The following is a 57671-nucleotide window of genomic DNA, read 5'->3' on the forward strand; positions in this document are numbered from 1 at the left end:
GTTGATTTCAGAAGCTTTAAGTGTTGCTTCGATGTCATCAGCTAATTTAACTGTAGCACCTTTAGCATCAACAGCAGTTACAGTACCTTTAACTAAAGCACCGCGCTCATTCGCAGCCAAGAAGTCATTGAATGGATCGCTGTTTAATTGCTTGATACCAAGGCTGATACGGTTGCCTTCAGCGTCAACAGATAAGATAACTGCTTCAACTGTGTCACCTTTCTTGTAACGACGAATTGCTTCTTCGCCTTGTTCGTTCCAAGAAATATCAGACAAGTGTACTAAACCGTCGATACCGCCAGATAAACCGATGAAGATACCGAAGTCAGTGATTGACTTGATCGTACCAGAAACTTTTTCGCCTTTTTCATTTGCTTTAGCAAACTCTTCCCATGGGTTAGCACGAGTTTGTTTGATACCCAATGAAATACGACGACGTTCTTCGTCAACTTCAAGAACCATAACATCAACTTCGTCACCGATCTGAACAACTTTAGATGGGTGGATGTTTTTGTTAGTGTGGTCCATTTCTGAAACGTGTACTAAGCCTTCAACGCCTTCAGCGATTTCAGCGAAGCAACCGTAGTCAGTTAAGTTAGTTACACGTGCTTTAACGATAGAACCTTTAGGGTAACGGCTCATGATCGCTAACCATGGATCTTCGCCTAATTGCTTAAGGCCTAAAGATACGCGGTTACGCTCGCGGTCAAACTTAAGTACTTTAACTGTAACTTCTTGACCAACTTCAACAACTTCTGAAGGATGCTTGATACGTTTCCAAGCCATATCTGTGATATGTAGAAGACCATCAATACCGCCAAGATCAACGAACGCGCCGTAATCAGTAAGGTTCTTGATCGTACCTGTAACTGTTTGACCTTCTTCAAGTTGAGCAAGTAATGCTTCACGGTCAGCTGAAGATTCAGCTTCCATAACTGCACGACGAGATACAACAACGTTGTTACGTTTAGCATCAAGTTTGATTACTTTGAACTCTAACTCTTTACCTTCAAGGTGAGTTGTGTCACGGATAGGACGAGTGTCAACTAAAGAACCTGGTAAGAATGCACGTACAGGACCGATGTCAACAGTGAAACCGCCTTTAACCTTACCAGAGATAACACCAGTAACGATTTCGCCGTCTTCAAAGATTTTCTCAAGTTTAGTCCAAGTTTCAGCACGTTTCGCTTTTTCACGTGATAAAACTGTTTGACCCATACCGTTGTCAAGCGCTTCAACAACTACGTCAACAGTATCGCCAACTTGAACTTCAAGTTCACGTTGTTCATTTAAAAATTCAGCACGGTCAACAACGCCTTCAGATTTAAGGCCAGTGTCAACAGTAACCCAGTCAGAATCGATACTAACAACAGTACCTTGGATGACTGCACCCTTTTCAACGTTGAGGTTTAATTCACTTTCTTCAAAGAGGGCTGCAAAAGATTCGGTCATGATATACCTGATAAAGTCCGCGGTCTTGGATCAGACAAGGCCGGTTTAGTTAAGTTGTTACATTGTCCAAAAAATCTGATCAAGCAATGCTTCAACTGAAAATAAAAGGGTTTATCTATTGAATACGGCTATCGATATAGTCCACCATTAACTGAAACACTTCATTGATGCCTATTGTAGAACTATCAATGACATACGCGTCTTCAGCTGGCTTGAGCGGAGCAACTGTTCGCTCCATATCTCTTTTATCTCTAGCCTGTATGTTAGATAAAATGTCGCTTATTTTAGCATCAAGACCCATACCCTGCAACTGTTTTACTCTACGCTCTGCACGAGATTCAGCCGATGCAGTTAAATAAATCTTGGCTTGGGCTTCTGGAAAAATCGATGTCGCCATATCACGTCCGTCAGCTACCAAGCCCGGTGCCTGAATAAATGCACGTTGACGTTCAAATAATGCTTTTCTTAATTCTGGGACAGTTGCCACTTTAGATGCATACTCACCGACCTGCTCTGTGCGAATGGTATTGGTGACATCAACACCTTCCAGAAAAACAAGTGTTGCAGCTTCTGTAGATTTAAATTCGATATCAAGCTGTGTGGCGTATTCAACACACTGCTCTAGCTTGGTATTCAGCTGATCCAGTAAGCCATGTTGAAACAAAGACAGCCCAAGTAAACGATATAACGCACCAGAGTCTAATAAATTAAAACCATAATGTGCGGCAATTTTTGCAGCCAATGTGCCCTTACCAGAACCACTTGGACCATCAATCGTAATAATATGAACTGTCATTCCCATCTCTTATGAAGCAACTGATTTGGCTAATTTTGAAAAACCTAGTGTAATGGCTGCTTTGAGTTGTGCAAGAACTAATTTACTTACAAAAGGTGCTTTTGCTGTAAATTCAATCTTATAAGTCACCAAAGTTACAAAAGGTGTGATTTCTTTAAAGTCAATTTGCCCTAAATGGTGTTTTACCAATGGGTTATTGATCAACTTATACTCAATTCGTTTATTCTCTTCCAGTAGCGTGATTTCTTCCTGAAGTGGTTTAATCGGACCAAATCCCATGCGGCGAATTGAACCAATCCCGTCAGGACGTTCTGGATCAGCAGAATCTTTCACACGAACTACTTGTAATGGTGCAAATGCCTTGTTATAGGTTGCGTGTTTTGACAACAAGTCAAAAACCTCAGAGATCGGTGCATTGAATTCTTTTTCTATCGTGATTGCATTACGCATAACTTCGCCTTTTGATTATATCCAAAAACATTGGAGGCTTAGTGTGCCATAACTCATGAGACATTTTTAATCATTTAAGGACGTTTTTGACGAACGGATTTTCTTCTTTTCATTTCTTCTTTGTTTGAAAAAATCACTTAACTGCAAGGAACACTGCGCTTGCAGACAACCTTGCTCAAAAAAAAATTTATGATTGTAATAACCACTTTCGAGTAATTGTCTGGCACTGACCAGAGAGCCCGCTTTTGGCTCAGTCGTGGCAAAAACCACACGCTTCACCCGTGCATGCACTAAAGCCCCCACACACATGGTGCAAGGTTCAAGCGTAACATACAGTGTCGTATCTTCAGGTAAACGGTAGTTATTTAAAGACTGACACGCTGCACGTAAAGCCTGTATTTCTGCATGTGCAGTAGGATCTGAAAGTTTAATCGGTGCATTGTATCCTGCACCAATGACCTGATCATCGCTAACAAGAACGGCACCGACAGGAATTTCTCCCTGTGATGCCGCTAATGCAGCCTGCTCATAGGCAAGCTGCATCCAGTATTCATCATTATGATTTTCTACAGTCATATCAGCTTAAGCAATTACGCCATAGTGCTTCAACAACGCATTCCAGCTCTCGATATTGGTTACAGGTGCACAGTCGCCCAAGATACCTTTGAGTGTTAACTGTTCTGTTGCTTTCCATTCAGGTGATAAGTCTTTATCAACCAGACGGGCACGCACACCTTCAACAAAATCAGGATGACGGATTTTCCATTCAGAAATTTGGGCTTCTAATGCAAAGACTTCATCCCATGCATGACCTTGTTTGCCCCATTGCCATAACAACCAGGTAATTGCTGCAGTGCTTGGTGAACCTTTTTGCAGGTTCTCACTTGCCTGACGTAACCAGTCACTACTTGCATCACTGAGGCCAATAATCGATTGATAGTCATATTCAAAGTTTTGCCCGCGACAAACGCTATGAATTACATCAATTGAGTTTTGCAAAGGACCTGCAGCAACAGGACGATGTAAGCTATTCAAGGTATCATCAATCGCACGGAAAGCACCCGCTGGATAATGATTCCAATCGACATTTAAAACCTTTTGCAGAACATTATCGCGTTGTGCTTCACAAATATGCGTTGCCCAACCTACGCTGAATGCGCCCGCTGCGGTCATAATTGAGCCAGTTAAACCGGTAAATAAACCGATTTGACCACGGTCAGCAAGGAAGCGGCTTGCGCCTACATCGGGATATAGACCAATATTGATTTCAGGCATTGCCAGACGTGAATATGGAGTAACCAAACGGAATGGTGCTGCCATAAACAAGCCTAAGCCACCACCCATTACATAGCCTTCACCCCAGACAACAATCGGTTTTGCATAATTATGTAGGAGTAAATCAAGCGCATATTCTTGCTGGAAAAACTGATTCGCTGTTTCAACTTCTTTATTAATAACAAGCTGACGTAATTTACGGACATCCCCACCTGCACAAAATGCTTTTGGTGTCGTCGAATCGAACCAGATCGCTTTAACACTTTCATCTTCATGAAAATGCTCAAATACTTTAAGCAGAGCACTTACAATCGGCTCATCTAAAGCATGCAGTGATTTAGGGCGATTAAGACGAATGATTCGCCAACCATTTTTTGCATGCTCAATAACTAAATCAGGATGATAGCTATTTAAATCGGGAGAAGTCATTATGCGTCCAATTGCCAGTCTATAGGCTCAATGCCATGTTGTTTCAAATATTGATTAGTTTTAGAAAATACTTTACAGCCAAAAAAACCACCACGGTTTGCAGCGAGTGGTGATGGATGCGCTGCTGTTAGAACAAGGTGCTTGTTACGGTCGATACGTTGTCCTTTACGCTGCGCATAAGCACCCCATAAAATAAACACAATATGTTCGCGCTGCTCATTCAATACATCAATGACTGAATCGGTAAAGTCTTCCCATCCCTGTTTTTGATGTGAAGTTGGCTGTCCTGCCGCGACCGTAAGTACACTGTTGAGCAATAACACACCTTGTGCAGCCCATTTACTCAAGTCACCATGACGAGAAACAGGAACACCCAGATCAGTATTTAATTCGTGAAAAATATTACGCAAAGATGGCGGTAATGCAACCCCTCTTTGCACAGAAAAGCTTAAACCATTGGCCTGATTTGGACCATGATAAGGATCCTGCCCCAGAATCACGACCTTCACTGCATTTAATGGTGTGGTATTCAATGCATTAAAGATCTGCTTGCTTGGTGGATAGATGACTCTTTCTGCAAGTTTTTCTTGTTGTAAAAACTCACGCAAATTATCCATTTTAGGGCTCAGAAGAAACTCTGATAATGAGATTTTCCAAGACTCGTCCAACTGAACTTTATTAAGTTTGTCCTGTTGCTGTTCAGTAAGTTGCATCAACATTCCTTGAAATAAATTCTTTTATTTAAGTGAAGAATACTTAAATATTAACTTGTAACTCTACATTCGGATTCTGGAATTTTGTTCCTTTTTTCAGGTTTTCGTACATCTGAACGTCGCTCCATTCAGCCTGTACCTGTTCTGAAAAGACAATCTGTTCCAGACTCAATTCGCCCATTTGTGTATTTTCAATATCTTCCTGAAAACTCTGTGCATAGCCAGTATCTGTTTCATGCACAATCACTGAATACACTTCAACGTCCCCTTCACCATTTTGGGTCACGGTTGAATTTAACACTTGCTGAGCGAGATAGAAAAAGATACGCGAAAACTGTTCTGCCGATGGCGAAACGGGTAAGGAAATCCAGCGCGCACTGAAAGTCTTACATGCATCAATATAAGCAGGGTCATCTTTCTGCCAAAAACAGATTGCATGATCGAAGCTATCATATAGCTCCTTAATAACGCCTTTGAGTAAGCCGAAATCATAGACCATTTGCCCATGATCCAGCTTTGACGCTTTTAATAATAATTCAACTTTATAACTATGCCCATGAATCGAACGCTTACAACGATCCGATGTACAGTTACGTACAATATGAGCATTCTCAAACTTAAACAATTTACGAATTAACATGCACCAAGCTAATCTTTATCTGCAAACGAATTTTATTATAAAGCAAAAAAACATGGATTGGGATTGATTTTAAACCTTGTCACCATTTGATTAACCAATCCAGAAATTTACTGGAAAGGTGAAAGACTTCTTGAATAAACAGTCACTTGCTTATCCTTACGTGCTAAAGAGCTGGTAAATTGACGTTTTCGTTCGCTTAAAACCACTTCAATTTGTGCAGTAAAATAGTTGGATTTACTATCCAGCAAATCAGCGGCATCAGATTTATTCTGTTCTTCTATCCCAGAAAATGCATTTAGCTGCCATAAATCCTCAATATTATTGAAATAAGTCAAATTCGCCTGTTTCGCTTTTAGCTCTTGTTCAACCGCTTTTACATCGACTTTTGGATCAATACTGGCCAATAACAAGGCTGGTGCCGTATTCATGTTAACCTTCGTTTGCTCAGGTAATGCTGTGACATAGGGTTTAATCAAATCATAATTCTTACCCTCAAATCCTCTGACCAGTTTCAACTCTTCCACACTGTGGAATTTGGTATTTGGCGTTAGATAAGCAGGATCCAAACCCTGATAATAACTGCTTTCAGCCCCCATTGGCCCTGTGGTTTCATCATCAACATCTTGCCAGTCAATTACGGCCTGACTTAATTCAGCAGGCAAACCTACCCGTTGTAGCAGCTTTTCAAACCAGCGTTGCGCGGCTTCATCCACCTTTGTTCCATCGGCTTTCACCAGATTGTTAAGATTAAATTTTCCAGACTCATCAACCAAACGACCAGAAACATATCCATCATCTACAGGAAATGGCGGCATCGGTTTTGCCCAGTTTTCCTGTAAATGGTCAATACTTTCTCCATTATCGCTATCTTGTATCAGCAATTCCGAGAAAAATGCCTCTGCACTTTTTGCATAAAGTAGAGACTGGTTTTGACGCATTAAATAGCCCGTGTTTTCGGCAGTATTGGTTTGTCGCTTGGCAATAGTCGCCGCTAGAATAGTCGCCAAAGCTACCATTACCAGAATTGTTAATAGAGCGACGCCATGTTGAGATGAATGTTTTTTCATGACATTACTGACCGCCTGCATCTGAATGATTATTGAGCAGACTATAAATCCACTCGTAGTCTGTACCAGCCACTGTCAACTGAACTTTGATTCCAAGCGGTAATTTCTTCAGTTCAGCGATATTACTTGGATCACTATTTTCAGGCCATTGCGTCAATTCTTGCGGGTTCAAAACCATCACTTTAAATTGATCTACATTTTCCAATAGAGTACTTGAAACAGGTTGTACCCGATTAGGAATATTCAGATTTGAATATTTGAGACGATAAACTTTCTTTTGTTCAGCATCATAACGATATTCAATACGCTCGTAAGGCGACAAACCTTGTTTCAGTGGGTCAGAAACACCAGCCTTGCTGAATGCAAAGTGCTGATCATTCAAGACAAGCGCAGCTTGCAACTGTCGTCCATCATTAGCTGTCAAAGGTATGATCTGCAAACTATCCCGCAAGAACTGCTGATAAGCATCCTGCAAAGCAAATAAGTGCAATTCATGTTCTGCATTACGGTCTTTTACTTTTAATAGGTAGTCAAACACTTTCCAGCCCAGCATCGAAAGTACTGCAAAGATTGCAATTGCAACCAACAACTCGACCAGAGTAAATGCGCGTGTATATTTCATTATGTTCTAGCTTTGGCAGGATAGTTAAAGAACACAAGATTGGTAATCCCCGCTTCGACCTTACCTTGTTCTTTATTAAATAAACTGACTTGGAGTTCAATTCGCTGGATTTTAGGGCTGATTGTAGATTGTGCTTTTTTATCGATTTGCCAAGTTTCACCTTGAGAGGTCACTTGCTTGGATTGTGTTCCATCCAGCCATTCTTGATTCATTTCCATCATTGCCACTTCATTCATGGCCACAAATTGTGCTTTGGTTCTTAAAATGGCATTTGATGTCGATTGCGTATATTGCATCGCTACCTTGGTTAACGCAATCGCAGCAACAGCAAAGATCGCCAACGCAACCATCACTTCTAGTAGAGTAAATCCTGAGACACGATTAAATCGAGCAAAGCTCGATCGTGTCGCAAGATGAGAAGCTATGCTTGAGGTGCGAGGTTTCGGCCGTACTGAAAGATGAGAAGCTATGCTTCGAGTTGCAGGATTAGAGAAACAACGTTTCACCCTGAGAAGCTCTGCTTCACAAGAAGACGGAGAAGCAATGCGTGATATAGATAGTTTCCGCAACGCAACAGAAGAATCACTCTCTGGACAATATACTAAAGACTTAATTTTCATTGACCTTACCTAAATGATCCAGCTCTAGCTCATGTCCAATCGGCTGTTGCGCATAATAAAACTGGATTCGGACAGGCTTCGCTTCACCATTTCCAAACCAGATGAGTTGAGGAGCCTTACCGCCCAGTAAATCTTCATTTTTTGCTTTGTTATAATTTGCTGTATCTAAACTTTGTATACTCAAAGACACATTATTGGGTAATTGACGCGTCTTAAACTCTTTATACAGTTGCCAAGTGCGGTCAACCTGCTGAATCTGTTCAAGACTCTGGTCATGATATTCATAGAGGTTATAACTGAAAGGTGCAACATCCGTAGCATTTTGAGTATTTAACGCAAAAACTTTTGCCTGATCAGTGGCTTCTTTATTAATTTTTTTCAGATCAAGAATAAACATCTCTCGGGCTTGCATGGCGCGGCGTTGATCAACACCACCAATATTCAAAACCACAAGAGATGCCATAATCGTCATAATAACGATCACCACCATCACCTCAATCAGGGTAAAAGCCTTTTGTGAATGCTTTGGTGATCTCATTATCATTTCAACTATGCAAGCGCAGTTTCAACCAGCTTCGGTAATGCCAAAGCCTGCTCAATATAAGCGACACGTAAAGTATCTCGAGAACCCAGATAACGCTGATAGAAACTCGAATTCAGGATAACGGCTGCACCATAGGTCAAAGACCAGATCGAAGCAAGGTAATCCCGCGTTGTCATGGTACTGTTAATACCCAGCAAATAACTTTCCGTCATTCGAATAATGATACGCAAACGCTGTCTACGCACCTTATATAGCTCACTGAACAGTAATTGGATACCCTGTCCAGTGGTCGAAAGCCGCTCTTCTATCTGATGGAATAAGGCCGTACGCTCAGGATGATGCAAATGGTGCAACATAAAGAAAGCCAAATGTTCAGGAAATGCCTTTTCAGTATCCTGAATCATTTCCAACAACATGCGCTCATTACGAATAATCAGCAACATATACAACTCATCTTTACTTTGAAAATGCTTATATAACGTACCTTTAGCAAGATCCAGCTCAGCTGCCAACGCATCCAGCGTCATGCCTGCTTCACCATTTTCTAACAGGAGTTGCTCCGCGATTTGAAAAATTAATACTTCTCGTGCTCTAAACTGAGCTTGACGATCCATTTTCACGTAATAACTCTCTTTCCTAATACAACAAAACCGTTTATTTCAAATTTAAGAGATTTTCAAAATTTTGTGTTGTAATCATGCCAATCTCTTCAACCGATTTATCATATACATCACTTAAGGCTTTTGCTACAAAAGGAACATATTTCGGTTCATTGCTTTTACCGCGATAAGGCACTGGCGCTAAATAGGGACTATCTGTTTCTATCAAAAGACGATCAAGCGGCACTTGCTTTGCCACATCCCGTAAATCCTGAGCATTTTTAAAAGAAACAATCCCAGAAAAAGAAATATAGTAACCACAATCCAAAACGGCTTTTGCTGTTTCCCAATCTTCGGTAAAACAATGCAAAATACCATGGGTAGACTGCTCTGCACGAATAATATCAATGGTATCGTGCTTGGCTGCACGGGTGTGCACAACCACAGGTTTTTTCACGATTTTTGAAGCTTCAATATGTCGGGCAAAGCAACGCTTTTGTTCCTCGACGAAATCTGTACTGTGATAATAATCCAGCCCCGTTTCACCCAAAGCCCATACTTTATCGGATTGAGCAAGATTAACGAGATAGTCTGTTGTCGCACGCGCCATCACCTGTTCATCTTCACATGGATGAACACCGACAGAATACCCAACATCATCGTGTCGGGATGCGATTTCTGCCAATTTTATATGATCTTCAAGATCAACCGAAATGCCCATGAATTTCGAAACACCCGCAAGACGAGCTTGCTCAAGTGCCTGATCCAAGTCGCCTTGATAAGGGCTTAGATCCAACATGGTTAAATGGCAATGCGTATCAACAAACACTCTTCTATCCTATTTATTTCATAACTACATGGTATAACTTGGACGATCCAGACCTTTGGATCCGGCCAGCAATTTCTCAGCTTCATTTTTATAATACACGCCTTTTTCACCAACAAGCTGTATTGCAAAACCTTGTGGCTTAAAATGCGTCTGTTTATGAGAAATCCAGATCACTTTTCCAGTCAATGGAATCTTTTGGGATTGTTCAGGAAGAGTTGCCAGCACAAAAACTTCCTGTCCCATTTTCACCGCTTGTTTAGTTGGCACAAATAAACCGCCGCCTTGTACAAAAGGCATATAACTTGATTGTAAGGTCACTTTGTCTGGAATGTTGACCTGTATAATTCCGCCCATCATTTGTGGTTGCATAACTTTCCCCTGTTCAATATTGAAACATCAAAATCTAGAACGTCTACTTTCGACGTATAAAACATCCGAATGTTTCCATCTGATTTATAGCCTTATCTTTCGTGATCGTTCATTTAATATCTATACGTCTTATATGACTGAATTATAGAAAACAATCCTGCAAACAACAAATGATGTTTAGGCTAAATACAATTTAGGGCATTTAAAAAAGCAGCTTATTTATCACTTTTTCGAATAATACGTGCCATAGTTTTACAACAGATGACAGCTTGAAAGAAATGACAAGAAAAATATAGATGTGATTTAGAAAAAAACCGCTCTTGTGAGCGGCTTTTTAACAATGATAAAAATAAAGTTTTTTATTTTTCAGTACATTTATAATCAAAGTCTAATTTACTAATCGCTTGATCGGTATTTCTGGCAATGACAGAAATGTTGTTGGCCCCAGCTTCAATATAAAATTTACCACTGAACTGATTTGCACCAGCACCACGGACATGATTAAAAGAGTAGCTATATACACATTCGTAAGCTTGTGAACCCGCATTAGACGCATTAATCTGAAAAGATGATCCATTAATATTTGAAATAAACTTCGGTTCAGCCATTGCCATGCTGGGTAAAATTACAAATGACAACGCAATCGCGATAGATTTAATTTTCATCTCGATATTCCTTATTTTTTAATATTATTGTGAAGTGTTTCACATTTTATATTCTTTTTTGATCAAGGATTAAAGAGCTATGTACACTTTAGATACAATTTTTACATAAATAATATAAAACAAGGTGATGAACTTATTTTTCAGTCCAGTTCATTCACCTGTTTTATTGGAATAATCAGTCAGCACAGCTGCTTAAAGTATATTAAGCCACATTCATCAACTGAATAAATAACTCATCCATCACCAGTTGGGTTTGAACATTCTGCTCAACCATTCGTTTTTTCTGCTGCAAATCAGAATAGATTCCAAATAGCTGCTCAAGGTTATAACACTCGACCAAACGACTAAAATCCAGATCATCATTTTTAAGCGCCTGATTGAGTTTCAAACTCACCAAATCACCCAGCAGATACTCAAACATGGTCATAAATTCTGAAAAATTAAGCTCTTTAGACCATTTGTTTGAATAGTTCAAAGGCATATTTTTTTCTGCCACCAACTTCAACCAGTCAGTAAGGAAAATAGCGCGTTTCTGCAACCATTCACTTTTTTCAATTTCAATCGCCGTTAGCGGCATATCATTGGCAAGATTCAGCAATAGTGACACTTGGCTTGATGAAATTTCTGGAATTTGCTGTTTGACAAAAGTCTGCGCATCCTCAAGCGTTAAACGATCTAACGCAAAATGCTGTAATCGACTGCGAATGGTAGCGGGTAATTTCAAATAATGATCAGCAAGTAAAATCAATACGACTCGCTCACCCGGTTCTTCTAGCGTTTTCAACAAAGCATTTGCAGAGGCTGTGTTTAATGCTTCCGCAGGCTCGATGACCACAACACGCCAGCCTTCACCTGTTTGTTGAACAAATGGCAGTAAGTCACGTATTTTCTCGATCTTGATTTTTGCGTTTTGTTTTTTATTTTCTTCGTCTGTCGTGATATGCACATAATTAGGATGTGTATCCGATTTTAGCCATTGGCAACTTGTACATTCTCCACAAGCAGCTTGTGCCTGTTTATTTAAACAAAGCACCCAGGCAACAAAACGTTCAGCAAACTCTTTTTTGGCGCAGCCTTTTTTGCCATAAAATAATAGCCCATGTCCCAGATGTGGAAATCGCGTACTGAGAAGTTCCCAAGTCTGTGCATGCCAGGGATATAGTGTTTTCGTTTGAGTATCGACCATAATCTTATTCAAATGCACTCACAGGCATTGTATTGAGACGATCTAAATCCGCCTGTGTATCCACGCCTGGGGGTAAGTTCGCTTCTGCAACATCAATCGCAATGCGATGACCATTTTCCAAAACACGTAATTGCTCTAGGCTTTCCAGTTTCTCCAGATTGCCCTGTTCCCAAGTCACGTATTCTTGCAATAATTTCACACGGTAAGCATATAGACCTAAATGACGGAAAGCCTGTGTGTGTAGCGTTGGTACAGCTTGTTTTGCGCCATCACGATCATAAGGAATGGTCGCACGACTAAAATAAAGCGCTTCATTACGATTGCTCATCACCACTTTCACAATGCTGTCACGTTGAAATTCATCTAACTGATGGATCGGCTCGCACAAAGTAGACATTGAGCATTGTGGATTATCAATCAAAAGCTGTGTGACCTGTTGTACCAGTTGAGCAGGCAATAAAGGCTCATCACCTTGTACGTTCACAATCACATCGTCTGCTGACCAACCTTTGATACGAGCAACTTCGCTTAAACGATCCGTACCAGATGGATGCTGAGGATTGGTTAAAACCACATCCACACCTTCTGCCTGACAAACCTCGGCAATACGAGGATCATCTGTTGCAACACACAAATCATCAAAACCAGCAACTTTTTTTGCCTGATCTACCACCCGCAAAATCATCGGTCGACCATGAATAAGGAGTAATGGTTTTCCTGGCAAACGAGAGCTCGCAAAACGAGCAGGAATAACAATATGCTTCATGATAGATCTCTAAGAAAGTTGAATCCCGACCTGTTTCAATTGCTGTTTTAACAACACATAACAGTCAGGTGATAATACTGCTTCGACGGGTACCACCCAGATCGGAATATTAAATTCAGGATGTTGCTTTAATAATGCCTTGAATTTTACGGCATCTTTTTCCGTGGTAATGATTGCATCTGGATTATCAAAACTTAAATCAGCAATTTCATAATCATGATGATCTGGAAATTCATGCGCTTGATATTGATCAACTTCGAGCTTGCTCAAGGTCTGGTAAAAACGCTGTGGGAAACCGATGCCCACCACCGCATTAAAATACTGCTTTGGATCAAACCAAGGCGTATCCAGATTGGCATTTAATAAATAAGGCTGACCTACTTCTAGATGCATGTTCTGCTTAGGCTGAGCAACTTTGGTATGTTCAATCACTGTACTGTGGTTTAGGCGTGATTTAGGTTCTCTTAAATAACCTTCTGGCAATAATTTCTCATTACCCAAACCACGATTTTGATCCAGTACAATCCATTCAATTTCGCGTGCCAAGGCCCAATGCTGTAAACCATCATCACTAATAATCAGATCAAGTTGTTGATTTTGCAGTAACAGCTCGATTGCCGCCTGACGATTTGGGCCAACAGCCATCGGAACTTGTGTCGACTGCACAATAAGACAAGGTTCATCACCAGCAGCATCAGGCTCGGAGGATTGAGTAACCAAGAGCGGAAAAGGCCCTTCGGCCCCATAACCACGGCTGATCACACCCACCCGAACGCCCTGCTGTTGCAAGTATTTGACCAACTGGATCAACAAAGGCGTTTTACCGCTACCACCGACCGTAATATTACCAATCACCATGACCGGGACTGGTGCTTTATAGACTTTTTTTAGACCATTTTTATAAAGTGCCTGATTGGTACAAAAGCCCAATCGGTACAACCATGACAGTGGGCGCAACACCACCAACCATGAAGCCTGTTCATTCCAAGCATCCTGAATACGTTGCGCCATCGACATGCTTAGTCTTCCTCAAAATTGCGTTGATGTAATTGATAATACATACCATGTTTAGCCAACAGCTCAGCGTGGGTACCCTGCTCAATAATCTGGCCTTTGTCCATCACAACGATCAGATCTGCATTCTCAACGGTCGATAAACGGTGTGCAATCACAATAGTTGTACGACCTTGCATCGCTTCGTCAAAGGCTTGTTGGATAAAGTATTCAGATTCATTATCCAGCGCACTGGTTGCTTCATCTAAAATCAAGATTGGAGAATCTTTAAGAATTGCACGGGCAATCGCAATACGTTGACGCTGACCACCGGAAAGGTTTAAGCCCTGTGCACCCAGAATCGTGTCATAGCCTTGTGGCAGATTCATGATGAAGTCATGTGCATAAGCTGCTTTCGCTGCTGCAATTACCTGCTCATCACTTGAATCTTGTAATTGACCATAAGCAATATTGTCACGTACTGAACGGTTAAATAGTACAACTTGCTGATTCACTGTGGCAATTTGAGAGCGTAAATAAGCCAGCTCAATTTCTTTGACAGCAATGCCATCATAATAAATCTGACCTTCACTTAACTCTTGAAAACGTGGCAGCATGTTAACCAATGAGGTTTTACCTGCACCAGAACGCCCAACCAAAGCAACAGTTTGTCCTGCTTTGATGGTTAAAGAGAAATCTTTAATGGCATGTGTACCATCTTCATAACGTAAGTTCGCATGATCAAATTGAATATTGCCTTTTAATACAGGTTTCAACTGACCATCATTGACTTCTTCTGGTAAATCTAATAACTCAAATACTGAGTGTGCTGCAGCCAAACCGCGTTGCAGTTTTTCATTGATATCAGTCAAATTCTTTACAGGTTTAGAAATTAAACCAGCAGCAGTAATGAATGAAATGAACTCACCCGCAGAGGTATCGCCAAACACTTGCGGACGTAGGGCTAACCAAAGGATGATTGCCATTGCCATCGACAACAAAAGCTGAATGATTGGGCTATTGATATTTTGCACCACAACCATTTTCAAACCACGACGTAAGTTTTCTTCAGAAGACTTATAAAAGCGCTTCTGTTCAAACTCTTCGCCAGTAAAGCTTTTCACAACCGAGTTTGCTGTAATGGTTTCTTGTACCACATGGTTCACATCACCCATTGTATTTTGTACTTGAATCGAGAGCTTACGCATCTTCTTCGATGCGATTCTGACCAAAATACCAATAAACGGCATGAAAACAACGATACACAGGGTTAAACGCCAATTGGTATAAAGTAGATAACTCAACAAACCAATAACAATCAAACCATCTTTAATCAAAGTCTGTAAAGACTCAGAGGATGCCGCCGTGAGCTGTTCAACGTTATACATCAGCTTCGCGCTGATATGACCCGCACTGTTATCAAGATAATACTGAGCTGGCAGTCTTAAAAGTTTTGCATACACTTCCTGACGAATACTGAATACCAGACTCCGCGAAATCACCGCTGAGAAATATCCACCGAGGAATAAACCTACGCCACGGAAGAACATTAACAAGACGATGAGTGCAGGAAACCAGTCCAGATTCTCACGACTACCACTTTGAATTGCATCGATAATGTATTTAAGCAACTTTGCCACAGAAACTTCTGTGGCAGCGTTGATACCAAAACCAAGCAAGACAAATAAGGCAACGCCCCAATAAGATTTTAAATACGATATTAAGCGGACATAAACCTTAAAATCTTGATTCACTCAGTAAAACCTCTAGTTGGAACTTTAGTGCTGATATTGACGTTCATAAAGCCAAGCTGGCCTGCCACATCCATCACCCGAATCACATCTTGATGAGTGGCTTTCGCATCAGCAGCAATAATAAACATCAAATCGCGACGATCTTGAGCAACCTGCTTGATCGCAGTACTTAAATCGGCAATATCTTTACTGGATAAAGCCTGACCATTCACAGCATAATGCCCTGTGGAGTCTACCATGATTTCAATTTTGTGATCGAACTGTTTAGGCGGAACCCCTTGTGCATCGGGCAGTGTCAGATTTATACGACTTTGTTGACTAAAAGTCGTGGATAATAATAAAAACACCAAAATAAATAACATACAGTCAATCATTGGTGTCAAATTAATATGAATATCTTCAACTTGAGAACGTTTAAATTTCATGATGCCACCTCGGCTCAGCTTGCACGACGGTGTTCTTGTAAAGGAGACGCTTTTTTATAGAAAAGCGCAGCATGAAATAAAGTCGATTGCTGTTCCAACTCCGCAATATATTCATGCACGACACGTTGAAAATAACGATAGGCAATCATTGCAGGAATCGCAATCAGCATCCCCACGGCTGTGGTAATCAAGGCTTTTGAAATCCCAGGCATCATCATGCTGGCATTGCCTGCAGAACCGACATCAATCACCAAAAATGATTCAATGATTCCCAGTACAGTACCGAGTAAACCCAGTAAAGGTGCAATTGCACTCAATGTACCAAGGAAATTAATATTCTTTTCTAAGGCGCTGATCTCTTGCGAAGCAGTGGCTTCCATTTGCGCACGGGCAAATTGTTCACCCTGATCCTGATGATCATAACCTGCTTTTAAAATACGTCCGAGTGGACTTTTCAATGCTTCATCCTGCTCGAGCTGTGCAATCACAGTATCAGCATCTGTCGCATTGACCAGTAAAGCCTGAGGTAAAACTTGTGATCGCTTTAAACGAATATATCGTTCAATCGTAATCGCAACCGTAAAAATTGATGACAGAATAAGGGGCAGCATTAACCAGCCACCCGCTTTCACAAGTTCCCACATATTATTCCCCAATAATATTTAAAATATAAAAGGACGTATCCTAAATATTAGTTAGGTAAACAAATATTGAGGATTCCATCCAACTCATCCAATGAGTGGTAGTGAATGACCATTTTCCCTTTACCTTTCTGGTTATGGTCAATTTTTACATTTGCTCCGAAACGTTCTGAGAGTTTCTGAGTCAATTGTTCAATGTCAGGAGAAATCTGAGCCTTTTCCTTTTCAGGTTTTGGTTCACTCCACTCACGTACTAACTGTTCAGTTTGACGTACCGATAAAGCTTTTTCAATCACGATCTGCGCGACTGAAATCTGGTCTTTGGTTTTTAGCGCGAGAATAGCACGCGCATGTCCCATATCGATTTGACCTTGTTGCATTAGGTCTTTAATCGGATCAGCAAGACTCAAGAGGCGCAATAAGTTGCTCACGGTGGTACGTGCCTTACCGACGGTATCGGCAATTTCCTGATGACTTAAACCGAACTCATCATGGAAACGCTGTAAAGCCATTGCCTGATCAATTGGATTTAAATCCTGACGCTGAATGTTTTCAATTAACGCTAGAGCAATGGCAACCTGATCATTTAAATCACGCACAATCGCAGGAATTTCAGTCAGACCCGCCAACTGCGCAGCGCGCCAACGACGCTCACCCGCAATAATTTCGTATGGATGCTGCTCATCATCGATAGGACGAATGACAATCGGTTGCATCACACCATGTTTTTCAATCGATGCTGCAAGCTCTTGTAAGTCTTGTTCATGAATAAAGCGACGTGGTTGATATTCACCACGTTTTAATAAATTGACATCAATTTGCTTGAGTTGACCATGATCCAAGGCCTGTGCTTCAAGTTGCAATTTCTCTTTTTGAATTGAACCTAATAGTGCATCTAAACCACGACCTTTAGCCAATCCGCGTTTTTTGATGCTCATACAGCACTTCCTTTTTTCACTTTACTTTTCTTCAATATTTCTGCAGCGAGATTCAAATATGAAATAGCGCCTTTAGAACTTTTCTCAAAATAGATCACAGGTAAACCATGTGCTGGCGCTTCCGCCAAACGGATATTACGAGGAATCACTGTCTCGTATAACTTTTTACCAAAATATTGCTCTAATTCGGCAGACACATCACGTGTCAATGCATTACGAGCGTCATACATGGTACGTAATACCCCTACAATTTCCAAGTTTGGATTAAGGGCTTTTTGTATACGGTCAATGGTTTGCGTAAGATCAGCCAAACCTTCCAGTGCATAGTATTCACATTGCATTGGAATAATCACGCCGTTTACGGCAGCTAAGGCATTGACGGTAATCAAGCTAAGGCTTGGCGCACAATCGACAATGATATAGTCAAAGGCAGGCTCTACTTCCTGCAAGGCATTTTTAAGAATGAACTCACGCCCTTCCTGTTCTGCAATTGCAAGCTCTACCCCAGCAAGTTCACGGTTCGCACCTAAAACCTTATAACCGACTTCTGCTTTCTGAATCGCAGTTTCAATCGGCACTTCACCCAGCAATACATCTGTCACCGAGTACAGTAAATCATTCTTTTGAATGCCAGACCCCATGGTGGCATTCCCTTGTGAGTCCATATCAACCAACAAGACACGTTTTTTCAAGATCGCCAAAGAGGCAGCAAGATTGACTGCTGTCGTGGTTTTCCCTACACCACCTTTTTGGTTTGCAATCGCAATAATTTGAGCCATGATTACCCTTAATATTTTTATTGAATACGTTGAAGTAAAAGTAAATGACGTTGTTCATCTAATCTCGGGACACGAAGTTCAATGATCTTACATGAATACTCATCTTTCATTTGCTCAATTTCATCAGCTGGAATCAAGCCTTTCATTGCAGCAATAATACTCTGATCATGCATATATGGTTGTGCGGCATTGACAAAGTCGGTTAAAGACGCAAATGCGCGACTTGTAATGACATCGAACTGACCCAGCTCACCAATACTATCTTCATTTTCAACACGTGTTTGAACCGCAATTACATTTTGCAGTTTCAAGTCAGCAATAAACTGCTTCAGGAAACGAATTTTTTTCCCGTTCGAATCCAAAAGGACACAAGAACGTTCTGGCTGGCATAATGCAATGATCATGCCTGGCATGCCACCACCAGTTCCTACATCTAATAAACGACCTTGCGGCAAATCATTCAAGATACTTAAGCTATCTAATAAATGTTTAACCAGCATTTCTTTCGGCTCACGAATAGCCGTTAAATTATATGCCTTATTCCACAGCACCAGAGCATCTTGATATTTCAATAAGAGTGTTAGGGTGTCCTCACTCAGGTTCAGACCCAGAGCTTGACTACCTTGCTTTAATTCTTGAAAAAAAGGATGCATAACAGTGCAACATCTCGATAAATTTGCTGTGCAGTATACCGATTTCTGATACAAGGCACAGTAGGACTTGTTGAACGATTATGCAGTTAATCATTTACAAGCATGATAAACTGCACAATCCATTAAGTTTTTGTCTTTTCTTAAGCAAATCAAAGATAGACAAAGCAATTTTTGTTATACAAAAGCGCCTTGCTTGATTTGTTGATCAAGCTGCTCTAGACGCTCAGGCGTTCCTACATCGACCCAGATCGCCTGCATCTTTTCAGCTGAAACTAGCTGCTGTTGCATCGCCTGTTTCAACAAAGGTGCCAAAGGTCGCTTGCCATTTTCTAGCCCAGTAAACATGTGTGGCGCTAAAATAGCAACACCGCTATAGGTTAAGGCTTCTCCCAACTGTTCCTGCTCAAAAGTATAAGCTAAATCATTTGCCAGGATGAAGTCTCCTTTTAAATGTTGAGGCGGGTTTTCGACCAAGACCAAATGCGCCTGCTTATCTTCTAACTGAACATTGAGCAGTGATGAAAAGTCCATCGTGGTCCAGACATCCCCATTCACCAAAATGAATGGTTCATCACCCAGCAATGGCAAAGCATTGATGATGCCGCCTGCTGTTTCCAGACCTTCACCTTCATGTGACCATAAGATGGTGACACCAAATTGAGAGCCATCACCTAAAGCAGCAACAAGCTTATCGCCTAACCAAGCCGTATTGATCACAATCTCTGTGACGCCAACCTTCTGCAACTTTTCAATATGCCAGACAATCAGCGGTTTCCCACCGACTTCCAACAAAGGCTTTGGTGTATGCAAAGTCAATGGACGCATGCGATTGCCTAAACCAGCAGCAAGAATCATCGCTTTCATTATGCTGCAACCTCGTAATCACCATATTGCGCAATAAACTTAGGCATGACAACGTCACGGATAAATTGCATAAAGTCATTCAACTCATCATAACCTTGGCTTTCTTCAAGTAAATACCACATCACTCGCGGTAAGTCTTTTAAGTAACCTGATTTGCCATCACGCTCGAATAAACGGACAAAAATACCTAAAATCTTGATGTGACGTTGAATCGCCATCAGGTCTGCATCACGCTTGAACTGCTCAAAACTACGATTTTCTTTAGCAGAAGCTGGCAATAAGTTGTAGAACACTTCAAACCATTGATAAACACGCTCAGCATTCCACTGCACGTAGGCGTCACGGGTAATCGAAATCAGGTCATAAGTATCTGCGCCAATCACAGCATCCTGAAAATCAATCACCCCTAATTCTTGTTCATTTTCAATTTTCATTAAATTACGACTATGAAAATCACGATGTACAATTACTTGCGGCTGCTGAGTTGCTTCGATCGCCAGAAAATCAAAGGCTTGTTCAATGGTTTCCAACTGCTGCTCTGTCGGCTGAATCTTTAATGAAGGCAACATCCATTCTGTTAGCAAACGCATTTCTGTCATAAGCTTTTCATACGAATACGCTGGCAAATGAGCCTGCCCATCAACCTGTTGCAGTTCAATCAACTGTTTAAAGCTTTGAGCATAATACTCATCTACTGTTTTATCATTCAGTAATGTTGATAGCACCACATCACCAAAATCTTCCAGAAGTAATAAACCCAATGTCAGGTCTTTGGCCACGATATGCGGAACACGCACACCATTTTTGTCAAAGAACTCATCAATATTTACAAATGGTGCACAATCTTCTTTTTCAGGCGGCGCATCCATGAGCATATATGTTTTGTTTTGTAACTTAATTCGCGCATAACGACGAAAGCTTGCATCTCCTGCTAAAAAGTTGATCTCGAATTGATCAGATTGGAGAGTGGCTTGAAGCCAAGTTTGTATCAATTGTTCACGTTGTGTATTCATTTGCAATAAAATCTAAAACTAGCTGAGATTTTGAAAGCTTAAGTGTAGCCACTTATCAACTTTTTCTCTATGATGCGACAATAATTAATTGTGAATTAGCGTACTGGTTAATGAGACAATGAAACATCAGTTTAAATTTAATCCTTTAGCAACAGCTATTTTGACACTCTTGTGTGGCGGCTCGATTCAATCCAGTTTCGCGGCACAAGCTGATGCTGTCTCTACGCTTGACAACAAACAGCTCAAAGCAGCCATTCGAAATCAAGGACAGCAAGACCAAGAAAGTTATCCTGGGGAACATTTTTTCCAGCAATATTATGTAGACAAATCTGCACCAGAAGTCCAATTGCGTGATAACCGCTATTTAAGTTCTTCTTTTTGCCAAGGGACTTGGGTAACACCAATTAATCCTGAAACCAAAGCGGGAGATGCGAGTACCACCACTTCAGTGATTACTGCTGACTATGGACACTACAATCCAGCGGGTGATTCAGTTCTGCAAGGCAATGTCGTCATTGATCAGGAAGGCCGCACTATTCGTGCCGATCAGGTCACTATTGACTCAACACAAACACATGCCAATGCTGAAGGTCGAGTACAACTTGCTCAATCAGGTCTCCTCACCCAAAGTGATGCAATTGACTATAATTTAAAGACCCAGACTGGGGATTTAAACAATAGTTTCTATATCTCAGAACAACAACATGCACATGGTCATGCCACTCAGATCAAACGTGCCAATGAAAATCTGGTAATCTTTAAAGATGCAAGTTATACCGCATGTCCACCAGAACAAAAACCAGCATGGAAAATTCAGGCCAAAGAAATTGAGTTAAATCAGGATACAGGTCGTGGTGTCACACGCGGTACAAAATTCTATGTTAAAGATGTGCCCGTACTTGCCGTTCCGTATTTCAATTTCCCAATTGATGACCGCCGTACTACAGGTTTACTGAGTCCAAGCTTTGGCTATAGTAATGACGGTGGCGCACAACTTGCCGCACCAGTTTATCTAAACCTTGCACCGAATTACGATCTTACGCTCACACCAAGCTTTATGAGTAAACGTGGAGCGAAATTAGATGCTGAATTCCGCTATATGACCGAAAGCTTCGGTTCTGGTCGTATTTGGGGTGGTTATATTGCTCAAGATAATCAATATGACAATGAAGACCGTGAAGACCTTCACTTTCTTCATAACTGGAGAATCAATGATCAATGGTCGACCAATCTAGAATATAACTACGCATCAGATAAAGATTATTTTTCAGACTTTAATAACAACCCCAACACACGTACAGATCTAAATTTACGTCGTGCCTGGGAACTGAATTATGGTAATGGTATCCCTGGTCTTAGAGCTCAGTTAAAAGTCGAAGACTTCCAGACTTTGGATAAAACGATTAAAGATGCAGACAAACCTTATGCTCGATTGCCGCAATTCTTATTAAATTATGTCACTGGTGATCCACAAGGCCTCCAATATGAATTTAATAATGATACCGCATACTTCAAGAAATCAATTGAAGATGGTTCCGCACTTGAATCAAGTGGTACCCGTATCTACAACCAGTTTGCAGTTCGATATAATTATCTAACGCCATCATGGTTCTATGTCGTTCCAGAAGTTTCTGTTCGCAGTATCAATACTTTCTTCGATCAGGATTCAAAAGAAGGTCGTGGATTATCAGCTTCAGATGACTTAGAAAAATCAGTTGTCGTTCCTCAATTCACACTTGCTACAGGAATGACATTTGAAAAAGATGGTAAATACTTACAAAGCATTTCACCTCGTGCTTTCTATGCTTATTCACCATATAAAAAACAGGATGATCATCCAAACTTTGACTCTACTTCAGCATCAATCAATTACGACCAACTGTTTAACCCCTACCGTTTCTATGGTCATGACCGTTTAGATGACAATAACTTCCTATCGCTTGGGGTGACGTATAGCCTTTTAGATACGGAAGGTTTAGAACGTATCAAAGCAAGTGTTGGACAAAGTTACTATTTCAGTGATCGTCGTGTAAGCCTAAATGAAAAACTAGATGAGTTTGATACACAACGCCGTACAGGCCCGATTGTGAGTTTATCTAGCCAGCTCAACCAGAACGTTACGATCAGTTCAAATGCTGCATGGATGTCAAACGGTGACAATGCACAGCGCGATTTCCAAGCCTACTATACAGGCGACAAAGGTAATCTCTATAACTTAGGCTATTTCTACCGCAAAGATATTCCTGATCGTCAAGATTCTTATGATCAAGTGGTTGCATCCTTTATACAACCTGTAAAAGACAATTGGCGTATTATGGGTCATGCTCAATACGACATCGACAACAATGTCATGCGCGAATACCTACTTGGCGTAAATTATGAATCTTGTTGTTGGGCTGTGTCAGTCTATGGCCGCTCTTACTATAACGATCTGGATGATCCAAATACTCCAGGGGTTCGTAAAAAGAATGCGGTTATGGCTGAATTCACACTGAAAGGTCTTGGCGCTTTAAACAATAAGCTCGCTTCACTTCTGGAGAATAGAGTTTTAGGTTTCAACAAAATTAATCAATCTTGGACACAACGTTAATGAAGATAAAACCTTTTCAACATATCTTTAGAGCCACTGTTCTCGCTGCCCTAATTTCTTCATCAATGCAAAGCTTTGCTCAACCAACGGATGAGGTTGTTGCAATTGTGGATAGTAGTGTCATTCTTAAAAGTGATTTAGAACAAGGTGTTGCTGAAACAGAACACCAATTAAAAGCACAAAACAAAACTGTTCCACCGCAACAATACTTGCAAATGCAGGTTTTAGATCAACTGATTGTACGCCAAGCGCAACTTGAACAGGTTAAGCGTTACGGTATTAAAGCCGATGAGAAAAGCTTGAATGCTGCTGTACTGAAAGTTGCAAATCAGTCTGGTGCAAACTCACTAGAAGCTTTTCAGCAAAAGCTAGATGCGATTGCACCAGGTACTTACGAAAACTTGCGTAACCGTGTTGCGGAAGATCTTGCAATTGGCCGTTTACGTCAGCAACAAGTGATGTCACGTATTAAAATCAGTGACCATGATGTTGAAAACTTCCTGAAATCACCAGAAGGTCAAGCTGCACTGGGTACACAAGTTCATGTCATACATATGCGTATCTCTGGTGATAATACCAATGATGTACAGCAAGTCGCTCAGCAGGTTAAACAATCACTCACTACCAGTGATGACCCTAAAGCTATTAGCAGCAAGTTTTCAACTGGTGCTGTAAAAGTAGATGGTCTTGATATGGGCTTCCGTTCATTATCAGAGATTCCGACTGAATTGGCAGCACGTATCACTCCACTTCAAGTGGGACAAACAACCGAGCTGATCAATGTACGTGATGGAACACACGTATTAAAGTTGTTAGAACGTAAGCAAAATGAACAAAAAGCGCTGGTTCCACAGTACAAGACTCGCCATATTCTGATTCAACCTTCAGAAGTCGTAAGCTTAGATCGCGCCAAGCAAATGATTGATAGCCTCTACAATCGTGCTAAAGCGGGTGATGATTTCGCAACCTTGGCAGCTACTTATTCAAATGATACAGGCTCTGCGCGTGATGGCGGTAGCTTAGGCTGGGTTAGCCCAGGTGTGATGGTACCTGAGTTTGAAAAAGTAATGAAAGAGACACCTGTTGGGCAAGTTAGCCAACCCTTCCAAAGTCAATTTGGCTGGCACATTCTGCAAGTCACCGATACTCGCCAACAAGATATGACCAAAGAAGTGCAAGAACGTATGGCACGTCAAATCTTGGGCGAACGTCAGTTTGATACTGAAGTAGACAGCTGGATGCGTGAACTTCGCGCCAATGCTTATGTTGAAATCAAAGATGCTAACCTAGACTCTAAAGCTCAGCAAAAAAAGTAAGTTGAGCCTTAAGTGAATTGAAAATGCCAGCCACGTGCTGGCATTTTTTATTGCCCAGCAAAATACAAATAAAAAATAGCGGCAATTGCCGCTATTTTTCTGCATTACAAATCAATTATTTGTAACGATCAACCATTTTCTCTAAAGAAATTGGACGAATTTTGTCTGCATGACCTGCTGTACCGAATGCTTCGTAACGAGCAACACAGATTTCTTTCATTGCTTCAACAGTTTCACCAAAGAATTTACGTGGATCAAATTCACTTGGTTTTTCTGCCATCATACGACGCATTGCACCCGTAGAAGCCAGACGTAAATCGGTATCAATATTAATCTTACGTACACCATGCTTGATCGCTTCGACAAGCTGATCTACAGGCACACCATAAGTTTCTTTAATATCACCGCCATACTGGTTAATTACCGCCAACCATTCTTGTGGCACAGAGCTTGAACCATGCATTACAAGATGCGTGTTTGGCAATGCAGCATGAATTTCTTTGATACGGTCAATTGCAAGAATATCGCCTGTAGGTGGACGAGTAAACTTATACGCACCGTGTGAAGTACCAACAGCAATTGCCAAAGCATCTACATTGGTATCAGCAACAAACTGAGTCGCTTCTTCAACAGAAGTCAGTAATTGAGAATGATCAAGTACGCCTTCAGCGCCAACACCATCTTCTTCACCAGCCATACCAGTTTCAAGGCTACCTAAGCAACCAATCTCACCTTCAACTGAAACACCACAAGCATGCGCCATTGCAACCACACGACGGGTAACATCAACGTTATAATCATAAGATGTTGGTGTCTTACCATCCGCACCCAATGAACCATCCATCATGACTGAGCTAAAGCCCAACTGGATCGAACGTTGGCAAACATCTGGACTTGTACCATGATCTTGGTGCATTACCACTGGAATATGTGGCCACTCTTCAATCGCAGCTAAAATAAGATGACGTAAGAAAGGTGCACCTGCATACTTACGCGCACCAGCTGAAGCTTGCACGATCACAGGTGAATTTGTTGCATCCGCAGCGAGCATGATTGCACGCATTTGTTCTAAGTTGTTTACGTTAAACGCTGGTACGCCGTAGTTATATTCTGCAGCGTGATCCAAGAGCTGGCGCATTGAGATTAGAGCCATAATATCCTCCCAGGTAATGCGCCATATTCTACATGTTGATTTATTTCAATTCAGCAACTAATCACAGGAATTATAAAAAAATCTTTAATCTTTTGTGTAATTTGAGTAGCAAATCTTACTAAATAATAAAAAAGACCAAATCACAAAATAATTTGGTCTTTTTTTGAAAAACTTTCTCTGTAAGAAATCGCTTAAATCAAAGTAGTTTCAGACTTAGCAATAACCATCCAGACGCGTTAAAGGCAATTTCTTACCAATCGCTTTTTCAATTTCAGGCAAATAGAAAGCATCATCTTCCGATAAGAAGCTGATACTTACGCCCTGCGCACCTGCACGACCAGTACGACCAATACGATGTACATAGTCATCAGACTGTTCAGGTAAGGTAAAGTTAATGACATGCGAAACACCATCCACATGGATACCACGACCAGCAACATCAGTCGCGATCATAATATTGTTCTTACCTTGCTTAAATTGATCCAGCATCTTCAAACGTTTATCTTGTGCAATTTCACCAGACAACATACCAACACGATAACCGTCGCGTTTTAAATGGTCATACAAACGACGCACCTGATCACGACGATTCGCAAAGATCATCACCTTATCAATCGGCTCTTCGCGCAAGATCTCTTGCAATAGTTTGTATTTATCTTCTTTCGCAACCACATACACACGCTGTTCAACGTCATTATTGGTTTTTTGCTCAGGTTCAATTTCTACCGTAACCGGCTCAAATAACCATTGACGTGCAAGATTAAGAACATCATAGCTAAATGTTGCAGAGAACATTAAAGTTTGGCGTTGCTCTTTAAATGGTGAAAAACGAACAATTCGCTTTACTGACGGGATAAAGCCCATATCGAGCAAGCGATCTGCTTCATCAATGACCAAGAATTCAATTTTGTCTAACCAGACTTCTTTTTGCTCGACAAAATCAATTAGACGACCAGGAGTAGCCACAATAATATCGACAAAATTACGGTCTAACATTTTCTTTTGTTTTTCAAAATCTACGCCACCCAACAAAGTGACCAGATGTAAATTTGAAAATTTGGTTAATGCTTGTGCATCACTTTCGATCTGTAACGCTAACTCACGAGTTGGCGCTAAAATTAACGCACGTGGCTCACCACGAAAACGCTGTTCTTGAACTGGATTATTTAACAGATCATTGATCACGCTAATCAAAAAAGCAGCGGTTTTACCTGTACCCGTTTGCGCTCGACCAATGGCATCATGCCCTGCTAATGTATATTTTAAAACCTTTTGCTGAATTGGGGTCATTTTTGTAAAACCCAAAGCATCAATCGCTTTCTTCAACTGCGGATGTAAATTTAAGGTTTCAAAACCAGACGTCATATATGCTCTCGAACCATCAATGACCAAAAGAAAGTGGCTATTATAAACAAAAACGCCCCAAATTACATTGGAGCGTTTTTATATTGCGTTAAAGCAACAAATTAGTCTAAAGGCTGAACGTTTTCAGCCTGGAAACCTTTTTGTCCTTGAACAACACTGAATTCTACGCGTTGGCCGTCACGTAAAGAACGGTGGCCATCACCCATAATTGCGCGGAAATGAACGAATACGTCATCACCACCATTACGCTGAATAAAACCAAAGCCTTTAGTGTCGTTAAACCACTTTACTACGCCTTGTTCACGAGCTGTCATAAGTCAATCCTCAGATATTGAAAGATAAGGACCTTCCGGTGTTGCAAACAGCAGAGCCAACAAGGTTTTAAAATATTTATAATTTTAAAGCTTGTAATCATTCTGTAAAACTATCAACAATTTCCGGTTACATCCATTTGTTATAGGGTTTATTACATTAATATTGTATTAAACTCTTCCTAAAACGCATCGAGCTTAGCACGGGTTTATGACAATTAATAGGATTATTTTTAGTTATTTCCATCTGTTCTATCAGGTTTTTTCAATAATTTAGCTGTTTTTTTAATGAAATTTTTATCATAAAAATTACGCCAAAATTTGTTAACATACGTTTGAATGGAACAATTTAAATGCTTATGACTGGTACACCAAATTCACCTGAAATTATTGATGCCTTGGGACAACCCTGCCCAATGCCCCTATTGATGTTAAAGCGCGCTTTAAAAAAAGCAGACCGTCCAACACAGTTTTTATTGAAATCATCAGATCCACACAGTGAAATTGATGTAACACGATATTGCCAAATTCAGCAACTTCAGTGCCAGACACAAAAAATTTCAGACAATGAATTTCACTATTTAATTGAATCTATGTGATTCTTTGCTAAACTCTTGGTAAAGATAAAATAGTTAACTTTACATTTCTATACTCAAATTTCCTTAGTGATGAAGAACATTCGCATTAAGATGAAATTGTTGACTCAAATACCATCCTATAAGGAGACTCCATGACTACTGACAGCAGCAATCAATTGATGCCCCTGTCATTGTCTGCGCCAGGCGTAAACCTTGGTGCATATATCAGTACTGTCAATCAAATTCCAATTTTAACGGCCGAGCAGGAAAAAGAACTTGCTGAGCGTTATTATTATGACCAAGACCTTGATGCTGCCAAACTTTTGGTAATGTCACACCTCCGCTTTGTCGTACATATTGCACGTAGCTATGCAGGTTACGGATTACCACAAGGTGATCTCATCCAAGAAGGTAACCTCGGGTTAATGAAAGCGGTTAAGCGCTTCGATCCGAATATGGGCGTTCGTTTAGTGTCATTTGCTGTGCACTGGATCAAAGCTGAAATTCATGAATATGTGATTCGTAACTGGCGTATCGTCAAAATCGCGACCACCAAGGCACAACGTAAACTATTCTTTAATTTACGTAGCCTCAAGAAATCAAGTAAACGATTGACGCTAGAAGAAGCAAAATCGATTGCTAATGATTTAAATGTAACACCTGAGCAGGTGTTAGAAATGGAAGGTCGTTTAACCGCTTATGATGCTGCTTTTGAAGCGCAAGGCGATGATGATGACGATACACCACACACTGCTCCAGCGCTGTATTTAGAAGATAATCGTTACGATCCTGCACGTCTAGTTGAAGAAGAAGACTACGAGGAGCAAAGTACTTCTGCTTTACACGAGGCAATGGATCAGCTTGATGACCGTTCGCGTAATATTTTGCAGCGTCGCTGGTTAGATGATGATAAGTCAACTTTGCATGAGTTGGCGGCCGAATATAATGTTTCTGCTGAGCGTATCCGCCAGTTAGAAAAGAATGCAATGGAAAAAATCAAAACCGCTATGTCAGCGAGTTAAGATTAAATCAAACACAAGGGCTTTCATGCCCTTTTGTTTTATCTGGCTTTGTTTAAACATCCGAATATGTTAACTTTGTTCATCAAGTTTCTTGTTCCATTCTCATTATGTGGATAGCAATCTCAGCGCTTAATCTTGCGCTTGCAGTCATGGTCGGCGCTTTCGGTGCACATGGTCTTAAATCTTTTGCTACACCAGAGCAGCTCGCTTGGTGGAGTACAGCAACCCAGTACTTTTTCTATCATGCGCTGGGCTTACTGATTTTAGGTGTCCTACATAAAACCACGCCAACTTTCCCTATAAAAATTCCTTATATTTTGATCCAAATTGGCATCATCTTTTTCTGTGGTTCGTTGTACATTATGGCGCTTGGTCTACCGAGAATCTTAGGTGCAGTCACCCCGATTGGCGGTGCATTTATGATTGCGGGCTGGGTAATGCTCGCATGGCAAGCGATTAAGCATGCGAAATAAGGATTTATCATGCACATCTATTTAAATGGCGAGTCAACAGACACGTCTTGTGAAAATCTACAGCAACTCATTCAAAGCTTGGCGCTTGAAGGTAAACGCTTCGCTGTAGAGAAGAACCAACAGATTATTCCGAAAAGTAGACTTGAGCAGACCTTAATTGCTCCTGAAGATCGTATTGAAATTATTCAAGCTGTTGGTGGCGGCTAATTGGCTAAAAATGGAGTAAGCCCATGCAAGATTCCCCTTTAATTATTGGTTCACGTACATTTCAATCACGTTTATTGGTCGGAACTGGTAAATATAAAGATTTAAATGAAACTGATTTAGCCATTCAAGCAAGTGGTGCAGAAATTGTCACCGTTGCGATTCGTCGTGTAAATATCGGTCAGCATGCCGATCAACCGAATCTACTTTCAGTGATTCCACCTGAGAAATACACGATTTTGCCCAATACCGCAGGTTGTTTCGATGCAGATAGTGCGATTCGTACCTGTATGCTGGCACGTGAACTACTTGATGGTCACAATCTGGTGAAGTTAGAAGTACTCGGTGATGAAAAAACCTTATATCCAAATGTCACTGCAACCCTGAAAGCAGCGCAAACCTTGATTGATGATGGTTTCGAAATCATGGTGTATACCTCGGACGACCCGATTGTTGCGCAAGAACTTGAAAGCATGGGCTGTGTTGCGATTATGCCTTTGGGTAGTTTGATTGGTTCCGGTCTTGGTATTTTGAATCCACATACCATTTCCATCATTAAAGAAAATGCTAAGGTTCCTGTCTTGGTAGATGCGGGTGTTGGTACAGCCAGTGACGCTGCTATCGCAATGGAACTCGGTTGTGACGGCGTTCTTATGAATACGGCGATTGCTGCTGCTCAAAACCCGATTTTGATGGCTTCTGCCATGAAAAAAGCGGTTGAAGCAGGTCGTGAAGCATTTTTAGCAGGTCGTATGCCACGTAAGCGTATGGCGAATGCGAGTTCACCTGAGACTGGGTATTTCTTTAAGTAAGAAAAATATTAAAGGGAGCTTTTGAGCTCCCTTTTTTAATGCGATGATGATTTTATCTTGATTCGAGATTAACAAGATGGACAACATGATCACTTGATCGTAAAGCAAGGTCACTTAAAACATCTGGCTTTAACAGTTTGATCTCACTCTTTGGCATCCATGAAATCACTTGAGCTTCAGTTGCATCATCAACATAAAAAGCTTTGGCTTGGATCTGACCTTTATAAATATATAGAAATTCATGAAAATGCTGCCCTACGACAGGATCATAGAAAAAATTCTCAACAATCGCAAAAAGCACAGGCGAATTAAAATACTCTCCTGTTTCTTCAAGTACTTCTCTTTGAATCCCCTCTAAAGTAGTTTCTGAAAATTTTAATCGACCACCCACTAAAGAAATACTTCCATCTGGAAATGTAGAAACCAAAATCTGATCTTCATGTTCTATCCAAGCAGCCACACGGATATTAAGCTTTCCCTCTGCTATCTCTAATGTTAAATCTTTCATTTATCACTCAATGAATTCGTTTTTAATAATCTACTATATTCTTTAAATTCCCTTTCGCCCTTTGCTCAAAACTCTGTTGGAAATATTCCGTTTGATACAGTGGTTCTGCTTGATAAAAATGCGCTAAGACTTCTTTTCTTTTAATAGAATAAATCCCAGAATCCACCCAAGCATACTCTTTTTGAATCTGTTGTTCATATTCTGCAAAACGCGCTGGAGATGCAGCCAAGATCGCTAAATCAATATCCAGTAAAAATTGCAAATCCAACTCATGCGTCGATTCGTGCTTTTGCGTCGCAACAATCCATCGCTTTATCTTTTGAACAACATCTGCTGATAAATTATGAGCTACATATTGCTCAAATAGCTCTGCACTCTTCAATTCATTATCTTTTGCTTGCGGATCATAAACCGCATCATGGAACCAAAGTGCCAATGCAACAGCATTTGCATCATTCAAATTGGCTCGAATCGATTCAAGCAACACCAAACATTCATACAAATGCTGGACTGTATGATAAGCGCGCTGCTTTTCACTATAGGTAGCAATCAACTTGTTAAAAATTTTCTGCGGCTCAGAAAAATGATAATGCTGATGCAGCTCAAACCATGATTTTTCTAATACGGCTAAATATTGCTGCATTGCCAATTCTCACTGAATTGCTTTATTAAGCCATTTTGCTAAGGATTCAGCATCTTTGCGCTCAAGAAAAAGCTGATACAAAGTGCAGGAACCAAACTCATGTTTTAGTTCCTGCTGGCGCATGGGATGATTACCAAATCGAAATCGTCGAGTACCATCCGTATCTAGTGGTAATGCGTACACTCCATAACTGCGAGGTTCTGTTAAATGCCCTTTAACACAAACTTGATCAGACGATATTGCATACTTTAATAAATGCTCTTTGGTTAACATCCCACCCTGCCCAAGGCAAACTTACGCTGCGTGTTGCTCATCTCGCTTAAAGACCAATTCTTTATCCGATGAACTTTCAGCATCAAAGTAATAACCTTCACTATCAAATGCTTTTAATTGTTCTACTTGGCTTAATTTATTTTCAATCAAGTATCTTGCCATCAAACCACGCGCTTTTTTCGCATAGAAGCTAATGACTTTATATTTTCCGTTCTTCTGATCCAGAAATACTGGCTTAACAATTTCCGCCTGAATATTCTTTTCATTCACAGACTTATAATATTCGTCAGAGGCTAAATTTACCAATACTTTCGAATTAATTTCAGATAAATCTTGGTTAATTTGATCCGTAATGATGCTGCCCCAGAATTCATATAAATTATGACCACGGCTATTCTTTAATTTAGTTCCCATTTCCAAACGATACGGCATCATCAAATCCAAAGGACGCAATAAGCCATAAAGACCAGACAACATACGCAAATGCTGTTGAGCAAAATCAATATCTTGGTCTTTTAAGTGATAAGCATTTAAGCCGGTATACACATCCCCTTTAAAAGCAAACATCGCTTGGCGTGCATTGGAAAAATCAAAATCAGCATTCCAGTCACGGAAACGCTCTACATTTAAATTGGCAATTTTTTCGCTTACCGTCATTAACGACGCGATTTCAGTTGCCGAAAGCTTACGGCATACATCAATCAACTGCTGTGATTGTGCCAACAAACGTGGTTGAGTATATGTATCTGTAGGAAGTGCTGTTGTGTAATCAAGTGTTTTAGCAGGAGAAATTAAAGCAAGCATAATCAATCAAACATAAATTTATCTTGGTGAAACTATAACAGTTGATAATTTTTAATGCCAATATGCTTTAGCTCAAACCTAAGCCTAATAGGTATGAAAAACCGTAATTCTTTGTGATTATTAATATATTAAAATGAGAAATTGATTTTTATCAATTGAGATTAAACATAATTAACCTCAACTGATAACATGTTATTTTTCAATAGAAAATGCCATGATCCACACTAACTCCATCCTTCATTTATCTATCTACTTAAAAATTATTCATTCTCTCTAGCTCACGAATTAAACCAGAATGGTCCAGTTCCCCATCCCCAGCTACGATCATATTTTTAAATAGTTGATTAACCAATTCTGCAATCGGTAAATTTAGCTCTAATGATTTGGCATAGCTAATTGCTGTATTTATATCTTTATGTTGGTTTAGCGCAGTACCTCCTGGTTTAAAATTTCGATTTAACATACGTTCCCCATGTTGCTGTAAAATCGGAGAATCCGCAAAACCACCTGTTAATGCTTGCTTTAGTTTTACTAGGTCAGCCCCAGCCTTGCTCGCGAGCAATAGGCCTTCGCTCACAGTGGCGATAGTAGTAGCAACAATCATTTGATTGACCAATTTAGAAAGCTCCCCACAACCAGCTCCACCAACTAGAGCTGGCTGGCCCATCGCAGATAAAACATTTTCAGCCTGTTCGAAGGTTGAAAGCTCACCACCTGCCATAATCGCTAAACTTGCATTTTGGGCACCTTTTTCTCCTCCAGAAACTGGTGCGTCTAAATATTTAAGTGCGAGTTCTTTACATTTTTCACTTTGCGCTTTTGCAACCTCAACTGGTATTGAACTCATAACTATGACGGTACTCTCAGGTTTTAGCTGTGAAACTGCCCCTGACTCTTTGAATAAAACCTCATCACATGTTTTTCCATCGCTGAGCATACAAATCAGAAAGTCTACATCTTTTCCAACGTCTTCAAGTTCACTACAAACATAGGCACCAGCTTCTTTTAAAATATCTGCTTTAGAAGGTGTTCTATTCCAGACCTGAACTTGATGGCCAGCTTTTAATAAATTCCTGACCATTGGTATCCCCATTATGCCTGTACCAACAAATCCAATAGATGCCATTATTTCATCTCCGTAGCAGTGCGTACTTTAAGTTGTTGCTGTTCAACGTTTACTATGCCATTCGATTTTAACTTTGCTAATAACAGTAATCCTAAACCGCCCATGGCAACAAACCCAGCAATGGCGAGGAATGCCACTGTATAAGTTCCCGTCGTTGTATATAAATATCCAGTTAAATATGGACCAGTAAAACCACTTAAATTACCTACAGAGTTTATTAATCCAATTCCAGCTGCGGCGCCTACACCTGTTAAAGTTTGCCCAGGAATAGTCCAAAAAATGTTAATTGCACTAAAAACACCAATCGCAAGCAGTATAAAACCGACAATAATTGCCCAGGGTTGATTCACAATTAAGGCAATCGCAATAGCAGAAGCCGCCATAAGTGCAGCACAGGCACCGTGTTTATAACGCTCTTGTTTACGGTCAGAACGACGACTCCATAAAACCATACCTACTGCTGCAAATGCGTATGGAATTGCTGTCAATAAACCATTTTGAATAAGACTGATTTCCATACCAAAGGTATTACGGAATGACTCTAATACACTTGGCAAGAAGAAAAACATCGCGTTTGAACCAGAAGTTATTCCAAAATAAACAATTGCCATGATCCAAACTAATGGATTTTTAAACACTTGCTTAATCATTTGCCCTTTTGTTAAAGCAGCGTCCGTGGTTTGCACTTTTTCTCTTTCTTCACGCTCTAACGTAGTCATTAACCATTGACGCTGTTCAACCGTTAGCCATTGTGCTTCTTTAGGATTATTGGTTAAATATTTTAGACAAACCACCCCTAATATGATTGAAGGAATCCCCTCTAAAACATACATCAAACGCCAGCCTTCATAGCCAATGCTATTGCCCCATTGCATGAGACCTACGGAAATTGGTGCTCCAATAATTTGCGCTATCGGTAGTCCTAAGTAGAACGATGCAAACACACGTGCACGATATTTTGCGGGAAACCACAAAGTTAAATAAAAAATAACGCCTGGAAAGAAACCTGCTTCTGCAATACCCAGTAAAAACCGTAAAACAATAAACTGCGTACCGTTTTGGATAAATCCCATAAGTGCTGCAATGATTCCCCAAGTAATCATAATTCGGGCAATCCAGATTCGTGCTCCAAAGCGATGAAGTAAAATATTACTCGGTACTTCCGCAATAAAATAACCTAGGAAAAATATGCCTGCACCTAAACCAAAAATAGTTTGAGTAATTCCAATTGCATCATTCATGTGTAGCGCAGCAAAACCAATATTGGTTCTGTCTAGAAATGCCATAATGAATAAAATAATAAGAAACGGGATAATCCGACTAGAAACACGTTTAATTGTCTGCTCTTCAAGAGCAGTTACATTTTTTATATCTTCCATAATAATTCTCACATCAATTGGCGATCACTGCCATTAATTTTTGGTATCTTCGATATGTGCCTGAATCACGCTTTCAAAATTTTCATCTGCCTGAAAACCTAAAGATTCAGCATATTCAGCTTTCACTTGGACAGGCCAACTTTTAACAATACGTTGAATGGTTTTATCTTCTTGCCATTGCACTAAATCAGTTGCTTGCTTACCTGCAACTTTTTCAAGTGCCTCAAGCATTTCTTTAACCGTGACTGTTAATCCCGGTAGAGGAATAATTCGGTTATCTTGAAGTACATCTGAAGAAATTGATGCCGCTTTAATCATTGATTCAACACAACGTCGCGGTGAAGTAACAAAGACTGGAGTATCTGACGGTACTGGGCAAATAGCCGCTTCACCTTTTAATGGTTCACGGATGATTGAACTAAAAAATGTCGATGCCGCTTTATTAGGTTTACCTGGACGAACCACAATAGTCGGTAACCTCAAAATACGACCATCAATAAAGCCTTTTCTTGAGTAATCTGAGACCAGCAATTCTCCTACTGCTTTTTGCATGCCATAAGAAGATTTTGGTGTAACCACTGTCTCATCTGTAACAACTTCTGGTAATTGACCACCAAACACAGCACAGCCGCTAGCAAAAATGACCCGAGGTGTGGTTTGTTTCTTTCTTAATTCTTCTAATAAATTTAAGAGTCCATACAAATTAACATCCATACCTAAATCAAAATCGGCCTCAGCTGCTGAGCTCACCACAGCGGCTAAATGCCAAACGACATCAATATTTTCTGTAATATGAGCAACTGTAGTTTTATCGGTAATATCACCTACAATCACTTCAACTCTTGAATCTTGTGGCAAATCATCGCCAGCAAACGCATCAAATAGAATAATTTTATTGATAGATTTAGGTTGATTGTTATCCAAATTCAAACTGCCAATTTTTAAAATCTCCTTGGCAATTTGTTTTCCAATAAAACCCGTTCCACCAGTGATTAGCACATTCATACAGGGATCCTTTCCTAGTTTTTATTCACTTAAAAACTTTTGTAATTGTCGTGAATTAAACGATAAGGAGTCCTTTCAATAATTTCCAATGAATAATTTCTAAATATTGATAACTTTTTAATATCACTTTTTTGTTAAGAATCGAATTTGGGAAAATATGATTTTTCTTATAATTATTTAATTTAAAAGCCCTAAATATGTTTATGATTTAAGGCTTATTAATACTTTATTTATGTTTTTCATTTTTCAGTAAAATATTAATGAAAGCTGCAGCAATATCAGAAACAGGCTCATCTTTACGCGTCAAAATTCCGTAATCCTGTGCATCTAAAATTAAATCTGTTTCTAAAATCTGCAAATGGCCTTCTTTCACCTGATCAATCACCATTGCTTCTGGCAACATTCCAACCATAGGTGCACCTTTTAAGATCTGCAAAAAGGTTTGCATTGACATAGTATTAACGGTATTGGAAGGAATCTTTACTTTTGCTCGAGCAAATGCACCTTCCATACGTTCACGAATTGGTGTGCCTTTGGGATAGAGTAACCATGGCCAATTTAATAATTCCTCTAATGTACAATTTATTTTCTTAGCACATGGATGGGCACTGTTTACAACAATACAAAATGGCTCTGGACCTAAAGGTTGGAAATCGAAAAACTGACTTTGCGTCACATCGGTAAAACGGCCTATAGCTAAATCTAAAGTATGCTCACTTAACATTTCCATTAAATGATCACTGGTTTGTTCAACAACATCGATGGAAAGTAGCGGCCATTGTTTCTTAATCTCAATAATTGAGTTTGGAATTACCACTGCGGTTGCTGCAAAGATACCGCCCACTTTTAAAAAACCGTGACCACCTAATCTTAAAATTTCAATGTCTTCGACAAAATGCTTTGCATCGTTTAATACACGCTGCGCATATCGAATCACGTGCTCGCCTAAAGCAGTGACTGGCATATTTCGAGGTAATCGTTCAAAAACAGGAAAGCCCAGTAAACCTTCTATTTCCTTTAGCATTTTACTCACCGCAGGCTGGCTTAGATTCATCTGCTCGGCAGCCAAATGCATGTTATTGGTCCTTGCCAAAGTTTCCAATAACACCAAATGTTTAAATTTCAACCAATTATTCAGGCTTGCGTAAGTCAAATCTGCCATTTTCAAAAATCCTTTTCGATAACTTTTCGTTATTAATAATTAAATTATTACGATTGGTGTTTATTAAATAAGAAACATATCATGATTTCAAATAAAAGAAGGATGCTTTAAATGAACTTTACGTTAAATTCCCAGAACTCATTACCAGACGATGCTACTCAAGGATGTTTAATTGGTCGCGCGTGGATTCCAAATCAAATTTCCGGTCCATCTCCGATTCTTTTAAAGGGCGATCAGGTTTTTGATATTTCTGAAAAGTTCCATACGATTTCCCAGTTGCTTGAAAGTTCAGATCCTTTAAAAGCTTTATCTGATATTGAAGGAAAGTTAGTTGGATCAATTGATGCGTTATTTGCCAATACAGTTGCTGAACCAGATACAAACAAGGCATATTTTTTAGCCCCAATTGATTTACAAGTAATTAAGGCGGCTGGTGTTACTTTTGCCGCAAGCATGTTAGAGCGTGTGATTGAAGAACAAGCAGGTGGCGATGCACAAAAAGCTCAATCGATCCGTGAAGTGGTACAAGGGGTAATCGGCGATAATTTAAAGACAATCGAACCTGGTTCTGAAAAAGCACTGCAACTCAAAGAGTATTTAATTAAACAAAAAATGTGGTCTCAATATCTTGAGGTGGGTATTGGTACTGATGCTGAAATTTTTACCAAAGCACCTGTCTTAGCAGCCATTGGAACGGGTCAAAATATTGGTATTCACCCGAAGTCTGAGTGGAATAATCCAGAACCAGAAGTTGTATTGGTTGCAAATAGCCACGGTAAAATTTTAGGCGCGACTTTAGGTAATGATGTGAATTTACGGGACTTTGAAGGTCGTAGTGCCCTCCTGTTGAGTAAAGCCAAAGATAACAATGCATCTTGTGCAATCGGTCCGTTTATTCGTCTTTTTGACCGTACTTTTACTTTAAATGATATCCGTGCTTGTGATGTTGAACTGCAAATTCAAGGTGCCGATAACTTTGTGTTAAATGGCATTAGCTCTATGTCTCAAATTAGCCGTGATCCAGAAGATTTAATTCAACAAACACTGAATGAAAATCATCAATATCCAGATGGTTTCGTTTTGTTTTTGGGAACTTTATTTGCACCTACTCAAGACCGTGAGCAAGCTGGAGCAGGCTTTACCCATAAAATTGGAGATGTCGTTCGTATTCATTCGCCTAAACTTGGTACTTTATACAACACGGTTATGACCAGCGACAAAGCAACGCCATGGAATTTTGGAATAAATGCTTTGATACATAATTTAAAACAACGCGAATTACTATAAATTTCACGTATTATCGTTCGATTGAATTGTAATTCATCATGTGAAAAAAATTAAATCTCAAAAAATATGAGTGGACGGATCTAAGAATGAATGATCAAGATAAACGGATTTTTTTACGTAGCCAGGAATGGTTTGATGATCCTACGCATGCTGACATGACAGCACTCTATGTCGAGCGTTACATGAATTATGGGTTAACCCGTGCTGAGCTACAGTCGGGCCGTCCTATTATTGGGATTGCGCAAACTGGTAGTGATTTGACTCCATGTAACCGTCACCACAAAGAACTTGCTGAACGGGTTAAAGCAGGCATTCGAGATGCTGGTGGTATTCCAATGGAATTTCCTGTTCACCCAATTGCAGAGCAAACCCGTCGCCCTACAGCTGCACTCGATAGAAATTTAGCTTACTTAGGTTTAGTTGAAATATTACATGGCTATCCACTTGATGGTGTAGTGCTAACAACGGGCTGCGATAAAACTACTCCTGCCTGTTTAATGGCGGCAGCAACAACAGATTTACCAGCCATTGTTTTATCTGGTGGGCCAATGCTAGATGGTCACTTTAAGGGTGAGTTAATTGGCTCAGGCACAGTGCTTTGGCATGCAAGAAATTTACTTGCCACAGGCGAAATTGATTATGAAGGCTTCATGGAAATGACGACGTCCGCTTCACCTTCGGTCGGGCACTGCAACACCATGGGCACTGCACTTTCTATGAATGCATTAGCAGAAGCTTTAGGTATGTCTTTACCTTCATGTGCAAGCATTCCAGCACCGTATCGCGAACGCGGGCAAATGGCCTATATGACAGGTAAGAGAATATGTGAAATGGTTTTAGAAGATTTACGCCCATCTAAAATCATGAACAAACAATCATTTGAAAATGCCATTGCAGTAGCCTCAGCATTAGGCGCATCAAGTAACTGCCCTCCTCACCTCATTGCAATTGCTCGTCATATGGGGATTGAGCTGAGTTTAGAAGACTGGCAACGCGTTGGAGAAAACATTCCACTCATTGTGAACTGCATGCCTGCTGGTAAATATTTGGGTGAAGGTTTTCACCGTGCTGGCGGTGTCCCTGCTGTATTACATGAATTACAAAAAGCGGATGTTTTACATGAAGACTGTGCATCAGTCAGCGGTAAAACAATTGGGGAAATTGCTAAAAATGCAAAAACCTCCAATGCAGATGTCATTTTTCCATATGAACAACCATTAAAGCATGGCGCTGGTTTTATTGTGTTGAGCGGCAATTTCTTTGACAGCGCTATTATGAAAATGTCTGTTGTGGGTGAAGCATTTAAGAAAACCTATTTATCTGACCCGAATGGGGAAAATAGCTTTGAAGCACGGGCAATCGTTTTTGAAGGGCCAGAGGACTACCACGCACGAATTAATGATCCAGCCTTAGACATTGATGAACATTGTATTTTAGTCATTCGAGGTGCTGGAACAGTTGGCTATCCGGGCAGTGCAGAAGTTGTAAATATGGCTCCTCCAGCGGAGTTAATTAAAAAAGGAATTGACTCTTTGCCTTGTCTAGGTGATGGCCGTCAAAGTGGTACATCTGCTAGCCCTTCTATTTTAAATATGTCACCAGAAGCCGCAGTAGGCGGTGGCATTGCTTTATTAAAAACCAATGATCGTTTGCGCATTGATCTTAATAAACGCTCCGTAAATGTCCTCATTTCAGACGAAGAGCTAGACAAACGCCGCGAGGAATGGAAACCAACAGTCTCTACATCTCAAACGCCTTGGCAAGAAATGTATCGCAACATGGTTGGCCAATTATCAACGGGTGGCTGTTTAGAGCCTGCAACGTTATACATGCGTGTTGTCAATCAAAATAACCTTCCACGGCATTCTCATTAATTTCAGGATTTTATTATGACCATTATCGGACACAACTTTATTGGCGGTTCACGTAGTGCACAAAGTACAACCTTATTAAAAAGTGTGGATGCAACAACTGGCGAAGCTCTACCCTATGAATTTCACCATGCAACCGAACAGGAAATTAATCAGGCCTGTGAAGCAGCCAGTCAAGCTTTTAAGACTTACCGTCATACATCAGCTGAACAGCGTGCTGCCTTTTTAGAGAACATTGCCGATGAACTCGATGCTTTAGGTACAAATTTTTTAGAGATTGTCTCGCAAGAAACGGCTTTGCCGCTTGCGCGTTTGCAAGGTGAACGGGGCCGTACCAGTGGGCAAATGCGCCTGTTTGCTAAAGTATTACGCCGTGGTGACTTTTTAGGTGCCCGTATCGATACTGCTTTGCCTGAGCGTCAGCCTTTACCTCGTCCAGATTTACGTCAGATTAAAATTGGTGTTGGCCCTGTGGCGGTCTTTGGCGCAAGTAACTTTCCTTTAGCCTTTTCAACCGCAGGTGGCGACACTGCTTCTGCTTTAGCCGCAGGCTGTTCTGTAGTAGTAAAAGCGCATAGTGGACATATGACTACAGCGGACTTTGTGGCTCAGGCAGTCGAACGTGCCATAGAAAAATCTAATATGCCTAAAGGTGTATTTAACATGATCTATGGTAATGGTGTGGGTGAACCACTGGTAAAGCATCCTTTAATTCAAGCGGTTGGATTTACAGGTTCACTTCGTGGTGGTCGTGCTTTATGTGACATGGCAGCAGCCCGTCCACAGCCGATTCCTGTCTTTGCTGAAATGAGCAGTATTAACCCGATGCTGATGTTACCAGAAGCCTTGAAAAACCGTGGTGAAAAAATTGCACAGGACTTGGCCGACTCAGTTGTTTTAGGCTGTGGTCAGTTCTGTACCAATCCGGGATTAATTTTAGGGATAAAATCAGCTGAATTTAGCCAACTCATTAGTAACTTAACCGAAATTATAGGTGGCAAACCTGCACAGACTATGTTGAATGCCGGAACCTTAAAAAGCTATATAGCAGGTCTTGAGCACTTAACCGAGCACCAAGGTATTGAACATTTAGCAGGTCAAACCCAACAAGGCAATCAGGCTCTGCCACAGCTATTTAAAGCTGATATTAGACTATTACTGGCAGGTGATCAGCTTCTACAAGAAGAAATCTTTGGGCCAACAACAATCGTCATTGAAGTTGAAGATAAAGCCCAACTTCTGCACGCGCTACAAAGCATGAATGGTCAGCTGACTGCAACTTTAATCGCCGACGAAGCAGATTTAACTGAATTTGCAGATGCGGTTCCAGTGTTAGAAGAGAAAGCAGGTCGTTTGCTGTTAAACGGTTATCCAACGGGTGTGGAAGTGTGTGATGCCATGGTACACGGCGGGCCATACCCTGCAACGTCAGATGCCCGAGGTACCTCAGTTGGAACTTTGGCAATTGACCGTTATTTGCGCCCAGTTTGTTATCAAAACTATCCGCAAAATTTGTTGCCAGAAGCTTTAAAAGATAGCAACCCCTTGCAGATTTTAAGGCTGGTCAATGGTGAGGTAACTAGAAATCCTATTTAAATAATGAGAATAGGCTTTTAAAGTCTCTTTGATTGGGCAGTCTAGTTTAAATCTTAACTGCCCTAGCTCAGTTTTATGCATGGTACCCTAATAGAACATAATGAAAAAATATTATGATTTTTAACAAACCTTTAGATTCTCAAATTATTACAGCAAGATTTAGATAAAATACGATACTTCATTTATGCACGAAGTTTAAAGAAATACGATGTTTTCATTCTTCATTATCGGTAAAATAGTGGATTCTTCCATTATCCATTGCGTATCTTATGTCTGAGCAATTATTCATCCAAGGTCCTGTTGGTCAAATTGAAATGTTTGTCGATCAACCTCAAGGTGAAGTCACAGGTTTTGCTGTTGTCTGCCATCCACATCCTTTGCAAGGCGGGACACCAAATCATAAAGTTCCTGTACTACTGGCTCAGATTTTTAATGAAATGGGCTGTGTAGTTTATCGTCCAAGTTTCCGCGGTCTGGCAGGCAGCGAAGGCACACATGACCAAGGGCATGGCGAGACTGATGACATTATGGCTGTGATTGAATATGCCCGCGAGAAGCATGCAGGTTTGACCTTCTATGCAGGTGGTTTTAGCTTTGGTTCACATGTTTTGGCAAAATGCCAAGCACAACTCAGTGATGAATTACGTCCAAAACAATTGGTCCTCTGTGGATTACCAACCGGTTCGGTAGTCGATTTACGCCACTATAAAACCCCTGCAATTGACGGCGATATCTTATTTGTTCATGGCGAGCAAGATGACATTACCTTGCTATCAGATATGATTGCATGGGCAAAACCGCAAAAACATCCAATCACGATTTTGCCAGGTGCCAATCATTTCTTTACAGGTTACTTAAAACAGCTCAGACAAGTGATTGCTCGCTTTTTAAAACTGTAGAATTAACAACAAATTACTAAGAAAACTATACGTCTTTTCAATCCAATGTCTGTTATATCAGTATAGATGTACAGACATTCGGGTTCTTTAATGAAATTAAATAAAAAACAAGGACTTTTTTTAAAGCAAACTATTGAACAATGGCAACAACAAGGCACCATTACGCCTGATGTTGCCAATGAGTTAAAGCATAGTTTTTCGATTCGTCCTTTTGACTGGGAACGCTTGGCAAAATACTCATTCTGGATTTCGATGATTTGTGCCGTGATTGCCATTGTCGCAATTACAGCGGATCAGTTCTTGATGGAACTGATTGAAAAAATATTTATTGATTCCAAAATCATTCCTTGTCTGATTTTTGCAGGAGTTGCTGCGGCCTTTTATGGCTTTGCATATCGTCGACGTAAAACCAAACCACTGCATCAATTTAGCAATGAAGCCATTATTTTTGCTGGTTTGCTCTCTACAGCAGCATCTGTGGCTTATTTCGGACAAGCGATTGATACAGGCAGCGGACATTTCTCTTTGTTATTCCTGCTCTCAACCCTCATTTATGCTGCTCTTGCCTTCTGGTTCCCATCCAAACTGATTTGGGTATTTTCATTACTCTCATTGGGTTCATGGTTTGGAACTGAAACAGGTTATATGTCTGGTTGGGGTGCGTATTATCTAGGGATGAACTTCCCTTTACGCTTTGTATTCTTTGGTGGCGCACTGATTGGATTAAGTCTTCTCTTTAAACGTTATGCACATTTTAAAGACTTTGCACACTCAACTTATGTCATGGGATTGCTTTATCTATTTATTGCCTTGTGGCTTCTGTCAATCTTTGGCAACTATGGTGACTTAACTAGCTGGTATAACGTTAAACAATATGAGCTGTTGCATTGGGGTGTTTTATTCGCATTTATTGCCATCATTGCAATTGTCTATGGTTTGAAACATGACGATGCCACCTCACGTGGTTTTGGTATCACCTTCTTATTTATCAACCTATATACCAAGTACTTTGAGTTCTTCTGGAATGGTATGCATAAAGCCATTTTCTTTATTATATTGGCAGCATCTTTCTGGTGGCTGGGTCGATATGCCGAAAAACTCTGGAATTTAGAGTTTCTATCTAGCCCATCTCAGAATAAGAAAGATCGTCTAGGAGAATGATTACTGGAAGTCACTCCAATTCAAACCAAACCGAGCCAAATACTTTTTGACTCGGTCACTGTCATTGGTGCTATTACGTTGCAACCAGTTGACGTCCGGCATGAGCCATTGACTTGGCATTTTTACTTATTTAAAAAAACTAACGGCTTAGAGTTACCTTATACTTAAATCACCCACATTAAAACAGAAAAATAAAACATTATTTAGCAGTTAAAACTTTATTTTAAAAAATTTAAATTAATTATATATTTTCCACCTTTATAACATATATATTAGAACCATAGTGAATTAACCCAAAAATAATTTCAACCTCAACACAACAGGCCTAAAATGTTAAAAATATTTAAATCATATGTTTCAACCAACCTAATAACTGCTACTTGGTCAATTTTCCTAGCTATAGGAGGTTTAATTTTTTTCTCCTACTACTGGATGATAAATTATCTACCTATATTTGACATACAATCTTATTTAGCCTTATTGATTACCTTTTCTCTAGGGGGCTTAATTACAGCTTTAACACTCACAATAATCCAAATACTACCATCTTTTATTTGGAATGAGTTTATTTTAAAAAATGAATATATAAATAAAAATTTAATATTAATACCATATCAAAACACACCTATTAACTTAAGAGCCTTCACATGTTACTTTCTGATACCACAAATAATTTTTATCACTGGATTTACAGCAATATTATTTAATGAAAATATATTATTTTTCCTTTTAAATATTTTATCACTCTTTTACTGCATCAACCTTATAGAAAAAAACTATAATAATAAAAAAACAATCTCAAACATACTTAGAGGAATAGTTCTTTTTTTCCTAACACTGACCTTTTCACTAATAATAATTTTACCTATATTTTTTATATTTACAATAATTTTTAAAACAAATGGGCTGAATGAAGGCTTTAAACTATTTTTCTCCTTTGCTTTCTCAATTATATTAATTTTTATAAATTACATTAGCATACAATCAATAAATACACCCCCGGTCAAGTATAAGCACTTGGTCCCAGCCGCTCTCTCTTTATTCTTTCTTTTTTACCTATTTTTAATATCAGATAGTTTTAAAAATATACCACTTAGCTTAATGAAGACTTACCAGTTAGGAAATATAACTCCCAAACAAATTATCTTAGAAAAAAACAGCTGCAAACTTATAAAACTAAATGGAATTATACCAGTAGAAAATAATGATTACTGCATTGTTGAAAATGTAGAAATATTATCTAGAGTCGGGGCGGAAACACTACTCAAACATAAAAATAAACGATTTACAATTGAATCCAATGCTATTGTTTCTATATCAGACAATATAAAGTAATCATTTTAGTTGATAACTTTACTTATAAGGTAAGAAATAGGCTTTATTAAACGACCTTTTACTTCATATCAATTATAACTTATTGATCAGACCAAGACAGGATCATTGGTCTGATCTGATTACAACATTAAATTAACGTACGCTTTCCAAAGCAGTCACCAACAACTTCCAGCATTTCTCTACCGTATCCACTTTAACTCGCTCTCCCGGTGCATGCGCCCCCTGAATATCTGGGCCAAAAGACACCATCTGCAAATCAGGATAATGTTCTGCAATAATGCCACACTCCAAACCTGCATGAATCACCTTCAAATTTGGCTCAATTTTAAATGCGGATTGATACGCTTGTTGCAAGCACTTTAATGCCGCTGATTCTGGATTCGGTGTCCAACCTGATACTAACGGCGTTAATTCAGATTGGATCTGGAAATTGGCAAAGTGCTGTTGAATGTTCTGAGCAAAGGCTAACGCCTGCTGATTCACCATCGAACGAACCATAATCAAGGTTTTTGCTTCATCTTTAGTGAGTTTGACCACACCGATATTATTTGAGGTTTCAACCACATCAGGTAAAGCGCTACTCCATTGAGCAATGCCATAAGGGCAAGTTGCTAATGCCTGCAACCACGCTTGTTGTTGATGTAACGCAATCACTTCATTTATCTGAGTAGTATTTTGCTGTGCCGTGATTTGCAACTGATCATCAATACCCTGTAGTTTTTGTTGCCATTCAGCTTGTGTCGCTGCCACAGCATTTTTCAAATCAGTCAGTTGTTCTGCCTGAATTGCAATAGTTGCAACGGCTTCACGCGGGATGGCGTTACGTGCTGTTCCACCGACAAATTCAACCAATCGACCATTGGATTGTGTCAAATAATCATTGAGGAAATTGGCTAGAATGACATTGGCATTCCCTCGACCTAAATGAATATCAACCCCAGAATGTCCACCTTTTAGTCCTGATACCAGTAAATCTACAAAGATTAAATCATTTGGTGCTGTTTCATATTCAAGTGGCTGCCCCACTTCTAAGTCAATACTACCTGCGCAGCCAAGATACAGCTCGCCCCATTCTTCGGTATCAATATTAAAAAGCCATTGTCCAGTTAAAACGCCAGATTCGAGTAAGCGCGCACCACTCATTCCCGCTTCTTCATCAATGGTCAATAGGACTTCAATCGGCCCATGTGCAATATCATTTGATTCTAATACCGCCAATGCCAATGCAACGCCAATCCCATTATCTGCACCTAAAGTGGTATTTTCAGCAATCAGCCAGCCATCTTTTAATACAGGTCGAATGGAATCTTTAAAAAAGTCATGTTGGGTTCCGCGGTTTGCCTGAGTCACCATATCCAAGTGCCCCTGCAAAATCACACCAGCCACCTGTTCTTTACCCGCAGTTGCCGCTTTGCGAATAATCAGATTACCAATGTCATCGACATAAGTTTGGAGCTTACGCTGTTCCGCCCAATCTTTTAAATGTTGTCTTAATTGTTGTTCATGCTTGGAAGGCCGAGGAATCGTACATAAGGTCTCAAAATGTTGCCAAACCACTTGGGGTGATAATTTAGAAAAATCGACCTGTATCATGCACCTATACTCTCAAATAAAGCGTTTAAATCAATATACACCATACACCGAAACGGTCATGATGTTAATGCACTTCATTTAAGATTCTATTCGTAAAAAAGACTTAGCTTTTCCATACAAACTGAGAAAAACTATGTTCCGCTTTTAAGCTATTTTCCACGGCCTGAGCGAGTTGGCGAATAATACTTTGCGTCTCGATCTTTTCAAACCACGCTTGTTCACGTTGTGGATTGGCTGAAATCTCACACAAAATATGTCCTTCTGTGTCTTGTTGCGAACATAAGATCGAAAGCGGCAATTGATGATTGTCGATGCGCACTTCTATTTTCTCATGCTCATGACGAATATGCTGGGCATCAAAACCATATTGTTCTAATTGTTTAAACAGCAGTGCAGCCACATATTCTTGTGTGATATAGCACTCATTCGGTGGATGATCGACCACTCCATGTTTTGGGCAATCTGCTATAAATTGCAACGTTTTCATGCTATTCCCTCTTTTATTATATTTTAGCGCTGCATCACAACCTAAATCCAACGCCTATACTCTGAATTATTATATATACAATCGTCTCTAAACGATTAGCTGATTGTCTTAGTTCTATTGTTAAATTGATAAATTTCGACCCGATTAGATATGTACATCAGAGAAGTCATCATTTTTAGTATTTAAGCGTTAAATGGATGGTTTTAACAAATTCTTTTTAGAGATAAGTACATAAAAAAACAGCACTCAACCTTCTAGAGCTGAATGCTGCTTGATTCAAATCAGATTACGGATTTACAACACTTAAATCCAATCCAGCTGAACTTGCAAGCTCGGTAAAGGTTGGGAAACTTGTCGCAACCGTTTCTGTACCATGAATCGTGATTTCACCTGAGGTACGTAAACCAGCCATACTAAAGCTCATGGCAATACGATGGTCATGATGTGATTCAATTTCACCACCCGTAAAGATCGCTGACCAGTCGCCAGATTTACCTTTGCCTTCAATGATGATGCCATCTTCCGTTGGTGTACAGTCGATACCCATGATTTTCAAACCATCTGCCATCACTTGGATACGGTCAGATTCTTTAACACGAAGCTCAGCAGCACCTGTCAATACAGTTTGACCTTCTGCACATGCAGCAGCAATGAACAATGCTGGGAATTCATCAATGGCTAAAGGCACTTGATCTTCTGGCATGTGAATGCCTTTCAATGTTCTTGAACCTTTGATATGAATATCTGCAATCGGCTCGCCACCTGCAATACGTTCATTTTCAACTGTCAGATCAGCACCCATTTGCTTGAGGATTTCGATCACGCCTGTACGAGTTGGGTTAATACCGACCGCTTCCAATACCACATCGGCACCTTCAGTAATCGCAGCACCCACCATAAAGAATGCAGCAGATGAAATATCAGAAGGCACCTGAATATCTGTACCGACTAACTTGCCACCACCGACAAGCGAGATTTTATTGCCTTCAGTTTTTACATCATAACCAAAGGCACGCAACATACGCTCAGTATGATCACGCGTCGGTTCTGGTTCAGTCACCGACGTTTCACCTTCAGCCCATAAACCAGCCAATAAAATACCTGATTTCACCTGAGCAGACGCCATTGGTAAATCGTATTGGATTCCTTTAAGCATCTGACTACCTGTAATACTCACAGGTGGTGTACCTTTCTCGCCTGTGGTCTGGATAAGTGCACCCATTTCGCGAAGTGGCTTAGCAATACGTTCCATTGGACGTTTAGACAATGACGCGTCGCCAGTCATTACAGAGTCAAATTTTTGCGCAGACAGCATGCCTGATAACAAGCGCATACTGGTGCCTGAGTTGCCCATATACAATGCGCTTGCAGGTGCTTTTAAGCCTTGCATGCCCACGCCATGAATGGTCACTTCACCATTCTTTGGTCCTTCGATGCTCACGCCCATATCACGGAATGCCTGTAAAGTTGCAAGTGCATCTTCACCTTCCAAAAAGCCTGTCACATGAGTTGTGCCTTCTGCAATCGCACCAAACATAATTGAGCGATGTGACACAGATTTGTCACCCGGTACGGTGAATTTACCTGTAAATGTTTTCTTTCCCGGTAAAATGCTAAATTGCTGTGTCACCTTGTTTTTCTCCATCAAAGGTTTTTTGGCTAACATATGATTAAAATGTTGGCGTGCCGCTTGCGCGTGGCCCAATAGCCCCATCAACGCATGCGAATCTTCCTGTTCAATCAATTTCTTTAAAACGGATAATTGCTGTTCGAAACCATCAACAGCATTCAAAATTGCGGTTTTGTTGGCAAAGAAAATATCATGCCACATCTGTGGATCGCTGGCTGCAATTCGAGAGAAGTCTCTAAAACCACCCGCAGCATAGCGGAAAATATCTAGATTATCTTCACGATTTGCCAGTTGCTCAACCAGATTAAATGCCATCAAATGCGGTAAATGACTGGTATGTGCCAACACTTCATCATGTTTAGCAACATCCATGCAAATCACTTCTGCTTTTGCCGCAGACCAAAGCTGAATCAGCTTTTCAACCGCCCACTCCGCGCTGGTCGGCAGTGGCGTTAGAATCACTTTGTGATTGACGAATAGATCCACTTTACCCGCATGCACCCCAGTATGTTCCGCACCTGCAATGGGGTGCCCCGGCACGAAACCAACAGGTAAATTTTCACCAAATACTGCTTTTGCCGCTTCAACCACATTACCTTTGGTACTACCTACATCGGTAATAATGGCATTTTCGGCAAGATAGGGTTTGATCTGTTCAAGCACTTTTTGTGTCGCACGAACGGGTAATGCTAAAACAATTAAATCTGCATCCTGAACTGCTTCTTCAGGCGTTGCATAACCGTGTTGAATAAGACCGAGTGTCTTGGCATCTTCTAATGTTTTTTTTGAGCGTGTTGAAGCCACAATTTGAGATGCAAGTTGTTCTGCCACAATCACACGGGCAAGACTAGACCCAATCAGTCCAAGTCCGATAAATGCAACTTTTTTAAATAATGGTTGAGACATAAAACATATTTGCCTAATGAGACGACATTGATATGGATAGATACCGAAGTCATCTATCCATTCGATAAAACGGGATTATAAAACAGCGATTGGATAAGATCCGAGTACACGTAACTCTTTTACCATTGGACGAATTTCTTCCAATGCCGCCGCAACATTTTCCTGACCGATATGTCCTTCTAAATCGATAAAGAACACATAAGCCCATTTTTCAGGTAAAGCTGGACGTGTTTCAATGCTGGTCAAGCTGATTTGATGCTTGGCAAACGGTGCAAGAATTTCCAATAAAGCACCAGCACGATCATGTGCAGAGATTAATAACGAGGTCTTGTCATTACCGCTTTGAGGAATCTTCTCACGCCCAATCACAAGGAAACGTGTGGTATTTTCTGGGTTATCTTCAATATTGCTATGTAAAATCTCAAGATTGTACATGCTTGCCGCAATATCAGATGCAATCGCAGCAGAATGCCATTCGTTACGAATACGGCGAGCCGCTTCTGCATTTGAGTTCAATGCAACACGCTCAACGCCTGGATAATGTGCATCTAGCCATTTACGGCATTGCGCCAAGGTTTGCTGATGCGCATAAATCTGCTTGATGCTGTCTTTACGGGTATTTTCTGAGACAAGGAATTGGTGATGGATACGAAGCTCAACCTCACCAATCACATTCACTGTCGATGCTTTAAAGCAATCCAGCGTATGATTCACAATCCCTTCAGATGAGTTCTCTACAGGAACAACACCATAATGTGCGCTGCCCGCTTCAACTTCACGGAAAACTTCATCAATGGTTGGTAATGGACGCACAACCGCATCTTTACCAAAATGCTTTAACACAGCAGAGTGCGTATATGTCCCTTCTGGTCCTAAGAATGCAATGCTTTGTGGAGCTTCAAGCGCCAGACATGCCGACATGATTTCACGGAATAAGCGTGCCATGGTTGCATCAGACAAAGGCCCTTGATTACGCTCCATAACTTTACGGAGCACTTGCGCCTCACGTTCAGGGCGATAAAACAATGGATTTTCTTCGGATGCAAATTTCGCTTTAGCTACCGCTTCTGCCAGTGTCGCACGGCGGTTGAGTAACTCTTGGATTTGTTGATCAACACTATCAATATCGTTACGAATTTGTTCTAAATTAAGTGAATTCGATGTGTTTTGTCCATCGTTTACCATTGAATGCAGCCTCAGCAAAATCATCTATAAGAATGGATTACAATCTATCTATGAATCGATTATCCGAGCTAGAGTATAACAATACTTTTATGCATTAAACACGCTGAGTTTTAACTCTTTTTCCCATTAAACTTTATTGATAATGATTTTCATTATATATTTCTTGTCAAAATTTTGACGAGTGTAAATAAAGTGATGTTGAAACGTCTTGGTATTTTAACTTTTTCTCTTATGATCGCGACCCAATCCGTGATTGCGCAGCCTTCTACAGTAAGTTCCAGTTCAACACATGAAGTGCAAGCAAATACCCAGACCAGACAAAGTTTTATCCTGAAATCGAAATATACTGCTCAGGACTACCTGATTCAGATTTCTATTCCTGATCGTGCAGCACCTGTAGAAGGCTTTCCTGTGCTGTATGTTCTAGATGGCAATGCTGCTTTTGAAAGTGCTGCTAATATTGCGAAATCAGTTGGTGCAGGTGCAAATCGTTTGGGGCTTAGCCCTGTGGTGATTGTTGCAGTGGGCTATCCTGACCAGAACACCTTTGATGTGCAAAAACGTGCTTTAGACTATACCCCTAAAACGTCTGCTGAGTTTCAAGCGCAGGCAAAATATCAATATGGTGGTGCAGACCAGTTCATCCAGTTTTTGGATAAAGAACTGAAACCAGCAATCAACTCACGAATTAAAGTCAATGCACAACAACAAAGTTTATTCGGGCACTCCTTTGGCGGCTTGTTTGCATTACATACCTTCTTTTCCAAGCCACAAACATTTCAGCGCTATATTGCAGCAAGCCCTTCACTCTGGTTTGACAACTACGCCTTATTAAATAGACAGGCTGAATGGTTAAAGAATCAAGCCAACACAACTCAAAACGTGATGCTCATGACCACAGTGGGTACACAAGAATTAGGCAAAGGCCCTGCGGCAGATCCAGATGCTTTAAAAAAGCAAAATGATTTTTATCAAAATTTTAAAGACCAACACTCAAAACAATTTTCTTTTTGGCATTTTCAGCATCCCGCTGAACAACACCTGACTAATATGTATGCCAGCTTACCTAAAGCCATTCTACTTGCAGGATGTCAAACTGAACGTTGTGCGGCCTTATTTGATGAACCAAAGCCTTAATCTCCTCCTACATGAAACAAAATAGCCTGCTATTGGGCAGGCTATTCTTTGAAGCGTATGAATTAAGCTTTACCAATAATTCCACGCGCCACGATTTCTTTCATAATTTCGTTCGTTCCACCATAAATACGTTGGATACGCGCATCAACGAAGAAACGTGAAATTGGGTATTCAGTCATATAACCATAACCACCAAATAACTGAAGCAAGTTATCTGCAACTTTCATTTGCATATCAGTACTGAAGCTCTTCAAGGCTGCAGCAGTTTCTACGTCCAGTTTACCTTCGTTATATAGCTCAACGTTTTGGTTATAGAAAGCAGCAGTTGCCAACTCATCAATCTTCGCTTGTGCCAAGACGAAACGAGTATTCTGGAATTGTGAAATTGCCTGACCAAATGCCTGACGCTCTTTGACATAAGCCGTTGCTAAATCAATTGCTCCACGAATTGCACCTAAAGCTGTTGCAGCAATCGCAGTACGTTCACGTGGCAACTCCTGCATCAAGTAAGCAAAACCTTGCCCTGCTTGACCTAGCAATTGATCTTTCGGCACTTTGACATTATCAAAGAATAGCTCTGAAGTATCTTGTGAATGTAATCCGATTTTGTCGAGGTTGGTGCCCTTTTTAAAGCCATCCAAATGCGTATCGACTAACATCAATGACACACCTTTAGCACGCGCTTGTGGATCAGTTTTCACTGCAAGCACAACCAGATCAGCATGCTGACCATTTGAAATAAAGGTTTTCGAACCATTTAATACATAGTGGTCATCTTGCAAAATTGCACTGGTACGCATTGCCTGTAAGTCTGAGCCTGCACCTGGTTCAGTCATACCAATCGCACCGACGACTTCACCCGACACCATTTTAGGTAACCAGTACTGTTTTTGTTCTTCTGTTGCAATGTGCTGAATATATGGTGCAGCGATTTCAGAATGACATGAAATTGCAGTTGATAATGCACAGTAACCTGCACGAGCAGATTCTTCCACTAACATGAGTGAATAATGTGTTGGCACACCATAACCACCGTATTCTTCTGGTACATCCACACACAAGAATCCATTTTCACCCAATGCAGACCACACTGAACGCGGCATAATGCCTTCACGCTCCCATTGATCATAGTGCGGTGCAATCTGCTCGCTCATAAAGCGTTTAAAATTATCACGGAAGAGTTCCAAATCTGCATCATAAGCTAACATCTTTATTTCCTTTCGCTTTCTTTGTTCTTAAAAATTTGTACGAAGTCATGCTAATAACTTTTAGATCAGATGTCATGTCCCGTTTACATCAAATCACTAGACTGATTGGGTCAATAATTTTGTTTGCACGATGACTTCCCAAACCACAACTGTTTATTGATTAAACAGCCTATTACTTTTTTTATGCTACAAGTCTCTATTTTATGTCATATTGATTTCATTCTTAGTGACAACCTCAAATACGACCATGAACACAAAACGAAATATCTATAAAACTGCAGAACATCCATTTGCTCAATATGTTCGTATTTTAGGGAAAGGCAAAACAGGTTCACGTTCACTCAGTTACGAAGAGGCTTATCAAGCCTTTAGCATGATCTTGAAAGATGAAGTACTGGATGTGCAGCTTGGCGCATTTTTAATGCTACTCCGCGTTAAAGAAGAATCTGTCGATGAACTGGCAGGTTTTGTCCAAGCTACGCGTGACCAGCTTAACTTTCAGCCGCTGGAGGTGGATCTAGACTGGTCTTCTTATGCAGGTAAACGTAAACACTATCCGTGGTTTTTATTGGCTGCACTGACTTTAGCACATCATGGTTACAAGATTGTGATGCACGGTGCGTCTGGTCACACGATTAACCGTGTTTATACTGAACAGGTTTTGCAATACTTAGGCTATTCTATTTGTCAGAATGAACAGGATGCCCGTGAGCAACTTCAACAGCACAACTTTTCCTACCTTCCACTAGAAGCAATTTCACCGATTTTAAGCGAACTTATTTCACTGCGAAATGTGATGGGATTACGCTCTCCGATTCACACTCTGGCGCGACTGATTAATCCATTTAATGCCAAAGCCACCTTACAAGCTATTTTTCATCCTGCTTATCGAACGTCACACCAGCAAACTGCTTTCCGTTTGGGATATCAAAATAGTGCGGTGATTAAGGGTGAAGGCGGCGAGTTTGAACGTAATCCTGATGCCAAAACTTTAATCTGTGGGATTAAAAATGGTGAGTTATACGAACATGAGTTGCCAAAACTCACTCCTGACCGTAGCCCGATTGAAGAAGAGCTTGATCTTGCAGTATTTAAAGAAGTTTGGCTCGGTGAGCAAAAGCATGAATATGGCGAAATGGCAGTGATCGAAACGATGGGAATCGCTTTATATATCATGGGTGTGGTTAGTAGCTATGATGATGCAATGACAAAAGCAAAAGAGCTTTGGGAAAGTCGTTTCTGATCTAGAATTAATGACCAAGGTTATATTGCATAATCTTGGTCTTAATCTTCAACATAATAAAAATCTGGCCAAAATGGATACTCCTGACCTGAAGAGTGAATATTTCTCAAGATGAGTTGATCGCCAATTTTAAATGTGATTTTGTTTGAATCGTAGGCACCAGCTAGATAAGCATCTCGCTGCTGACCAATCAGCTTATTACAATATGAGTAATGGGCTTTACTCTTTTGAGAGCTTCGCATTGTTTGGGCATCCAGAACTTTAATCCCAATCAGCAATATGGGATAACCATCATTCTTTAAGGGTGTATACTCTGTTTGAGGCAAAGCATATTTTTGGCTGGCGACAACTTTCACTTTGAGTAAACATTCGATCGACTGTTTTGCAAATGTAATTCCACTAAACATGGTCAAACATAATAGCGTGCAAACAGATTTCTGAAGTTTCATAAAATTTATGATGACATTTTTAATGAAAATAAAAAAAGCCCAGTGATCACTGAGCTTTTTTAAATTTAAACAAACCGAATTGGCTTAAATTCAGGTTCATTTTTGTGATGATCATCATCACATTCCTCACCTTCTTCTTTAGTACCACGGTCGATATAACCACTGCGCTGTTCTTTTGGTAAATTTTCCATTTCCCATGCGTAAACTGCTTGCATACAGATTTCACGCTGCTCTTTGGTCAATACAACACCATTTGGCCATTTGCCAATTTCAACAGCTGTACGAAGACGCTCAACAATTTCAGGATTTAAAATAGCGAGCATTTGTTCAATATTCATGAGTCATCCTGTTGAAAAGATTCAAAATCTTGATTCCACCCTAACTTGGTACGACATGCCATATAGAAGTCATAACCTGGTGGATGTAATAAGCTTAGTTTAAACGGATGTTTGCGGATATGCACCGTGTCGCCGACATTTAATGCAACACTATGTTGTCCGTCAGCACTAACCATAGGCAAAACACGATTTTCACGAATGGTAATCTTGATTTCGCTTTGCCCACCCACCACGATAGGACGTGATGACAAGGTATGCGGATGCATCGGAACCAGTGCAATCGCATCCATACTTGGATGCAAGATCGGCCCGCCGCCTGACAGCGCATAAGCAGTTGAACCCGTTGGTGTAGAAACAATCAAACCGTCACTATGCTGACGATAGACATATTGCCCATCAATATTCAGTTCAAAATCGATCATATGCACCGATTTTCCTGAGTGCAACACCACATCGTTCAATGCAATCGCATCATAAATGGTTTCACCATTGGTACGGACTTCCATTTCCAGTAAGAAACGGCGATCTAACTGAAACTGACCTTGTAATACCTGATCCAGCTTAAAAATAGCTTCAGCTGGCTTGATGTCAGTTAAAAAGCCGAGTCGACCACGGTTAATACCGAGCACTGGCGTATTATGTCTAACCAAAGCTCGCGCTGCGTGTAATAGTGAACCATCACCGCCCACCACAATCACTAAATCTACGACTTCACCCAGCAAGTTACGGCTCACGGTCTGCCCATGACTATAGGGGACAAGTTTCGCTGTTTCCTGATCAAAAACGGGGTTTAAACCTAAATTGATCAAATGATCATGAATTAAACATAACGTTTCTACTACAGAATACTTGTCTGGTCGTCCAATGAGACCAATATTTCGAAAAGATTTATGTGAAATTTGCACGAATAATTCAGCTCCGTCGCGATTACTGACTATCATATCATTAACAACCAATGTTGCGTTGATGATTGATTAAAAAGTATAAAAATGTCTATCCGTTGTTTTTTTATACCTTTAATGTCAACACATTCTTAATCTTTTTATTGCATGTTGCTATTTATTCACAGTTTTATGATTGCAAAATGACAATAAGCTATCGCATCATTACCGTCATTGTTTTGGTTTTAACGCAAATCTATGAAGTTTGAACGTGGTATTGGTTTTCTAGCACTCATTTTCTCAATGTTAGTGATAGGTGTCTTTGTTGCCTTTAGTATCTATCTGATCCGACTGGATAATATTATTCGTGACAAGTTTGAAGGTCAGCGTTGGGACATCCCTGCCAAGGTGTTTGCACGCCCATTGGAAATCTATGCCAATGCACCGATTACTCAGGATAATTTTACGCAAGAGTTAAAATTACTTGGGTATAAGAATACGGCTAACTACGATAAGTCTGGTAGCTATGTGGTTCAAGGCAATCAGATGTATGTACACACCCGTGGTTTTGACTATGGTGATAGTACTGAGCCTGAACAAGTACTGGAACTGGCTTTTGCCAATGGTGAAGTGAGTGAGGTTCGCTCAACCAAACCCTC

At 40.3% G+C, this 57671-nt stretch carries 61 protein-coding genes and 1 pseudogene (2 of these 62 running past the window's edge); 16 read left to right on the forward strand and 46 right to left on the reverse strand.

Going from position 1 to position 57671, the window contains the following annotated elements; all coding sequences use genetic code 11:
• The 26 genes from rpsA to IEV36_RS03140 all read right to left on the reverse strand — a co-directional run.
• Positions 1-1452 carry the 5' portion of a 30S ribosomal protein S1 gene (rpsA, locus tag IEV36_RS03015; protein ID WP_004772497.1) on the reverse strand. It extends 231 nt beyond the left edge of the window, so the window shows 1452 of its 1683 coding nt (coding positions 1-1452); the start codon lies at positions 1450-1452; its stop codon lies off the left edge, out of view.
• 115 nt (positions 1453-1567) lie between these two features.
• Positions 1568-2248 (reverse strand): (d)CMP kinase, encoded by a 681-nt coding sequence (gene cmk, locus IEV36_RS03020; RefSeq protein WP_005257893.1) that lies wholly within the window; start codon positions 2246-2248, stop codon positions 1568-1570.
• A gap of 9 nt (positions 2249-2257) precedes the next feature.
• Positions 2258-2698, reverse strand: a complete 441-nt coding sequence (locus tag IEV36_RS03025; protein WP_004772501.1) for an SRPBCC family protein — start codon at positions 2696-2698, stop codon at positions 2258-2260.
• Positions 2699-2764: 66 nt separating this feature from the next.
• A complete protein-coding gene (gene tadA, locus IEV36_RS03030; protein ID WP_005257895.1) occupies positions 2765-3274 on the reverse strand; it encodes a tRNA adenosine(34) deaminase TadA in 510 nt (169 codons plus the stop codon).
• Positions 3275-3280: 6 nt separating this feature from the next.
• On the reverse strand, positions 3281-4405 hold the full coding sequence (locus IEV36_RS03035) for an enoyl-CoA hydratase/isomerase family protein (RefSeq protein WP_171067027.1): 1125 nt from the start codon (positions 4403-4405) through the stop codon (positions 3281-3283).
• Complete coding sequence (gene ung, locus IEV36_RS03040; RefSeq protein ID WP_005257897.1) at positions 4402-5115, reverse strand: uracil-DNA glycosylase; 714 nt, start codon at positions 5113-5115, stop codon at positions 4402-4404. Before ung ends, IEV36_RS03035 begins: the two co-directional genes overlap by 4 nt.
• Positions 5116-5158: 43 nt before the next feature.
• A complete protein-coding gene (locus IEV36_RS03045; RefSeq protein WP_004772509.1) occupies positions 5159-5755 on the reverse strand; it encodes a 6-pyruvoyl trahydropterin synthase family protein in 597 nt (198 codons plus the stop codon).
• A 107-nt stretch (positions 5756-5862) separates the two neighbouring features.
• Positions 5863-6822: a type II secretion system minor pseudopilin GspK gene (gene gspK / locus IEV36_RS03050; protein WP_032864051.1), complete on the reverse strand. Its 960-nt coding sequence runs from the start codon at positions 6820-6822 to the stop codon at positions 5863-5865.
• A 4-nt stretch (positions 6823-6826) separates the two neighbouring features.
• Positions 6827-7444: a type II secretion system minor pseudopilin GspJ gene (gspJ, locus tag IEV36_RS03055; RefSeq protein WP_005257901.1), complete on the reverse strand. Its 618-nt coding sequence runs from the start codon at positions 7442-7444 to the stop codon at positions 6827-6829.
• Complete coding sequence (gene gspI / locus IEV36_RS03060) at positions 7444-8064, reverse strand: type II secretion system minor pseudopilin GspI (protein ID WP_005257903.1); 621 nt, start codon at positions 8062-8064, stop codon at positions 7444-7446. The genes gspJ and gspI overlap by 1 nt, the downstream gene beginning before the upstream one ends.
• Positions 8054-8602, reverse strand: a complete 549-nt coding sequence (locus IEV36_RS03065; RefSeq protein WP_032863922.1) for a pilus assembly FimT family protein — start codon at positions 8600-8602, stop codon at positions 8054-8056. Before IEV36_RS03065 ends, gspI begins: the two co-directional genes overlap by 11 nt.
• An 11-nt stretch (positions 8603-8613) precedes the next feature.
• A complete protein-coding gene (locus IEV36_RS03070; protein WP_004772516.1) occupies positions 8614-9222 on the reverse strand; it encodes a TetR/AcrR family transcriptional regulator in 609 nt (202 codons plus the stop codon).
• 40 nt (positions 9223-9262) lie between these two features.
• On the reverse strand, positions 9263-10036 hold the full coding sequence (locus IEV36_RS03075; protein WP_005257909.1) for a TatD family hydrolase: 774 nt from the start codon (positions 10034-10036) through the stop codon (positions 9263-9265).
• Positions 10037-10060: 24 nt separating this feature from the next.
• Positions 10061-10405 carry a PilZ domain-containing protein gene (locus tag IEV36_RS03080; RefSeq protein WP_005257911.1) on the reverse strand — a complete coding sequence of 115 codons (345 nt, stop codon included), beginning with the start codon at positions 10403-10405 and terminating at the stop codon, positions 10061-10063.
• 359 nt (positions 10406-10764) lie between these two features.
• Positions 10765-11070 carry a hypothetical protein gene (locus tag IEV36_RS03085; RefSeq protein ID WP_004772520.1) on the reverse strand — a complete coding sequence of 102 codons (306 nt, stop codon included), beginning with the start codon at positions 11068-11070 and terminating at the stop codon, positions 10765-10767.
• Positions 11071-11272: 202 nt separating this feature from the next.
• Positions 11273-12256: a DNA polymerase III delta subunit-related protein gene (locus tag IEV36_RS03090; protein WP_005257914.1), complete on the reverse strand. Its 984-nt coding sequence runs from the start codon at positions 12254-12256 to the stop codon at positions 11273-11275.
• Positions 12257-12260: 4 nt separating this feature from the next.
• On the reverse strand, positions 12261-13022 hold the full coding sequence (kdsB, locus tag IEV36_RS03095; RefSeq protein WP_005257916.1) for a 3-deoxy-manno-octulosonate cytidylyltransferase: 762 nt from the start codon (positions 13020-13022) through the stop codon (positions 12261-12263).
• 9 nt (positions 13023-13031) lie between these two features.
• Positions 13032-14039 (reverse strand): tetraacyldisaccharide 4'-kinase, encoded by a 1008-nt coding sequence (gene lpxK / locus IEV36_RS03100; RefSeq protein ID WP_005257918.1) that lies wholly within the window; start codon positions 14037-14039, stop codon positions 13032-13034.
• A gap of 2 nt (positions 14040-14041) precedes the next feature.
• Positions 14042-15769, reverse strand: coding sequence for a lipid A export permease/ATP-binding protein MsbA (msbA, locus tag IEV36_RS03105; protein ID WP_005257920.1), 1728 nt, complete (start codon positions 15767-15769; stop codon positions 14042-14044).
• Positions 15766-16194, reverse strand: coding sequence for an ExbD/TolR family protein (locus tag IEV36_RS03110; RefSeq protein ID WP_005257922.1), 429 nt, complete (start codon positions 16192-16194; stop codon positions 15766-15768). The genes msbA and IEV36_RS03110 overlap by 4 nt, the downstream gene beginning before the upstream one ends.
• Positions 16195-16208: 14 nt before the next feature.
• The gene (locus IEV36_RS03115; RefSeq protein WP_005257924.1) at positions 16209-16838 is read right to left on the reverse strand and encodes a MotA/TolQ/ExbB proton channel family protein; all 630 of its coding nucleotides are present in this window, start codon (positions 16836-16838) and stop codon (positions 16209-16211) included.
• A gap of 47 nt (positions 16839-16885) precedes the next feature.
• Positions 16886-17773 (reverse strand): ParB/RepB/Spo0J family partition protein, encoded by an 888-nt coding sequence (locus IEV36_RS03120; protein ID WP_004772532.1) that lies wholly within the window; start codon positions 17771-17773, stop codon positions 16886-16888.
• On the reverse strand, positions 17770-18552 hold the full coding sequence (locus tag IEV36_RS03125) for a ParA family protein (RefSeq protein ID WP_005257926.1): 783 nt from the start codon (positions 18550-18552) through the stop codon (positions 17770-17772). Before IEV36_RS03125 ends, IEV36_RS03120 begins: the two co-directional genes overlap by 4 nt.
• 17 nt (positions 18553-18569) lie before the next feature.
• Complete coding sequence (gene rsmG / locus IEV36_RS03130) at positions 18570-19205, reverse strand: 16S rRNA (guanine(527)-N(7))-methyltransferase RsmG (RefSeq protein WP_005257928.1); 636 nt, start codon at positions 19203-19205, stop codon at positions 18570-18572.
• 174 nt (positions 19206-19379) lie between these two features.
• Positions 19380-20069, reverse strand: coding sequence for an N-acetylmuramate alpha-1-phosphate uridylyltransferase MurU (gene murU, locus IEV36_RS03135; RefSeq protein ID WP_005257930.1), 690 nt, complete (start codon positions 20067-20069; stop codon positions 19380-19382).
• The gene (locus tag IEV36_RS03140) at positions 20069-21082 is read right to left on the reverse strand and encodes an aminoglycoside phosphotransferase family protein (protein ID WP_005257932.1); all 1014 of its coding nucleotides are present in this window, start codon (positions 21080-21082) and stop codon (positions 20069-20071) included. Before IEV36_RS03140 ends, murU begins: the two co-directional genes overlap by 1 nt.
• A 118-nt stretch (positions 21083-21200) precedes the next feature.
• Between IEV36_RS03140 and IEV36_RS03145 the strand changes: the two genes are divergently transcribed.
• Together IEV36_RS03145 and IEV36_RS03150 are read left to right on the forward strand one after the other, a co-directional pair.
• Positions 21201-23672 carry an LPS-assembly protein LptD gene (locus IEV36_RS03145; protein ID WP_005257933.1) on the forward strand — a complete coding sequence of 824 codons (2472 nt, stop codon included), beginning with the start codon at positions 21201-21203 and terminating at the stop codon, positions 23670-23672.
• Positions 23672-24988: a peptidylprolyl isomerase gene (locus IEV36_RS03150; protein WP_005257935.1), complete on the forward strand. Its 1317-nt coding sequence runs from the start codon at positions 23672-23674 to the stop codon at positions 24986-24988. Before IEV36_RS03145 ends, IEV36_RS03150 begins: the two co-directional genes overlap by 1 nt.
• Before the next feature lie 115 nt (positions 24989-25103).
• Here the strand turns inward: IEV36_RS03150 and fba are convergent, their stop codons facing one another.
• From fba to IEV36_RS03165, 3 genes are all read right to left on the reverse strand, one after another.
• A complete protein-coding gene (fba, locus tag IEV36_RS03155) occupies positions 25104-26141 on the reverse strand; it encodes a class II fructose-bisphosphate aldolase (protein ID WP_004772540.1) in 1038 nt (345 codons plus the stop codon).
• Between the two features lie 213 nt (positions 26142-26354).
• Positions 26355-27506, reverse strand: coding sequence for an ATP-dependent RNA helicase RhlB (rhlB, locus tag IEV36_RS03160; RefSeq protein ID WP_005257937.1), 1152 nt, complete (start codon positions 27504-27506; stop codon positions 26355-26357).
• Between the two features lie 101 nt (positions 27507-27607).
• Positions 27608-27820: a cold-shock protein gene (locus tag IEV36_RS03165; protein ID WP_004653893.1), complete on the reverse strand. Its 213-nt coding sequence runs from the start codon at positions 27818-27820 to the stop codon at positions 27608-27610.
• A gap of 356 nt (positions 27821-28176) precedes the next feature.
• Between IEV36_RS03165 and IEV36_RS03170 the strand changes: the two genes are divergently transcribed.
• From IEV36_RS03170 to IEV36_RS03190, 5 genes are all read left to right on the forward strand, one after another.
• On the forward strand, positions 28177-28416 hold the full coding sequence (locus IEV36_RS03170) for a sulfurtransferase TusA family protein (protein WP_032810678.1): 240 nt from the start codon (positions 28177-28179) through the stop codon (positions 28414-28416).
• A gap of 131 nt (positions 28417-28547) precedes the next feature.
• Complete coding sequence (rpoH, locus tag IEV36_RS03175; RefSeq protein ID WP_004772546.1) at positions 28548-29417, forward strand: RNA polymerase sigma factor RpoH; 870 nt, start codon at positions 28548-28550, stop codon at positions 29415-29417.
• Positions 29418-29524: 107 nt separating this feature from the next.
• Positions 29525-29890 carry a DUF423 domain-containing protein gene (locus IEV36_RS03180; RefSeq protein WP_005257939.1) on the forward strand — a complete coding sequence of 122 codons (366 nt, stop codon included), beginning with the start codon at positions 29525-29527 and terminating at the stop codon, positions 29888-29890.
• 9 nt (positions 29891-29899) lie between these two features.
• Positions 29900-30097 (forward strand): sulfur carrier protein ThiS, encoded by a 198-nt coding sequence (thiS, locus tag IEV36_RS03185; RefSeq protein WP_004639327.1) that lies wholly within the window; start codon positions 29900-29902, stop codon positions 30095-30097.
• A gap of 23 nt (positions 30098-30120) precedes the next feature.
• Positions 30121-30906, forward strand: coding sequence for a thiazole synthase (locus tag IEV36_RS03190; RefSeq protein ID WP_004639328.1), 786 nt, complete (start codon positions 30121-30123; stop codon positions 30904-30906).
• A gap of 52 nt (positions 30907-30958) precedes the next feature.
• Here IEV36_RS03190 and IEV36_RS03195 read toward each other — a convergent pair whose 3' ends face one another.
• The 8 genes from IEV36_RS03195 to IEV36_RS03230 all read right to left on the reverse strand — a co-directional run bounded on the left by IEV36_RS03195 (position 30959) and on the right by IEV36_RS03230 (position 37806).
• On the reverse strand, positions 30959-31414 hold the full coding sequence (locus IEV36_RS03195; RefSeq protein ID WP_005257940.1) for an NUDIX hydrolase: 456 nt from the start codon (positions 31412-31414) through the stop codon (positions 30959-30961).
• Positions 31415-31436: 22 nt separating this feature from the next.
• On the reverse strand, positions 31437-32057 hold the full coding sequence (locus tag IEV36_RS03200) for an HD domain-containing protein (protein WP_005257941.1): 621 nt from the start codon (positions 32055-32057) through the stop codon (positions 31437-31439).
• Positions 32058-32066: 9 nt separating this feature from the next.
• Positions 32067-32330: a hypothetical protein gene (locus IEV36_RS03205; RefSeq protein ID WP_005257942.1), complete on the reverse strand. Its 264-nt coding sequence runs from the start codon at positions 32328-32330 to the stop codon at positions 32067-32069.
• A gap of 21 nt (positions 32331-32351) precedes the next feature.
• Positions 32352-33134 (reverse strand): peroxide stress protein YaaA, encoded by a 783-nt coding sequence (gene yaaA, locus IEV36_RS03210; protein ID WP_005257943.1) that lies wholly within the window; start codon positions 33132-33134, stop codon positions 32352-32354.
• 253 nt (positions 33135-33387) lie between these two features.
• Positions 33388-34260 carry an NAD(P)-dependent oxidoreductase gene (locus tag IEV36_RS03215; protein ID WP_005257944.1) on the reverse strand — a complete coding sequence of 291 codons (873 nt, stop codon included), beginning with the start codon at positions 34258-34260 and terminating at the stop codon, positions 33388-33390.
• Complete coding sequence (locus IEV36_RS03220) at positions 34260-35639, reverse strand: MFS transporter (protein WP_005257945.1); 1380 nt, start codon at positions 35637-35639, stop codon at positions 34260-34262. The genes IEV36_RS03215 and IEV36_RS03220 overlap by 1 nt, the downstream gene beginning before the upstream one ends.
• Before the next feature lie 33 nt (positions 35640-35672).
• Complete coding sequence (denD, locus tag IEV36_RS03225; RefSeq protein ID WP_005257946.1) at positions 35673-36644, reverse strand: D-erythronate dehydrogenase; 972 nt, start codon at positions 36642-36644, stop codon at positions 35673-35675.
• Between the two features lie 226 nt (positions 36645-36870).
• Positions 36871-37806, reverse strand: coding sequence for a LysR family transcriptional regulator (locus tag IEV36_RS03230; RefSeq protein WP_005257947.1), 936 nt, complete (start codon positions 37804-37806; stop codon positions 36871-36873).
• Between the two features lie 111 nt (positions 37807-37917).
• Between IEV36_RS03230 and IEV36_RS03235 the strand changes: the two genes are divergently transcribed.
• From IEV36_RS03235 to IEV36_RS03255, 5 genes are all read left to right on the forward strand, one after another.
• Positions 37918-39093: a fumarylacetoacetate hydrolase family protein gene (locus IEV36_RS03235; RefSeq protein ID WP_005257949.1), complete on the forward strand. Its 1176-nt coding sequence runs from the start codon at positions 37918-37920 to the stop codon at positions 39091-39093.
• Positions 39094-39179: 86 nt separating this feature from the next.
• Positions 39180-40967 carry an IlvD/Edd family dehydratase gene (locus tag IEV36_RS03240; RefSeq protein ID WP_005257952.1) on the forward strand — a complete coding sequence of 596 codons (1788 nt, stop codon included), beginning with the start codon at positions 39180-39182 and terminating at the stop codon, positions 40965-40967.
• 15 nt (positions 40968-40982) lie between these two features.
• On the forward strand, positions 40983-42560 hold the full coding sequence (locus tag IEV36_RS03245) for an aldehyde dehydrogenase (NADP(+)) (RefSeq protein WP_005257954.1): 1578 nt from the start codon (positions 40983-40985) through the stop codon (positions 42558-42560).
• 269 nt (positions 42561-42829) lie between these two features.
• Positions 42830-43459 (forward strand): alpha/beta hydrolase, encoded by a 630-nt coding sequence (locus IEV36_RS03250; protein WP_005257957.1) that lies wholly within the window; start codon positions 42830-42832, stop codon positions 43457-43459.
• A 90-nt stretch (positions 43460-43549) separates the two neighbouring features.
• Positions 43550-44620: a DUF2157 domain-containing protein gene (locus IEV36_RS03255; RefSeq protein ID WP_005257959.1), complete on the forward strand. Its 1071-nt coding sequence runs from the start codon at positions 43550-43552 to the stop codon at positions 44618-44620.
• Here IEV36_RS03255 and IEV36_RS18990 read toward each other — a convergent pair.
• A pseudogene (locus tag IEV36_RS18990) lies at positions 44621-44750 on the reverse strand (hypothetical protein); the annotation flags it as partial. It abuts the gene before it with no gap.
• 200 nt (positions 44751-44950) lie between these two features.
• Here IEV36_RS18990 and IEV36_RS03260 point away from each other — a divergent pair.
• Complete coding sequence (locus tag IEV36_RS03260) at positions 44951-45955, forward strand: hypothetical protein (protein ID WP_005257961.1); 1005 nt, start codon at positions 44951-44953, stop codon at positions 45953-45955.
• A 132-nt stretch (positions 45956-46087) separates the two neighbouring features.
• Here the strand turns inward: IEV36_RS03260 and IEV36_RS03265 are convergent, their stop codons facing one another.
• The 4 genes from IEV36_RS03265 to pheA form a co-directional block, all read right to left on the reverse strand.
• Positions 46088-47548, reverse strand: a complete 1461-nt coding sequence (locus tag IEV36_RS03265; protein ID WP_005257962.1) for an aminoacyl-histidine dipeptidase — start codon at positions 47546-47548, stop codon at positions 46088-46090.
• A 103-nt stretch (positions 47549-47651) separates the two neighbouring features.
• Positions 47652-48035: a hypothetical protein gene (locus IEV36_RS03270; RefSeq protein ID WP_004772562.1), complete on the reverse strand. Its 384-nt coding sequence runs from the start codon at positions 48033-48035 to the stop codon at positions 47652-47654.
• Between the two features lie 286 nt (positions 48036-48321).
• Positions 48322-50571: a bifunctional prephenate dehydrogenase/3-phosphoshikimate 1-carboxyvinyltransferase gene (locus IEV36_RS03275; RefSeq protein ID WP_005257964.1), complete on the reverse strand. Its 2250-nt coding sequence runs from the start codon at positions 50569-50571 to the stop codon at positions 48322-48324.
• A 75-nt stretch (positions 50572-50646) separates the two neighbouring features.
• Positions 50647-51756 carry a prephenate dehydratase gene (gene pheA, locus IEV36_RS03280; protein ID WP_004772565.1) on the reverse strand — a complete coding sequence of 370 codons (1110 nt, stop codon included), beginning with the start codon at positions 51754-51756 and terminating at the stop codon, positions 50647-50649.
• Between the two features lie 195 nt (positions 51757-51951).
• Here pheA and IEV36_RS03285 point away from each other — a divergent pair, with 195 nt between their 5' ends.
• On the forward strand, positions 51952-52893 hold the full coding sequence (locus IEV36_RS03285) for an alpha/beta hydrolase (protein ID WP_005257974.1): 942 nt from the start codon (positions 51952-51954) through the stop codon (positions 52891-52893).
• A gap of 62 nt (positions 52894-52955) precedes the next feature.
• Here IEV36_RS03285 and IEV36_RS03290 read toward each other — a convergent pair whose 3' ends face one another.
• The gene (locus IEV36_RS03290; RefSeq protein WP_004772567.1) at positions 52956-54101 is read right to left on the reverse strand and encodes an acyl-CoA dehydrogenase family protein; all 1146 of its coding nucleotides are present in this window, start codon (positions 54099-54101) and stop codon (positions 52956-52958) included.
• 247 nt (positions 54102-54348) lie between these two features.
• Here IEV36_RS03290 and IEV36_RS03295 point away from each other — a divergent pair, with 247 nt between their 5' ends.
• Positions 54349-55344 (forward strand): glycosyl transferase family protein, encoded by a 996-nt coding sequence (locus IEV36_RS03295; RefSeq protein WP_005257976.1) that lies wholly within the window; start codon positions 54349-54351, stop codon positions 55342-55344.
• A gap of 41 nt (positions 55345-55385) precedes the next feature.
• Here IEV36_RS03295 and IEV36_RS03300 read toward each other — a convergent pair whose 3' ends face one another.
• The 3 genes from IEV36_RS03300 to IEV36_RS03310 form a co-directional block, all read right to left on the reverse strand.
• Positions 55386-55793, reverse strand: coding sequence for a hypothetical protein (locus IEV36_RS03300; RefSeq protein ID WP_005257981.1), 408 nt, complete (start codon positions 55791-55793; stop codon positions 55386-55388).
• 65 nt (positions 55794-55858) lie between these two features.
• Positions 55859-56131, reverse strand: coding sequence for a YeaC family protein (locus tag IEV36_RS03305; RefSeq protein WP_004772572.1), 273 nt, complete (start codon positions 56129-56131; stop codon positions 55859-55861).
• The gene (locus tag IEV36_RS03310; protein WP_032810682.1) at positions 56128-57036 is read right to left on the reverse strand and encodes an NAD(+) kinase; all 909 of its coding nucleotides are present in this window, start codon (positions 57034-57036) and stop codon (positions 56128-56130) included. The genes IEV36_RS03305 and IEV36_RS03310 overlap by 4 nt, the downstream gene beginning before the upstream one ends.
• A gap of 234 nt (positions 57037-57270) precedes the next feature.
• On the opposite strand from IEV36_RS03310, the gene mrcB reads away from it, so the two are divergent.
• On the forward strand, positions 57271-57671 hold the 5' end (the start) of the coding sequence (mrcB, locus tag IEV36_RS03315) for a penicillin-binding protein 1B (RefSeq protein WP_005257983.1). The gene runs 2014 nt beyond the window's last position; 401 of the gene's 2415 nt are visible here — the first part of the coding sequence; the start codon lies at positions 57271-57273; its stop codon lies off the right edge, out of view.

The organism is Acinetobacter vivianii, assembly GCF_014635885.1.
Taxonomy (GTDB): Bacteria; Pseudomonadota; Gammaproteobacteria; order Pseudomonadales; family Moraxellaceae; genus Acinetobacter; species Acinetobacter vivianii.

Excerpts from the sequence above, each read along its gene's own strand:
- IEV36_RS03215 (WP_005257944.1), bottom strand. The coding sequence starts at position 34,260 with ATGGCATCTATTGGATTTGTTGGTACAGGCATAATGGGGATACCAATG.
- IEV36_RS03275 (WP_005257964.1), bottom strand. The coding sequence starts at position 50,571 with ATGTCTCAACCATTATTTAAAAAAGTTGCATTTATCGGACTTGGACTG.
- IEV36_RS03065 (WP_032863922.1), bottom strand. The coding sequence starts at position 8,602 with ATGAGATCACCAAAGCATTCACAAAAGGCTTTTACCCTGATTGAGGTG.
- IEV36_RS03220 (WP_005257945.1), bottom strand. The coding sequence starts at position 35,639 with ATGGAAGATATAAAAAATGTAACTGCTCTTGAAGAGCAGACAATTAAA.
- IEV36_RS03300 (WP_005257981.1), bottom strand. The coding sequence starts at position 55,793 with ATGAAACTTCAGAAATCTGTTTGCACGCTATTATGTTTGACCATGTTT.
- IEV36_RS03045 (WP_004772509.1), bottom strand. The coding sequence starts at position 5,755 with ATGTTAATTCGTAAATTGTTTAAGTTTGAGAATGCTCATATTGTACGT.
- lpxK (WP_005257918.1), bottom strand. The coding sequence starts at position 14,039 with ATGTCGATGGCGCAACGTATTCAGGATGCTTGGAATGAACAGGCTTCA.
- rhlB (WP_005257937.1), bottom strand. The coding sequence starts at position 27,506 with ATGACGTCTGGTTTTGAAACCTTAAATTTACATCCGCAGTTGAAGAAA.
- rsmG (WP_005257928.1), bottom strand. The coding sequence starts at position 19,205 with ATGCATCCTTTTTTTCAAGAATTAAAGCAAGGTAGTCAAGCTCTGGGT.
- IEV36_RS03285 (WP_005257974.1), top strand. The coding sequence starts at position 51,952 with ATGTTGAAACGTCTTGGTATTTTAACTTTTTCTCTTATGATCGCGACC.
- IEV36_RS03170 (WP_032810678.1), top strand. The coding sequence starts at position 28,177 with ATGACTGGTACACCAAATTCACCTGAAATTATTGATGCCTTGGGACAA.
- IEV36_RS03295 (WP_005257976.1), top strand. The coding sequence starts at position 54,349 with ATGAACACAAAACGAAATATCTATAAAACTGCAGAACATCCATTTGCT.
- thiS (WP_004639327.1), top strand. The coding sequence starts at position 29,900 with ATGCACATCTATTTAAATGGCGAGTCAACAGACACGTCTTGTGAAAAT.
- cmk (WP_005257893.1), bottom strand. The coding sequence starts at position 2,248 with ATGACAGTTCATATTATTACGATTGATGGTCCAAGTGGTTCTGGTAAG.
- IEV36_RS03235 (WP_005257949.1), top strand. The coding sequence starts at position 37,918 with ATGAACTTTACGTTAAATTCCCAGAACTCATTACCAGACGATGCTACT.
- denD (WP_005257946.1), bottom strand. The coding sequence starts at position 36,644 with ATGAATGTGCTAATCACTGGTGGAACGGGTTTTATTGGAAAACAAATT.
- IEV36_RS03085 (WP_004772520.1), bottom strand. The coding sequence starts at position 11,070 with ATGAAAATTAAATCTATCGCGATTGCGTTGTCATTTGTAATTTTACCC.
- IEV36_RS03115 (WP_005257924.1), bottom strand. The coding sequence starts at position 16,838 with ATGTGGGAACTTGTGAAAGCGGGTGGCTGGTTAATGCTGCCCCTTATT.
- IEV36_RS03195 (WP_005257940.1), bottom strand. The coding sequence starts at position 31,414 with ATGAAAGATTTAACATTAGAGATAGCAGAGGGAAAGCTTAATATCCGT.
- IEV36_RS03110 (WP_005257922.1), bottom strand. The coding sequence starts at position 16,194 with ATGAAATTTAAACGTTCTCAAGTTGAAGATATTCATATTAATTTGACA.
- rpoH (WP_004772546.1), top strand. The coding sequence starts at position 28,548 with ATGACTACTGACAGCAGCAATCAATTGATGCCCCTGTCATTGTCTGCG.
- IEV36_RS03190 (WP_004639328.1), top strand. The coding sequence starts at position 30,121 with ATGCAAGATTCCCCTTTAATTATTGGTTCACGTACATTTCAATCACGT.
- IEV36_RS03180 (WP_005257939.1), top strand. The coding sequence starts at position 29,525 with ATGTGGATAGCAATCTCAGCGCTTAATCTTGCGCTTGCAGTCATGGTC.
- IEV36_RS03240 (WP_005257952.1), top strand. The coding sequence starts at position 39,180 with ATGAATGATCAAGATAAACGGATTTTTTTACGTAGCCAGGAATGGTTT.
- yaaA (WP_005257943.1), bottom strand. The coding sequence starts at position 33,134 with ATGCTTGCTTTAATTTCTCCTGCTAAAACACTTGATTACACAACAGCA.
- fba (WP_004772540.1), bottom strand. The coding sequence starts at position 26,141 with ATGGCTCTAATCTCAATGCGCCAGCTCTTGGATCACGCTGCAGAATAT.
- tadA (WP_005257895.1), bottom strand. The coding sequence starts at position 3,274 with ATGACTGTAGAAAATCATAATGATGAATACTGGATGCAGCTTGCCTAT.
- gspI (WP_005257903.1), bottom strand. The coding sequence starts at position 8,064 with ATGAAAATTAAGTCTTTAGTATATTGTCCAGAGAGTGATTCTTCTGTT.
- IEV36_RS03145 (WP_005257933.1), top strand. The coding sequence starts at position 21,201 with ATGAAACATCAGTTTAAATTTAATCCTTTAGCAACAGCTATTTTGACA.
- IEV36_RS03125 (WP_005257926.1), bottom strand. The coding sequence starts at position 18,552 with ATGGCTCAAATTATTGCGATTGCAAACCAAAAAGGTGGTGTAGGGAAA.
- pheA (WP_004772565.1), bottom strand. The coding sequence starts at position 51,756 with ATGGTAAACGATGGACAAAACACATCGAATTCACTTAATTTAGAACAA.
- kdsB (WP_005257916.1), bottom strand. The coding sequence starts at position 13,022 with ATGAAGCATATTGTTATTCCTGCTCGTTTTGCGAGCTCTCGTTTGCCA.
- IEV36_RS03025 (WP_004772501.1), bottom strand. The coding sequence starts at position 2,698 with ATGCGTAATGCAATCACGATAGAAAAAGAATTCAATGCACCGATCTCT.
- IEV36_RS03305 (WP_004772572.1), bottom strand. The coding sequence starts at position 56,131 with ATGAATATTGAACAAATGCTCGCTATTTTAAATCCTGAAATTGTTGAG.
- IEV36_RS03270 (WP_004772562.1), bottom strand. The coding sequence starts at position 48,035 with ATGAAAACGTTGCAATTTATAGCAGATTGCCCAAAACATGGAGTGGTC.
- IEV36_RS03290 (WP_004772567.1), bottom strand. The coding sequence starts at position 54,101 with ATGTTAGCTTATGATGCAGATTTGGAACTCTTCCGTGATAATTTTAAA.
- gspK (WP_032864051.1), bottom strand. The coding sequence starts at position 6,822 with ATGAAAAAACATTCATCTCAACATGGCGTCGCTCTATTAACAATTCTG.
- IEV36_RS03165 (WP_004653893.1), bottom strand. The coding sequence starts at position 27,820 with ATGACAGCTCGTGAACAAGGCGTAGTAAAGTGGTTTAACGACACTAAA.
- IEV36_RS03205 (WP_005257942.1), bottom strand. The coding sequence starts at position 32,330 with ATGTTAACCAAAGAGCATTTATTAAAGTATGCAATATCGTCTGATCAA.
- IEV36_RS03150 (WP_005257935.1), top strand. The coding sequence starts at position 23,672 with ATGAAGATAAAACCTTTTCAACATATCTTTAGAGCCACTGTTCTCGCT.
- gspJ (WP_005257901.1), bottom strand. The coding sequence starts at position 7,444 with ATGAAATATACACGCGCATTTACTCTGGTCGAGTTGTTGGTTGCAATT.
- IEV36_RS03080 (WP_005257911.1), bottom strand. The coding sequence starts at position 10,405 with ATGCAACCACAAATGATGGGCGGAATTATACAGGTCAACATTCCAGAC.
- IEV36_RS03250 (WP_005257957.1), top strand. The coding sequence starts at position 42,830 with ATGTCTGAGCAATTATTCATCCAAGGTCCTGTTGGTCAAATTGAAATG.
- murU (WP_005257930.1), bottom strand. The coding sequence starts at position 20,069 with ATGAAAGCGATGATTCTTGCTGCTGGTTTAGGCAATCGCATGCGTCCA.
- IEV36_RS03265 (WP_005257962.1), bottom strand. The coding sequence starts at position 47,548 with ATGATACAGGTCGATTTTTCTAAATTATCACCCCAAGTGGTTTGGCAA.
- IEV36_RS03230 (WP_005257947.1), bottom strand. The coding sequence starts at position 37,806 with ATGGCAGATTTGACTTACGCAAGCCTGAATAATTGGTTGAAATTTAAA.
- IEV36_RS03090 (WP_005257914.1), bottom strand. The coding sequence starts at position 12,256 with ATGGTCGATACTCAAACGAAAACACTATATCCCTGGCATGCACAGACT.
- IEV36_RS03260 (WP_005257961.1), top strand. The coding sequence starts at position 44,951 with ATGTTAAAAATATTTAAATCATATGTTTCAACCAACCTAATAACTGCT.
- IEV36_RS03140 (WP_005257932.1), bottom strand. The coding sequence starts at position 21,082 with ATGAATACACAACGTGAACAATTGATACAAACTTGGCTTCAAGCCACT.
- IEV36_RS03200 (WP_005257941.1), bottom strand. The coding sequence starts at position 32,057 with ATGCAGCAATATTTAGCCGTATTAGAAAAATCATGGTTTGAGCTGCAT.
- IEV36_RS03245 (WP_005257954.1), top strand. The coding sequence starts at position 40,983 with ATGACCATTATCGGACACAACTTTATTGGCGGTTCACGTAGTGCACAA.
- IEV36_RS03120 (WP_004772532.1), bottom strand. The coding sequence starts at position 17,773 with ATGAGCATCAAAAAACGCGGATTGGCTAAAGGTCGTGGTTTAGATGCA.
- IEV36_RS03070 (WP_004772516.1), bottom strand. The coding sequence starts at position 9,222 with ATGGATCGTCAAGCTCAGTTTAGAGCACGAGAAGTATTAATTTTTCAA.
- IEV36_RS03255 (WP_005257959.1), top strand. The coding sequence starts at position 43,550 with ATGAAATTAAATAAAAAACAAGGACTTTTTTTAAAGCAAACTATTGAA.
- ung (WP_005257897.1), bottom strand. The coding sequence starts at position 5,115 with ATGCAACTTACTGAACAGCAACAGGACAAACTTAATAAAGTTCAGTTG.